The 57671-nt window shown below is 37.3% G+C and carries 59 protein-coding genes (1 of these 59 running past the window's edge); 36 read left to right on the top strand and 23 right to left on the bottom strand.

All coding sequences use genetic code 11. From position 1 onward, the window contains the following. Nucleotides 1-87 precede the first annotated feature (87 nt). Nucleotides 88-381 (top strand): DUF1330 domain-containing protein, encoded by a 294-nt coding sequence (locus QM538_03875; GenBank protein ID MDI9347621.1) that lies wholly within the window; start codon nucleotides 88-90, stop codon nucleotides 379-381. Between the two features lie 4 nt (nucleotides 382-385). Next, nucleotides 386-1411, top strand: coding sequence for a nitrilase-related carbon-nitrogen hydrolase (locus tag QM538_03870; protein ID MDI9347620.1), 1026 nt, complete (start codon nucleotides 386-388; stop codon nucleotides 1409-1411). Here QM538_03870 and QM538_03865 read toward each other — a convergent pair. Beyond that, entirely contained in the window at nucleotides 1389-2588 is a 1200-nt protein-coding gene (locus QM538_03865) for an MFS transporter (protein MDI9347619.1), read from the bottom strand. The two genes, QM538_03870 and QM538_03865, sit on opposite strands and share 23 nt — an antisense overlap. Before the next feature lie 39 nt (nucleotides 2589-2627). On the opposite strand from QM538_03865, the gene QM538_03860 reads away from it, so the two are divergent. Beyond that, on the top strand, nucleotides 2628-3506 hold the full coding sequence (locus QM538_03860; GenBank protein ID MDI9347618.1) for a DUF1838 family protein: 879 nt from the start codon (nucleotides 2628-2630) through the stop codon (nucleotides 3504-3506). 2 nt (nucleotides 3507-3508) lie between these two features. On the opposite strand, the gene QM538_03855 is transcribed toward QM538_03860, so the two are convergent. The 4 genes from QM538_03855 to QM538_03840 all read right to left on the bottom strand — a co-directional run bounded on the left by QM538_03855 (nucleotide 3509) and on the right by QM538_03840 (nucleotide 7773). Beyond that, the gene (locus QM538_03855) at nucleotides 3509-4342 is read right to left on the bottom strand and encodes a helix-turn-helix transcriptional regulator (GenBank protein ID MDI9347617.1); all 834 of its coding nucleotides are present in this window, start codon (nucleotides 4340-4342) and stop codon (nucleotides 3509-3511) included. Beyond that, nucleotides 4342-5691, bottom strand: a complete 1350-nt coding sequence (locus QM538_03850; GenBank protein MDI9347616.1) for an aminotransferase — start codon at nucleotides 5689-5691, stop codon at nucleotides 4342-4344. Before QM538_03850 ends, QM538_03855 begins: the two co-directional genes overlap by 1 nt. Nucleotides 5692-5695: 4 nt before the next feature. After that, entirely contained in the window at nucleotides 5696-6811 is a 1116-nt protein-coding gene (ald, locus tag QM538_03845) for an alanine dehydrogenase (GenBank protein MDI9347615.1), read from the bottom strand. A gap of 152 nt (nucleotides 6812-6963) precedes the next feature. Next, on the bottom strand, nucleotides 6964-7773 hold the full coding sequence (locus QM538_03840; GenBank protein ID MDI9347614.1) for a TorF family putative porin: 810 nt from the start codon (nucleotides 7771-7773) through the stop codon (nucleotides 6964-6966). A 208-nt stretch (nucleotides 7774-7981) separates the two neighbouring features. On the opposite strand from QM538_03840, the gene QM538_03835 reads away from it, so the two are divergent. The 6 genes from QM538_03835 (at nucleotide 7982) to QM538_03810 (ending at nucleotide 14286) form a co-directional block, all read left to right on the top strand. Beyond that, nucleotides 7982-9349, top strand: coding sequence for a glutamine synthetase family protein (locus tag QM538_03835; GenBank protein MDI9347613.1), 1368 nt, complete (start codon nucleotides 7982-7984; stop codon nucleotides 9347-9349). Nucleotides 9350-9423: 74 nt separating this feature from the next. Continuing rightward, complete coding sequence (locus QM538_03830; GenBank protein ID MDI9347612.1) at nucleotides 9424-10551, top strand: polyamine ABC transporter substrate-binding protein; 1128 nt, start codon at nucleotides 9424-9426, stop codon at nucleotides 10549-10551. A gap of 88 nt (nucleotides 10552-10639) precedes the next feature. Next, nucleotides 10640-11755 carry an ABC transporter ATP-binding protein gene (locus QM538_03825; protein MDI9347611.1) on the top strand — a complete coding sequence of 372 codons (1116 nt, stop codon included), beginning with the start codon at nucleotides 10640-10642 and terminating at the stop codon, nucleotides 11753-11755. A gap of 14 nt (nucleotides 11756-11769) precedes the next feature. Continuing rightward, a complete protein-coding gene (locus QM538_03820) occupies nucleotides 11770-12726 on the top strand; it encodes an ABC transporter permease subunit (protein MDI9347610.1) in 957 nt (318 codons plus the stop codon). Between the two features lie 29 nt (nucleotides 12727-12755). After that, complete coding sequence (locus QM538_03815) at nucleotides 12756-13580, top strand: ABC transporter permease subunit (GenBank protein MDI9347609.1); 825 nt, start codon at nucleotides 12756-12758, stop codon at nucleotides 13578-13580. Nucleotide 13581: 1 nt separating this feature from the next. Beyond that, nucleotides 13582-14286, top strand: a complete 705-nt coding sequence (locus QM538_03810; protein MDI9347608.1) for a hypothetical protein — start codon at nucleotides 13582-13584, stop codon at nucleotides 14284-14286. Here QM538_03810 and QM538_03805 read toward each other — a convergent pair. After that, a complete protein-coding gene (locus QM538_03805; protein MDI9347607.1) occupies nucleotides 14283-14906 on the bottom strand; it encodes a hypothetical protein in 624 nt (207 codons plus the stop codon). The genes QM538_03810 and QM538_03805 overlap by 4 nt on opposite strands. A 28-nt stretch (nucleotides 14907-14934) precedes the next feature. Here QM538_03805 and trxB point away from each other — a divergent pair, with 28 nt between their 5' ends. Then, complete coding sequence (gene trxB / locus QM538_03800) at nucleotides 14935-15867, top strand: thioredoxin-disulfide reductase (GenBank protein ID MDI9347606.1); 933 nt, start codon at nucleotides 14935-14937, stop codon at nucleotides 15865-15867. On the opposite strand, the gene QM538_03795 is transcribed toward trxB, so the two are convergent. Next, nucleotides 15862-16641: a glycerophosphodiester phosphodiesterase family protein gene (locus tag QM538_03795; protein MDI9347605.1), complete on the bottom strand. Its 780-nt coding sequence runs from the start codon at nucleotides 16639-16641 to the stop codon at nucleotides 15862-15864. The genes trxB and QM538_03795 overlap by 6 nt on opposite strands. Before the next feature lie 87 nt (nucleotides 16642-16728). Here QM538_03795 and QM538_03790 point away from each other — a divergent pair, with 87 nt between their 5' ends. Beyond that, entirely contained in the window at nucleotides 16729-17223 is a 495-nt protein-coding gene (locus tag QM538_03790; protein MDI9347604.1) for a hypothetical protein, read from the top strand. Here QM538_03790 and QM538_03785 read toward each other — a convergent pair whose 3' ends face one another. Both QM538_03785 and tsaD read right to left on the bottom strand, forming a co-directional pair. Next, nucleotides 17224-17940 carry a hypothetical protein gene (locus QM538_03785; GenBank protein MDI9347603.1) on the bottom strand — a complete coding sequence of 239 codons (717 nt, stop codon included), beginning with the start codon at nucleotides 17938-17940 and terminating at the stop codon, nucleotides 17224-17226. Then, nucleotides 17918-19009 (bottom strand): tRNA (adenosine(37)-N6)-threonylcarbamoyltransferase complex transferase subunit TsaD, encoded by a 1092-nt coding sequence (tsaD, locus tag QM538_03780; protein ID MDI9347602.1) that lies wholly within the window; start codon nucleotides 19007-19009, stop codon nucleotides 17918-17920. Before tsaD ends, QM538_03785 begins: the two co-directional genes overlap by 23 nt. Nucleotides 19010-19049: 40 nt before the next feature. Between tsaD and rpsU the strand changes: the two genes are divergently transcribed. Genes rpsU through QM538_03755 form a run of 5 tightly spaced genes read left to right on the top strand, consistent with a single transcriptional unit; the run spans nucleotide 19050 to nucleotide 23376 of the window. Then, nucleotides 19050-19259: a 30S ribosomal protein S21 gene (gene rpsU / locus QM538_03775; GenBank protein ID MDI9347601.1), complete on the top strand. Its 210-nt coding sequence runs from the start codon at nucleotides 19050-19052 to the stop codon at nucleotides 19257-19259. Nucleotides 19260-19276: 17 nt separating this feature from the next. After that, entirely contained in the window at nucleotides 19277-19726 is a 450-nt protein-coding gene (locus QM538_03770) for a GatB/YqeY domain-containing protein (GenBank protein ID MDI9347600.1), read from the top strand. A 15-nt stretch (nucleotides 19727-19741) separates the two neighbouring features. Next, entirely contained in the window at nucleotides 19742-21169 is a 1428-nt protein-coding gene (locus QM538_03765; GenBank protein ID MDI9347599.1) for an FAD-dependent oxidoreductase, read from the top strand. After that, entirely contained in the window at nucleotides 21159-22181 is a 1023-nt protein-coding gene (hemE, locus tag QM538_03760) for a uroporphyrinogen decarboxylase (protein ID MDI9347598.1), read from the top strand. The genes QM538_03765 and hemE overlap by 11 nt, the downstream gene beginning before the upstream one ends. Next, the gene (locus QM538_03755; GenBank protein MDI9347597.1) at nucleotides 22171-23376 is read left to right on the top strand and encodes an MFS transporter; all 1206 of its coding nucleotides are present in this window, start codon (nucleotides 22171-22173) and stop codon (nucleotides 23374-23376) included. The genes hemE and QM538_03755 overlap by 11 nt, the downstream gene beginning before the upstream one ends. Nucleotides 23377-23391: 15 nt before the next feature. On the opposite strand, the gene QM538_03750 is transcribed toward QM538_03755, so the two are convergent. Next, nucleotides 23392-24351: an MBL fold metallo-hydrolase gene (locus tag QM538_03750; GenBank protein ID MDI9347596.1), complete on the bottom strand. Its 960-nt coding sequence runs from the start codon at nucleotides 24349-24351 to the stop codon at nucleotides 23392-23394. Nucleotides 24352-24502: 151 nt separating this feature from the next. On the opposite strand from QM538_03750, the gene QM538_03745 reads away from it, so the two are divergent. Both QM538_03745 and QM538_03740 read left to right on the top strand, forming a co-directional pair. Then, nucleotides 24503-25684: a DEAD/DEAH box helicase gene (locus QM538_03745; protein ID MDI9347595.1), complete on the top strand. Its 1182-nt coding sequence runs from the start codon at nucleotides 24503-24505 to the stop codon at nucleotides 25682-25684. Nucleotides 25685-25695: 11 nt separating this feature from the next. After that, on the top strand, nucleotides 25696-26151 hold the full coding sequence (locus tag QM538_03740) for a GNAT family N-acetyltransferase (protein MDI9347594.1): 456 nt from the start codon (nucleotides 25696-25698) through the stop codon (nucleotides 26149-26151). Between the two features lie 24 nt (nucleotides 26152-26175). Here the strand turns inward: QM538_03740 and QM538_03735 are convergent, their stop codons facing one another. The 8 genes from QM538_03735 to QM538_03700 are packed head-to-tail and all read right to left on the bottom strand — an operon-like array spanning nucleotide 26176 to nucleotide 35592. Next, on the bottom strand, nucleotides 26176-28566 hold the full coding sequence (locus QM538_03735; GenBank protein MDI9347593.1) for a penicillin acylase family protein: 2391 nt from the start codon (nucleotides 28564-28566) through the stop codon (nucleotides 26176-26178). A 38-nt stretch (nucleotides 28567-28604) separates the two neighbouring features. Beyond that, nucleotides 28605-29729, bottom strand: a complete 1125-nt coding sequence (locus QM538_03730) for an extracellular solute-binding protein (GenBank protein MDI9347592.1) — start codon at nucleotides 29727-29729, stop codon at nucleotides 28605-28607. 19 nt (nucleotides 29730-29748) lie between these two features. After that, complete coding sequence (locus QM538_03725) at nucleotides 29749-30171, bottom strand: NINE protein (protein MDI9347591.1); 423 nt, start codon at nucleotides 30169-30171, stop codon at nucleotides 29749-29751. Further along, nucleotides 30168-30518 (bottom strand): hypothetical protein, encoded by a 351-nt coding sequence (locus tag QM538_03720; protein MDI9347590.1) that lies wholly within the window; start codon nucleotides 30516-30518, stop codon nucleotides 30168-30170. Before QM538_03720 ends, QM538_03725 begins: the two co-directional genes overlap by 4 nt. A 38-nt stretch (nucleotides 30519-30556) precedes the next feature. Then, complete coding sequence (locus tag QM538_03715; protein ID MDI9347589.1) at nucleotides 30557-31111, bottom strand: SCO family protein; 555 nt, start codon at nucleotides 31109-31111, stop codon at nucleotides 30557-30559. Further along, on the bottom strand, nucleotides 31108-31908 hold the full coding sequence (locus tag QM538_03710) for a formylglycine-generating enzyme family protein (protein ID MDI9347588.1): 801 nt from the start codon (nucleotides 31906-31908) through the stop codon (nucleotides 31108-31110). Before QM538_03710 ends, QM538_03715 begins: the two co-directional genes overlap by 4 nt. Before the next feature lie 4 nt (nucleotides 31909-31912). After that, the gene (gene nirK / locus QM538_03705) at nucleotides 31913-33319 is read right to left on the bottom strand and encodes a copper-containing nitrite reductase (protein MDI9347587.1); all 1407 of its coding nucleotides are present in this window, start codon (nucleotides 33317-33319) and stop codon (nucleotides 31913-31915) included. A gap of 2 nt (nucleotides 33320-33321) precedes the next feature. Beyond that, complete coding sequence (locus QM538_03700) at nucleotides 33322-35592, bottom strand: nitric-oxide reductase large subunit (protein ID MDI9347586.1); 2271 nt, start codon at nucleotides 35590-35592, stop codon at nucleotides 33322-33324. Between the two features lie 98 nt (nucleotides 35593-35690). Between QM538_03700 and QM538_03695 the strand changes: the two genes are divergently transcribed. The 8 genes from QM538_03695 to QM538_03660 all read left to right on the top strand — a co-directional run bounded on the left by QM538_03695 (nucleotide 35691) and on the right by QM538_03660 (nucleotide 43813). Continuing rightward, nucleotides 35691-36449, top strand: coding sequence for a hypothetical protein (locus tag QM538_03695; GenBank protein ID MDI9347585.1), 759 nt, complete (start codon nucleotides 35691-35693; stop codon nucleotides 36447-36449). Nucleotides 36450-36627: 178 nt separating this feature from the next. Continuing rightward, entirely contained in the window at nucleotides 36628-36918 is a 291-nt protein-coding gene (locus tag QM538_03690; protein ID MDI9347584.1) for a hypothetical protein, read from the top strand. 13 nt (nucleotides 36919-36931) lie between these two features. Then, complete coding sequence (locus tag QM538_03685; protein MDI9347583.1) at nucleotides 36932-38152, top strand: type II toxin-antitoxin system HipA family toxin; 1221 nt, start codon at nucleotides 36932-36934, stop codon at nucleotides 38150-38152. A gap of 53 nt (nucleotides 38153-38205) precedes the next feature. Then, entirely contained in the window at nucleotides 38206-38418 is a 213-nt protein-coding gene (locus QM538_03680; GenBank protein MDI9347582.1) for a hypothetical protein, read from the top strand. 9 nt (nucleotides 38419-38427) lie between these two features. Then, a complete protein-coding gene (locus QM538_03675; GenBank protein ID MDI9347581.1) occupies nucleotides 38428-39093 on the top strand; it encodes a hypothetical protein in 666 nt (221 codons plus the stop codon). A 70-nt stretch (nucleotides 39094-39163) separates the two neighbouring features. After that, nucleotides 39164-39430 (top strand): hypothetical protein, encoded by a 267-nt coding sequence (locus QM538_03670; GenBank protein MDI9347580.1) that lies wholly within the window; start codon nucleotides 39164-39166, stop codon nucleotides 39428-39430. Nucleotides 39431-39483: 53 nt separating this feature from the next. Continuing rightward, nucleotides 39484-40920 carry a pentapeptide repeat-containing protein gene (locus tag QM538_03665; protein MDI9347579.1) on the top strand — a complete coding sequence of 479 codons (1437 nt, stop codon included), beginning with the start codon at nucleotides 39484-39486 and terminating at the stop codon, nucleotides 40918-40920. Nucleotides 40921-40948: 28 nt separating this feature from the next. After that, nucleotides 40949-43813, top strand: a complete 2865-nt coding sequence (locus QM538_03660; protein MDI9347578.1) for a DUF3427 domain-containing protein — start codon at nucleotides 40949-40951, stop codon at nucleotides 43811-43813. Between the two features lie 42 nt (nucleotides 43814-43855). Here the strand turns inward: QM538_03660 and QM538_03655 are convergent, their stop codons facing one another. From QM538_03655 to QM538_03645, 3 genes are all read right to left on the bottom strand, one after another. Next, nucleotides 43856-44701 (bottom strand): hypothetical protein, encoded by an 846-nt coding sequence (locus tag QM538_03655; protein ID MDI9347577.1) that lies wholly within the window; start codon nucleotides 44699-44701, stop codon nucleotides 43856-43858. 7 nt (nucleotides 44702-44708) lie between these two features. After that, nucleotides 44709-45596: a DUF488 domain-containing protein gene (locus QM538_03650; protein MDI9347576.1), complete on the bottom strand. Its 888-nt coding sequence runs from the start codon at nucleotides 45594-45596 to the stop codon at nucleotides 44709-44711. A 94-nt stretch (nucleotides 45597-45690) separates the two neighbouring features. After that, a complete protein-coding gene (locus QM538_03645; protein ID MDI9347575.1) occupies nucleotides 45691-46554 on the bottom strand; it encodes a hypothetical protein in 864 nt (287 codons plus the stop codon). Nucleotides 46555-46673: 119 nt separating this feature from the next. Here QM538_03645 and QM538_03640 point away from each other — a divergent pair, with 119 nt between their 5' ends. The 4 genes from QM538_03640 to QM538_03625 are packed head-to-tail and all read left to right on the top strand — an operon-like array spanning nucleotide 46674 to nucleotide 50309. Further along, nucleotides 46674-47249 (top strand): S24 family peptidase, encoded by a 576-nt coding sequence (locus QM538_03640; protein MDI9347574.1) that lies wholly within the window; start codon nucleotides 46674-46676, stop codon nucleotides 47247-47249. After that, nucleotides 47246-48400 carry a class I SAM-dependent methyltransferase gene (locus QM538_03635; protein ID MDI9347573.1) on the top strand — a complete coding sequence of 385 codons (1155 nt, stop codon included), beginning with the start codon at nucleotides 47246-47248 and terminating at the stop codon, nucleotides 48398-48400. Before QM538_03640 ends, QM538_03635 begins: the two co-directional genes overlap by 4 nt. Continuing rightward, nucleotides 48397-49047, top strand: a complete 651-nt coding sequence (locus tag QM538_03630) for a hypothetical protein (GenBank protein MDI9347572.1) — start codon at nucleotides 48397-48399, stop codon at nucleotides 49045-49047. Before QM538_03635 ends, QM538_03630 begins: the two co-directional genes overlap by 4 nt. A gap of 23 nt (nucleotides 49048-49070) precedes the next feature. Beyond that, complete coding sequence (locus tag QM538_03625) at nucleotides 49071-50309, top strand: dicarboxylate/amino acid:cation symporter (protein MDI9347571.1); 1239 nt, start codon at nucleotides 49071-49073, stop codon at nucleotides 50307-50309. A 45-nt stretch (nucleotides 50310-50354) separates the two neighbouring features. On the opposite strand, the gene QM538_03620 is transcribed toward QM538_03625, so the two are convergent. Both QM538_03620 and QM538_03615 read right to left on the bottom strand, forming a co-directional pair. After that, nucleotides 50355-51077 carry a hypothetical protein gene (locus QM538_03620; GenBank protein MDI9347570.1) on the bottom strand — a complete coding sequence of 241 codons (723 nt, stop codon included), beginning with the start codon at nucleotides 51075-51077 and terminating at the stop codon, nucleotides 50355-50357. Nucleotides 51078-51181: 104 nt separating this feature from the next. Then, entirely contained in the window at nucleotides 51182-51769 is a 588-nt protein-coding gene (locus QM538_03615) for a transferase hexapeptide repeat family protein (protein ID MDI9347569.1), read from the bottom strand. A 112-nt stretch (nucleotides 51770-51881) separates the two neighbouring features. Here QM538_03615 and QM538_03610 point away from each other — a divergent pair, with 112 nt between their 5' ends. From QM538_03610 to QM538_03585, 6 genes are all read left to right on the top strand, one after another. Further along, complete coding sequence (locus tag QM538_03610) at nucleotides 51882-52310, top strand: Hsp20/alpha crystallin family protein (GenBank protein MDI9347568.1); 429 nt, start codon at nucleotides 51882-51884, stop codon at nucleotides 52308-52310. A 67-nt stretch (nucleotides 52311-52377) separates the two neighbouring features. Continuing rightward, nucleotides 52378-53802, top strand: coding sequence for an FAD-dependent oxidoreductase (locus QM538_03605; GenBank protein MDI9347567.1), 1425 nt, complete (start codon nucleotides 52378-52380; stop codon nucleotides 53800-53802). Between the two features lie 2 nt (nucleotides 53803-53804). After that, nucleotides 53805-54956, top strand: coding sequence for a methionine adenosyltransferase (gene metK, locus QM538_03600; GenBank protein MDI9347566.1), 1152 nt, complete (start codon nucleotides 53805-53807; stop codon nucleotides 54954-54956). After that, nucleotides 54956-55759 (top strand): symmetrical bis(5'-nucleosyl)-tetraphosphatase, encoded by an 804-nt coding sequence (locus QM538_03595; protein ID MDI9347565.1) that lies wholly within the window; start codon nucleotides 54956-54958, stop codon nucleotides 55757-55759. The genes metK and QM538_03595 overlap by 1 nt, the downstream gene beginning before the upstream one ends. After that, nucleotides 55756-57156: an adenosylhomocysteinase gene (gene ahcY, locus QM538_03590; GenBank protein MDI9347564.1), complete on the top strand. Its 1401-nt coding sequence runs from the start codon at nucleotides 55756-55758 to the stop codon at nucleotides 57154-57156. Before QM538_03595 ends, ahcY begins: the two co-directional genes overlap by 4 nt. After that, nucleotides 57140-57671 carry the 5' portion of a methylenetetrahydrofolate reductase gene (locus tag QM538_03585; protein ID MDI9347563.1) on the top strand. 332 nt of this gene lie beyond the right edge of the window, so only the first 532 of its 864 coding nucleotides appear in the window; its start codon is at nucleotides 57140-57142; its stop codon lies off the right edge, out of view. Before ahcY ends, QM538_03585 begins: the two co-directional genes overlap by 17 nt.

Genomic DNA, 57671 nt, shown 5'->3' with positions numbered 1-57671 from the left:
GGTGTTAATGTATCATCTGATGTGGTTAGATAATAGTGTAGCATATTCAAATCAAATTACATCGCATTTAATAGTACAATATTCATAATGTACTATCTAATCATCACTGCTCAGATTACCGATTATGGTAAGTTTAAATCTTATGCAGTCGCTACAGCTGAGTATGTTGCTGAACTTGGTGGTGAGTATATTGTGCGTGCAGGTCAGACAGAATTACTGGAAGGTGTGTTTGATATGGGTAGCAAGGTTGTTATCTCTCGCTGGAAATCAAAGGAGCATGCGTTATCATTTTGGCAGTCAGAAAAGTATCAGTCTGTATTAAAACCACTTAGAGAAAATACAGGTACTTTTACTGTATTACTCATTGAAGGTGCGGGATAGTTAGATGTATTTGTCTATTGCTTTGCAGGCCACTTGTAATGCAGTAAATCAATGTTCAACGGTACCTGATGCGCGAGATCGTATTATTGACAATATTAAGAAGGTTGGGGCGCAGGTTCGTGCTAGTAAAAATTTCTTAGGTAGTAGAGTTAAGTTGGTGGTCTTGCCTGAGTACTTCGCTACAGGTTTTCCTATGGGGGATTCTATAGAGGCTTGGCAGTTGAAAGCATGTTTTGAGGTTGGGGGGGAGGAGTATGATTTGTTGTCTGAAATCGCAACGCAGAATTCATGTTTTTTATCTGGTAATTGTTATGAGTTGGATGCGGCGTTTCCAAATCTATATTTTCAAACAAGTTTTATTATTGATGATGAAGGAAAGCTAATCGTAAGGTATCGTAGATTAATATCAATGTTCAGCCCTACTCCTCATGATGTCTTAGATGAATACCTCTCTGTCTATGGCGCGTTAAGTTTATTTCCAGTGGCAAAAACTTCAATTGGTAATCTGGCTTGCGTTGCGTCTGAGGAAATATTATTTCCTGAAATAACTCGAGCATTGATGCTACAGGGGGCGGAGGTGATTTGTCATTCAAGTTCTGAAGTTGGTTCTGTGCTCGCTACCCCTAAGCATATCGCAAAGCTTGCCCGAGCTTACGAAAATCATTGCTACATAGTATCTGCCAACTCTGCCGCAATAACTAATACTAATTTTCCTGCTCATTCCACTGACGGCAATTCCTGCGTGATAGATTTTCTAGGTAAAACATTGGGTCAATCAGGCTATGGTGAAAGTATGGCTGCGCATGGGTATATCTCAATTGAAAATCTTCGTGAGTATAGAAACCAACCAAGTATGTTTAATCTCATTTCCAGGCTACGATTAGAGTTATTTAAAGAGACCTACCAAAAAACTATTTTTCCACCAAACTCGTTCCTCAAGAATCAGAGTGGTCAAGTGGTAAAAAATAATGCCTTAGAGACCCAGAAGCAAGTTATAGAAGATTTAATCAATCGCGGGATATTGGTTTAACAAACCATAACGATAATAAACTAATTATAATCATTCCAACATAGACCAAAAAGACTGGCTGATAGGAATTATAAGCGGTCTTAATCACTCCACTCAGAAAAATACCCAGCCCACCCGCTATGGCATCAAGCATGGTAATGGTGCCTATAATCTTACCTATGTCTCGTAATCCAAAAATACTTACCACTGAATATTGAATGAGGGTATAAACTCCACCCCACCCTAACCCAAAGCAAATCATACCTGGATAAATCAATGATGGGCTTAATGAAGTCAAAAATATTCCGCCAAGTAGCATGATTGAGAGGTTTGCATAAAATACCAGTCGCATTTTAAATAAATCTGCTAAATATCCAAAAATAAATTTACCCAGCAATGAAAAAGTAAAAAATAATGAAACTGCGTTAGCGGCTTTAGCAATGTCAAACCCCACACCTCTGGTGTATAAAAATAAATGACCCTGCGCACCAAGGATTGAATAAAAGGTTGCACAAGCAATAATTACTAACGCCCAAAACGGAACGCTTCGTACTGCCTCCCGATATGCAATTCCTTCTATAGCTTGTGTTGATTGTTTTTTACCGAGTTGATTGTCAAATACTGTAAAAAGACTAACAAAAAATAATAGCATGGGTACAAACGCAATGCAAAACATGGTAGCACGCCAATCCAAATTCATTAACAAGACTCGTTCAATAAATGGGAACATGATGCCACCTAAACTTGATCCAGCAATAGCGATACCAACTGCCATGCCGCGTTTATTTTTATTTGCCCAAGAAGAGCAAATTGAGACTGCCACATTTAACCCAACGAGCGTGAGGGTCATGCCGAAAAGAAAATGCACAAAATAAAGCTGTTGAATTGATTGAATGCGCGAAAAAAACAAATAGGCTATGGCGAGTGTAGTCCAACCAATTAAAATACATACCCTGGTTCCAAACCGATCAATAATGTATCCAGAAAATGGCGCACATAGTCCCGCAACCGTTAGTGAAATTAAATTACTAAATTTATATTCTGATAATGTCCAGCCAAACTCTTTAATCAGCATCTCATCATAGATAGATAATCCTGTAATCATCATGCCATTACTGACAATCATCATTCCGCAGGCAAACCAAGCAATAAACCAAGCGTACCAGGAATATTGTTTGATGGAGCTAGTTACATACATTATGCTATAATCTTACTATATTAACCATAAGGAGATTTTATGTATAAAAATTTATTTTTGTTACCTTTTGTAGTAATTACCTGTGCCATTTCAGTACCAAGTTTTAGTCGTGATATTAATAATCCTAAAGAATATGTAGATTTTTTTCGGAAAGTTAGATGTTCAATAAAAGATGGTGAAGTCACCATTGGCACTTGGGAAGGAAATATGTACTCTAGAGTTGAAGGTGAAAAAGATAGAAAACTATTTAAGGTATTGGGAATGAATATCAATAAATGTGTCTCAGTAACTAATGAAAAGAAACAAGTTGGCTATCGATCTATCTCAAGGGAACTTATGCTCTACCTAGATCCTGACAATAGTACAGTATTAAAAACTTGGAAAAATCCTTGGACTGGTGAAGAAGTTGAAGTAGTACATGTGGCCAATGATCCAGTTAATCAAAAATATGCAGATTTTGGCTATGATAGAAGCGGAAAGCCATCCACAGTTGCTTTAAAAGATCTTGGCGATGTCTATGGATTTAACTATGAAGTACCGCTTTTTTATAACAACCCACTGGCTGGGGAATATCAAGATTATGTTGGTAACCATTATCATGCTATGGAACTATTTAACTTTTTTGTAACGAAAAAAGATGCTGATAGCAAACAGGACAAGGTTAAATACCACATCGCTTGGACGAGAATTGCCCAGTGGTTGCCTTGGATGAAAATGGGAAGCAGGCCTGGACTCATGGTTGTTAATACCCAGGGCAAAAAAGTATTTAAGTTTGAAGAGCTTGATCCTATTTTGGTTAATGCCATCAACACTACTTACCCATTATATAAAACCGCGCCACCAGATAATGACGCAAGAGAAAATGAAACCAGCTGGACGGTATTTAAGAAATATATTGATGGAAAAAAGACTAAATAGATTTATTTAGTCGCAAACCCTTGCAAGATATCCGCTTTGGGATTGACCTTAAGTTTTTGATAATTTTTATCAAAAGCCGCTAGGAATATCGTGAACAATTCTGATTGGTTTTTGATATCCATTTTTTCGTAAATATGTAATCGGTGATTCTTTACTGTTCCATATTTAATCTCAAGTTTGCGTGCGATATCTCTAGACTGGTCGCCTCGTAAGAGTAATTGCAAGATCTGCTGCTCGCGCGGAGATAAGATTGATGAACCAAAATTAGTTAGGGCTAGATGTAAAAATGAGTGGTTATGTCCTTTGGCTGGGTTGAGATTTAATGATGTTGCGTAACTTTCAAGTGAACTCGTTATCAATGGCGAAATGGCACGCAGCAAAGCAATTTCATTTGAAGTGAATTTTTTAAACTGCTCCGAGCGTTCCATCGCTAACGCCAGTACTGATTTATTATTTAATGGCACGAGAAAATTAATCTCGTCATGTACTCTGGTGAGTCTATAATAACTTTCAAAATATTTACTTTTCTTAAAACCTTCTGGTGCAATATCGTGTAAGCGCAATACCATTGCTTCCTTTAGCGCTCTCGAGCGTTGATAAAATGGATCAAAGGCATAGGCACTATTCAGATAATTATTGATATTATTCTGCCGATCAGGGTTTAATTTTTGATAGAGTACTTTTGGACGATGCTCTGGATAATAGACAATAATCATAGAACTTTGGAAAGGCACAATATGGTAGAGAAATTCTTCTACAAAATGTGAAATTAAAATATTGTCTTTAACCTGAAAATAAGTGGCAAGATGAGCAAACCATTGTTTGTTTGCAATCATCACTGCATGTATTGTTTGACTGCATGTAAAGTTTTATCTAACCCTTTGGACAATCTATCAAACAGAAGCTCAATCTCTGGCTCTGACATTATCAAGGGTGGGCAAATAGCCACACTATTACCAGCCACACCTCTAACAATTAAACCTTCCTCTTGGCAATGTTGTTGAGCAAGCAGGCCAATCTTTACTTCTTTGGGAAAATCAGCTTTGGTTTTTTTGTTGGCGACTAACTCTAAAGCCCCTATCATACCTATCCCTCTCACTTCACCCACCAAAGCATGGTCTTCGAACTTAGCGAGTTTTTTCTGAATAAGTTCGCCGATTTTTTTGGCACGGTTAAATAATTGGTCGCGTTTATAAATTTTTAAAGCCGCTAGCGCTACTGCGCATGAGACTGGATGGCCTGAATAAGTAAATCCATGTCCAAATACGCCGACCTGATCCGAGGCTTCAATCATCGCCTCATAGATAAAATTAGGTATCACAGCAGCACTTAACGGTTGGTATCCTGACGTGAGGGCTTTTGCTAAGGTCATGCAATCTGGTCGCAACCCAAAGGTAGTCGCGCCAAAATCTTCTCCGGTGCGTCCAAATCCAGTTATCACCTCATCATCAATAAATAAAATATTGTGCTTCTTAAGAATTTTTTGAACTTCAGCAAAATAATGTTTTCCGGGTAACACTACCCCTCCTGCCCCAATTAACGGCTCACTAATATACGCCATAATGGTCTCAGGGTCTTCTTTAACAATTAAAGCTTCTAGCTCGTTTGCCATGCGTTGTTCAAAAGCAATCACAGATTCACCTTGTTGCCCCATGCGATAGTAGTGTGGGGTGGGAAAGCGCACCACGCCGATTGATTCAAAAGGCACATCAAAATGAGTGTGGTTACCAGCTAATCCAGTCAGCGCCACACTACCCACTCCTACTCCATGATACGCTTTACTTCCTGCCAGAATTTTTTTCTTCTTACTCTGGCCAGTTACATTGGCATAATAGCGTAATATTTTAATGTGGGTATCATTAGCATCGGAACCAGATAAACCAAAAAATATTTTTGCTTCAGGGATGGGAAGCATTTCTGCAAGCTGATTGGCTAACTCAATCATGCCAGTATGGGACTTACCACCAAAAGGATTGCTGTAGGATAGTTTTCTCATTTGAGCATTGGCTGCTTCGGTGAGCTCTTCATTACCATAGCCAAGCGATAAGCACCACAACCCACTCATTGCCTCTAAATACTCTTTGCCTTCTATATCGTAAAGATAAACACCTTTACCATGTGATACAACAAATTTCTCTAGGTGTTTAAAATTGGTAGAGGGATACAGTACAGAGGTCTTTTGCATTAACCTATTTTAACGCATGAAGTGGGTCAGTAAAACTATGTCCTAAACTATCGCAAACCGCTTGATAACAAACCTTACCATATGCAACATTCAATCCATTAAGTAAATGTTTGTTGTCTAGCAGTGCTTGTTTGGCGCCTTTGTTCGCCAGTTGTATAGCGAAAGGTAAAGTTGCATTACTTAATGCCATAGTTGAAGTTCGAGATACTCCGCCAGGCATATTCGCAACACAATAATGCACAATTCCATCTACTTCAAACACGGGGTCCTGGTGAGTGGTAGCATGAGAAGTTTCAAAACAACCTCCCTGATCTATCGCCACATCAACGACCACAGAGCCCTTTTTCATTTTTGCAAGGTGTTTTTTCTGAATTAGTTTTGGTGCCGAAGCTCCGGGAACAAGCACCCCGCCAATTATCAAGTCAGCTTTTGCACTCATCTCGTCAATCACAGCTGCCGTCGAATAGAGCAATTGTACTCTACCCATAAATATATCATCTAAATAACGAAGTCTTGGCAAGGATCGATCAACGATAGTTACTTTTGCACCAAACCCTACTGCCATTTTGGCTGCATTAATACCAACCACACCGCCACCAAGTATCAAAACCTCTGCTGCAGGTGTGCCCGGCACACCACCCAACAAAACTCCAGAACCGCCATGACTTATTTCCAAATAATGTGCTCCGGCTTGAATTGACATTCTGCCTGCCACCTCACTCATAGGCGCAAGCAAAGGCAATCCACCCATATCATCAGTAACGGTTTCGTAGGCAATACAAATTGCCCCTGATTTTATTAGCAATTCTGTTTGTTTTGGATCTGGAGCTAGGTGAAGGTAAGTAAATAAAACTTGGCCACTGCGTAGTCTTTTGCATTCAACTTCTTGAGGTTCTTTAACTTTTATAATCATGTCAGAAGCCTGGAAAATATCCTCTACGCTAGCACTTAAGGTCGCACCAGCGGATTGATAATCAGCATCGCTAAACCCAATTCTGGTACCGGCATTTTTTTCTACAGTAACTGTATGGCCATGCCCGATCAATTCCTTTACCCCACCAGGAGTTACGCCAACTCTATATTCATGGTTTTTGATTTCCTTTGGAACTCCAATTTTCATTTTACTTTCTCCATTATTTAATTTTTGATTGAGACTATTTTAAAGAAGAAATCCAATTAACATATTGACACCACACATTACCATAGCCATATATAAAAAAACCCCAGCAATTGCTGGGGTTTTTCCTTAATTCAATTAATACTACTTTAAAACTAAAAACCTTTTTTTAATGTGAATTGTAATCTATCTTCATAAAAACTTCTTTCGTATCCGAAATCATTTAAATAAAAATCTTTAGCATTTTTATCAACACCAATAAAAGCAAATTCAGCTTCGTCAGCACCGTCATTCCAATTAGCAACAAAAGCTAATTTATAGTCAATGAGCGAAGAGATATTTTTATAAATTTTATTACTGATATTAGTTGAACCAACAGAAGCGCGAATCTTAAAATTGTCTGCAACTTGACCATCATAAGCAACTTGTAGGTAAGAACTTTCACCTAATGCACCAAATCCAAAAAACTCAGGTGAATAAGCACCAATTAGTTTCAATTTACCACCAAGAAAACCTAATGTTACAAAATATTCTTGATAATTTAAATTACCACTAACCGAATTTGCGTTTAATTCATTTGCATCATTAGAAGTAGCACCAATGAAGTTATATGTATAAAACAATCCTAATAGATCTACATAGAAATTTTCATTGACTTCATAGTACAACCCTGCGTATAAATCTATTTCCAATGCTTGTTGTTGTGTTTTTGTAGAGCTTCTCTTTTGTCCATTTACATTAGATGCCCAGTAACCAAAATACCCACCAGACTTATGCGATGCAGTTACTGAATGTTGCAAAGCTGGTTGCCTTGCAGAAAGTGTCAGTCCTCTAAAGTTATACTCACTTGATAACGCAACTGATCCAACAACACTCCAATCTGATTTTTCTTCAGCGGCTCTTGCTATTGATGCTGCTCCAAGTAATAATGAAACTACTCCAAATATTATTGTTAATTTTTTCATATTAATTCCCACTCCTTTTAGTTAAATATACCAATATTGTACTAGATAAAATAATTATTTGCATAAGTATTTTATCTAGAAAAAACATACTTAAAATCAGAAAATTGTGCCTGTAGCTATATAAACAGCTACTTTTAATACTTTTGGGATATTTTTTAAAATGGCAATGAGTATACTAGAGTCAATGTAATAATTGAAAGAGGTATATATGGATATTGATAAGCAGCTAGAACTAGAATATAAAGAAGCAAAAAAATGGTTAGAAGATAACCCGACTATCGACAGAATTGAAGTAGTGATCTGTGATATCAATGGGATTTTTAGGGGTAAAAGTATCCCTATCTCAAAGTTAGATTCAGTGTATCAAAGAAAAATGAGAATGCCACTTTCAACTTTTTACTTTGATGTTTGGGGTAATGATGTGACCAGAATTTCTTACGCCAGTGGTGATTTGGATGGGATTTGCCTACCTTCTAACCTTGGATTAATGCCAAAAGTATGGAACTCCATCCCTTCGTCATTGCTCATGGTAACGCTTACCAACGAAGAAGGTGTGCCTTCTTTTTACGATCCTAGGAATGCGTTAGTTTCAGTAGTACAAAAATATCAAGAATTACAATTAACGCCAGTGGTTGCCTTTGAAATGGAATTTTACTTAACTAACCCTAACAGTGAATTCGCATCACCCCCCACACCTGAAGGGCATTCTAAACCATTACAATTTACCAACTCATACTCTATGGATGAGCTTGAGATTTTTGATACCTTTATGGATGAGGTTATTGTGGCAGCCGAGGGCATGAGATTACCAACTGAAAATATACTCTCTGAATGTGGCTGTGGTCAATTTGAAATAAACTTAGTTCACCAATCAGATGCAGTTAGAGCTGCTGATGATGCGCTTTTGTTAAAACAAATCATTAGAGGGATAGCACGAAAACATGGCTATCGGGCAACTTTTATGGCAAAACCATACTTAGAACAATCCGGAAGCGGTATGCATATGCACTATAGCCTGATTGATAATCAAGGTAAAAATATTTTTGATGATGGTACGGATAAAGGCACTCAAGAGTTACTCTATGCGTTAGGTGGCATGTGTAAAGTGATGGGTGAATATACTTTATTTTGCGCCCCAAATATTAACTCGTACCGCAGATTGAGACATGGTGAACTTTGCCCCAAAAATATTAGCTGGGGATATGACAACCGAACTGTCGCACTAAGAATTCCAAGTGGACCGCCGGTTAGTCGCCGAATAGAATTTAGATTGCCTGGTGCTGACGCCAATCCCTACCTGGTAGCGGCCACATCATTAGGTTCTGCTTTATATGGACTAACTAAGAAAATAGACCCACCAAAACCAATTACTGGGAACGCATATATGGCAAATGCCCCAGAAATCCCGCAAGATTGGGCTACTTCTATAGAAACCCTTGAAAAAGGCACTAGGTTAAAAGACATTATTGACCCCAAACTGATAAAAATATTTTTAGACTGTAAAAATCAAGAGTACGATGTATTTTCTACTAAAATTAATCAGTTTGAGTATAGCACCTACTTGGATATGCTATAGTAAAAAAATAACTATTGAAAAGCAACTAGTTTTATAGTATAGTAGATAGAGTAAAACAATTAAGGAGATTTACAATGATTAAGAATAAAAATAAATTACTATTAGCAACAAGTATCATGGCAACTATGTTGGTATTGGTTTCTTGTGGTAAAAAAGATTCAGAAACAGCCAGCGGAGATCGGGTATTAAATATCTACAACTGGAATGACTACATAGACGAAAAGACCATCCCTGATTTTGAAGCCAAGACTGGCATCAAGGTCAAGTATGACTTATTTGATACCAACGAAGTGGTTGAAGCTAAATTAACTGCAGGTAGTTCCGGTTATGACATCGTGGTTCCAGCATCAAATTTTATGGAACGATTTGTAAAGGCTGGTCTGGTACAAAAATTGGATAAATCAAAAATTCCAAATTATAAAAATGTCGACCCAGATTTTTACAAAAACCTTGCCCAGTTTGATCCTAATAATGAGCACGCAATTAATTATTTATGGGGTACCACCGCAATTGGTTATAATGTTGAAAAAGTAACTAAAGCATTAGGTACATCCAACATTGATAGTTGGAGTGTTTTATTTGATCCAAAAAATGCTGCAAAATTAAAATCTTGTGGTATTGGTCTAATGGACTCCCCTCCAGAAGTAATTGGAAATGCGTTAATTTATTTAGGCTTTAACCCTAACTCAGAAAAAGAAGACGAGCTAAATAAAGCTAAAGATTTGCTTAAATCAATCGCCAAAAATGTTCGCTATTTTGATACCGCTAGATATATTAATGATATCGCTAATGGTGAAATATGTATCTTAATCGGCTTCAATGGCGATGTACTCAACGCGCAAGCAAGAGCTGAAGAAGCAAAAAACAACATTAAAATTAAGTATCTGGTACCAAAAGAAGGTGCAATAGTTTGGTTTGACACCATGGTCATTCCAGCTGATGCTAAAAATGTTGCAGAAGCTCATGAGTTTTTGAATTATTTCCTAGAGCCAGAAACAACCGCTCGAATCAGCAATCACATAAAGTTTGCTAACAGTAACAAGGCTTCGTTGCCATTACTCGATAAAGCGGTAGCTGAAAATGAAGCAATCTTTCCGTCTGAAGCTGCAAAAGCAAAGCTTGTCGCACTCCGTGCCTACACACAAGAGTATGATAGAAAGTTAACTAAAGCGTGGACTGAAATCAAGGCATCAACAAAGTAACAAAAATAAAAAACATGAAAAAGCCAATTAGCTTATTTTTAAACTGATTGGCTTTTTTATTTATATTCAAAAAAAAGGGGGTTTATAAATGAAAATTGAAAATAAGCGTGTACTACTTAGAGTTAACTCGGTAACTAAAAAGTTTGACAACTTTACTGCAGTCAATAATGTAAGTCTTGAGATTTACGAATCAGAAATTTTTTGTTTACTTGGTGGTTCGGGATGCGGAAAAAGCACACTATTAAGGATGATTGCCGGCTTTGAAGATCCCACCAGTGGCACAATAGAATTAGATGGTCAGGTCATTAACGATTTACCATCTTTTGAAAGGCCAGTAAATATGATGTTTCAATCCTACGCCCTTTTTCCACATATGACCGTTGAGGAAAATGTCGCCTATGGATTAAAAAGAGAAAAAACCCCTAAGGCTGAAATTCAACAAAGAGTATCTGAGATATTAGCCATGGTCAAACTTACCCATCTCAAACATAGAAAACCGAATCAGTTATCTGGAGGACAACAACAACGAGTAGCCTTGGCCAGAGCCCTAGTAAAAAAACCAAAATTATTGCTATTAGACGAGCCCTTAGGCGCGCTAGATAAAAAATTACGGGAAGAAACTCAATTTGAATTAATTAATTTACAAGAAACTTTAGGGATTACTTTTATCGTGGTTACCCATGATCAGGAAGAAGCTATGATTCTCTCTAACCGCTTAGGCGTTATGAATGAAGGGGAAATTGTGCAAACCGGAGCCCCTGAAGAAGTCTATGAGTTTCCCAATTCAAGATTTGTCGCTAATTTCATTGGCACCATAAATACTTCCGAAGGTGTGCTCATCAATGATGAGGCGGATCACGCTGTGGTTGAATCAAAAACCATTCCAGATCTAAAATTTTTTATTCCACATGGTATTAGCGCACATACTAACCAAACCGTTTGGGCTGCCGTACGACCTGAAAAAATCACACTGTCAAGGAGTGCGCCAAAGAGCAAACATCCGCTTGGAACGAACAGTTGTAAAGGGGAGGTATCAGGAGTAGCCTACATGGGTGGCATTACACTCTATCAAATTAAAGTAGGTGATTTTTCCTTTAAAGTTTCTAGCCATAACGATACTAGAGATTCAGATAATATCTTTGATAAAGGTGAAACCGTCTTTTTAAACTGGTCAGATGAAGCAGTAGTAAGTCTAACGATATAGTTAAGGGGGTCGATATGGTATCTATGATAATTAAATCACTTGAAGCAAGATCAATTTTTGACAGATTCATCCTAAGACAAGGGAGAAGGATTGTAATTTCTCTTCCTATGATTTGGGGGGCGTTATTTTTATTAATACCATTAATAATTGTCATTAAAATTTCACTTGCGAAATCCGTGATAGGCAGACCGCCCTACACCGCTCTTTATGAAATAGTAGATTCTTATCGGTTTATTCTAAACCTTGATTTTTCTAACTATTTTTTCTTGCTAAAAGATGGCTTATCTACAGATAATATCTACATTCAAGCCTATTTAAATTCTTTAAATATTGCTTTTTTTTCCACTATCTTGTGCTTAGTGATTGGTTACCCTATCGCATACTACATCGCGCGAAGCTCGTTGGCAAAAAGAAATCTACTACTTATGTTAGTAATACTTCCATTTTGGACTTCGTTTTTATTGCGCATCTACGCTTGGATTGGGATGCTAAACAATACTGGTATGATCAACAGCGTGTTGCTTTGGTTAGGTGTGATCAGCGAACCAATTGCCATGATGCAAACAACTTTTGCAGTCTACATTGGGATTGTCTATGCGTATCTTCCATTTATGATTTTACCCTTATACGCTAACTTAGTAAAGTTAGACGGAAGATTATTGGAAGCAAGCGCAGATTTAGGCGCGAGGCCAATAGTAACATTTTTTACGGTAACCTTCTGGCACTCATTACCTGGCATTATTGCTGGATGCGCATTAGTTTTTATTCCAGTGATCGGAGAATTTGTTATTCCTGAATTACTCGGTGGTGCCAATACTATCATGATAGGTCGACAATTATGGAACGAGTTTTTTGCCAATAGAGATTGGCCTGTCGCTTCAGCAGTTGCGACGGTTATGTTATTAATTATCATTTTTCCAATTGTATTTTTGCAAAGTAAAAATGTTAGTGCAAGTGGGCCAAAAATTTAATAGGGCATGAGGAAATTGGAGATATTATTATGAGAAAAAAAAGTTACTTCTTGGTTTCATGGTCAATTGGGGTTTTTATATTCCTGTATGTACCGATACTATATATGATTGCATTTAGTTTTAATGGCGGTCGATTGGTCTCGGTATGGGGAGGTTTTTCATTTAGGTGGTATGTTGAAATTTTTAATGACACAGCCTTCTTGAGCGCGGCATGGTTGAGTCTAAAAATCGCCACGATTAGCGCAAGTTTAGCTCTGGTCATTGGAACTGCTGCTGCCTTAGCTATCTCTCGGTATGGCAAATTCACCGGGCGAATGTTGTTGACCGGTATGGTGCTTTCTCCTTTAATTCTTCCCGATGTGATACTGGGTCTTTCGCTACTACTTCTATTTGTATCGTTAGAAAATTTAATTGGCTGGCCTCCAGAACGAGGATTTGTTACAATTGTGATCGCTCACACCACGTTCTGCGTCGCCTATGTAACTGGGGTAATGCAGTCTCAACTTTTATTCTTAAACCCATCTATAGAAGAGGCGGCGATGGATTTAGGCGCTAGGCCGGCACGAGTGTTCTGGGATATCGTTTTACCTTCCGTAACACCAGCATTACTGTCAGCTTGGCTACTCTCATTTACTCTTTCACTTGATGATGTCGTGATTGCTTCATTTGTGACTGGGCCAAACGCCACTACCTTGCCTATATTTATATTTTCAAAAATCCGTTTTGGATTATCACCTATGATTAATGTTCTGGCAACTTTTATTGTTATTTTTGTGAGCATCTTAGTAATTGCAATTAGTTATTACACTTTCAGAAACGAGAAGAAAAAGTTACTCTCAGAAAGTGGGTCCTAACATGCGCATTGGTGTTTTAGAAACTGGAAGAAGTTCAGATCAAAAAGTCATCGATCAATATGGGGATTACCCTATTATGTTTGAGAGACTATTATCAGGCCTTATGCCAAAGGCCACCTTTGAGACTTTCCGAGTCGTGAATAACATTTTCCCTGAGTCTCACACCGCTTGCGATGCTTGGATTATTACTGGTTCCAGACATTGTGCATTAGATGACTATTACTGGGTACATGTCGTAAAAGATTTGGTTAGAAAAAGCTATGTTCAAAAAGTTAAATTGCTGGGAATTTGTTTTGGCCATCAGGTCATCGCTCAAGCACTCGGAGGTATTGTTACACCTAGTGTTGGTTGGGGAATAGGCATTCATGAATATTCAATTATTAATCAACCGACTTTTTTTAATTATAGGCAACCAACGCTTAAAATCCCTGTTTATCACAATGATCAAGTCACCGTCACCCCTCCCGATTGTCAAATAATTGGTACTAGTGAGTTTTGTAAACACGCCATCCTCCATTACCCAGGCCATGCATTCACGACCCAAGCTCATCCTGAAATGACCAAAGCGTATATTCAAGTCCTCATCAATAGAGACAGAGGGAAAACTCTCAGTGAAGAAAGTGCAAAATTATTTGAAGCAACCTTACAGAAAGAAGTGGACTCACAACATTTTGCAGAATCTATGGTTGCTTTTTTAAGCAGCTAATTTTTCTTTGCTTGATACGCTAGAGCTAACCACAGCCCATTACTAGTGCTATCCCTCGCGGTATCCTTCGTGGCGCGTTTAGCGGATTGAAAATCAACATGGTGCCAAGTAAAAGTTGCAGGAAGTTCATAACAAAAACTTACCATGCTAACGTCTTTTGCTGATTGTAACTTTGCTAACGCAAAAACTGATACTCCTTGCAATTTCGCTTTAGCTTCCAAACAGGTCCATTCCTGAAGAAATGGATTTCTATGATTCAATGTAAATCTATTACGAATGGAATTTTGCTGTGATGGAATTTCTCGATCAGAGTATTCAATATCTACTCCCAAATCATATTCTTTACTCAGCGCATAGGCAATGAGTGAGCGACTATGACTTTGGGAAAAATAAATTTGCTGTTTAGCTTCACAAGGTTTAGCGTTTAGCGTAGTTAATTGTACCTCAGCTGGTGGGACGCCAATTCTTTTACCCAGCGCAACTCGCAAGCCAACTCTAGCTAAAGATGAAACAGGTCTTTGATTATAGACCTGAAGTTCCTGCTCGGTTAAGATATCGTTTTTGTTTAGACCATATTGTCGCTGCAAAAAAGCCGTCGTGGTTAGGATCAATTCAATCATTTAAAAATAAATTAAGTAAAATAGGTAGATGAGACATTCGCAACTTATTATAATAGGCTCAGGCCCCTCGGGTTACACGGCTGGAATTTACGCTGCTCGGGCAAATCTCAAACCCCTCTTGATCCAAGGTTCAAACCCTGGCGGCCAGCTCATGACCACTACTGATGTAGAAAATTGGCCAGGTGGTAAAGAAGGTCTATTAGGCCCAGAACTTATGGCATCGTTACAAGAGCACGCCTCAAGAATGGGTGTGGAGATTATTCAAGAACATATCACTAAAGTAAATCTATTACAGAGACCTTTTGTTTTACATAGTGGCGAGATGGAATATCAATGTGAGGCATTAATCATTGCAACTGGCGCAAGTGCAAAATATCTGGGCTTACCTTCTGAACAAAAATATCTTGGCAAAGGGGTGAGCGCTTGTGCGACTTGCGATGGATTCTTCTATCGCAATAAAGTGGTAGCAGTGGTTGGAGGAGGTAACGTAGCAGTTGAAGAGGCACTCTATCTCTCTAAAATTGCAAAGTTGGTTTACCTTATTCACAGAAGAGACTCCTTAAGAGCCGAAGCGGTACTGCAACAAAGAATTCAAAACTGTTTCCAGCAAGGCACCATAGTTCCATGCTGGAACTACGCAGTAAAAGAAATTACTGGTCAAGATTTTGTAACTGGTGTTGAGTTACAAAGCACCAATTCAACCACCAGTAAAAACCTAGCTATAGATGGATTGTTTATTGCGATTGGCCACACTCCCAACACTGCCCTTTTTCAGGGTCAATTAGACATGGATAATGGCTATATCTCTGTCGGTCATAACCATCAAGCACTAACCCAAACAAGTGTTGATGGTGTTTTTGCTGCGGGCGATGTTACAGATCATATCTATAGACAGGCCATCACCAGTGCGGGAAGTGGGTGTATGGCTGCGCTAGACGCGGTAAAATTTTTTCAATCATAAATCTTGCTCACTCGGATCTGTGATAAAAATCAAAGGATCATCAGTAAAGAATCCACTAATTCGCATTGGTTCAATAAATTTTAGAAGTGAAGCTAAGAGCTTGATTGAATTAACCGTATAGACTCTGAGCGCTATATCACGACTCAGGCAATCTGAAACTAATTGTTTGGAGAGTGCTTGAAACGCGATGTGATAACTTGAGGCTTGAATATTATTTATTTTATCAAATGCATCAGGAGCATGCTCTTCGGCAAGATATGCAATTGGAACTTCAGGTAGTCGGGATCTTACCGCCACTAATAACTGATAATCAAAACTACTTAGTAGAACCCTAGGTAGTATCTCAGCATTGGACTGTAATATTTTTACAAAATGTTTTGCATAATGAACTGGGTCAGCATTTGAATTTTCTAATTTTAACTCTAAATTAACATATAGGTTTCGTGTTAAGACAAAGTTTAAAAAATCTTCTAATACCGGTATTTGCTCTCCAGCGTACTCTTGTGAAAACCAACTTCCAGCATCTATTAATGGCAATTTAGCATGAGTTAAATTACTCACCATTCCAGACATATCAGTGCAGCGATCTAAGTGTTCGTCATGAAAAAGTACAAATGTATTATCACTGATGATCTGCACATCAGTCTCCAACCAACGCACTCCAGATTGATATGCTAATTCAAAACTTGCATATGTGTTTTCGGGTGCTTTACTCGAATAACCACGATGTGCGATTAATGGCGCGGGAAGTGGGGCAATGGGGAATTTAGGCATAGATTTTTCTTATTTTGGTTGGTTTTTAAGTGTAATTGATGGTTTTTATCGTATATACCTGTCATTTTGATGGTATATAATTGTAACATGAATGAAACACAGCTAACTTCACCTAATTCTGGGACTCATGTTTGTTTAATCCAGGAGTTTGGATCCATCATTTTAAAAGGGGAATTGCAGGGTGATTTGAAATCAGGGGCACCGATTAAAGTTGGAAATCATAGCACTTCTCGGCTAAAACATTATGTTAAAAATGAGTCGGGTATTTTTTTGACTACAGAAAACTCAATATACCGTTTAACATTTAAGGGGAACCCTCTTGACGCCATCCTTTCTAGTGGAAATCAAATTTCCATTGTAAAAGTAACGGTTTCAGACAACGCATTCTATTCGGAAGCTAGCACTGGCGATGTAATCTCAGGCAAGTTGCTTGATGATATTTGTTACGGGCAACCTATTTTACTATTGCAAGAAAACAGTAGGCTTTTTAAGTCAAGTACCGTTATTAGAGTTTTTAAAATTAATCATAAATTAAAACTTATCCAAACAAAATCATCATTATACAAGTTTAATCTATCTTGATTACTTCCAAGAAATGGTTGAGTAAGAAGTATTAGTAGCTACTGTCTTCCAAGCAGTGGCAAATAAAATTTCGACTGCCGTAGTTATTTCATTTTGGTGCTTTTGACTAAACGCTGACGCATCATATAACACTTCAGATAAATCTCTCCATCTCGGAATGGAAATGCCTAATGAATTAATATCTTTCATTAACGCTAGAGGGGTACGGTAAACCACAGGTTGGGTGATACTGGATACCACTGGTTCTGCGCAATTAGCTTTATACATGCGCTGAACTAAAGTACCCGAATCAATTGTTGTTGAAGAAATAAATTCAATATCACCGACTTGAAAACTTCGATTGCCTAATGCCACTACCTGCACCAAAGCATCGGCTGGCAATTTTGATGTTATAACCGAGAGTAGATTTGCATCAGCCTCTTCTCCTCTATCAACTCCTTCTCCTCTGAATGGCAAAAAGAAACAAACCCCTTCCATAGTGTCAATATCAGTGAGGTTTGGAATTTCATCGAGGAGAGTTTGGATGGGAATTTCTGGATAGAGCGACACAGCACAAGTTGGTAAATTTTTTTGGATTTCTTGTGCGAAAATTTCAATATAGCTTCCGTACAAAGCCAGACGAGTAATGGTAGGCCTTAATTCAACCCATTGCTTAGTCGCGTGATTTATTATCTCTAAAAGCAGAGGGTCGTCGTCAGGTAATTGGGGATAATTCATCTAACCTCCATTTAGCTAAGGGTTGCACATAAGGATCGCGCAGGGGAGCGCCGGATGAGCTACCCGGTATAATTGCCTGTTTCCTCCGTACATAACCGAGGTGTGCAATCATTTTTGCATTATCGGTACAAAGGTTGCTTGAGCTTACCAACATAGAGACGCCTAATGAAGTTAACTTATCAAGCAGAACGAGGCGCAATCTTTTATTGGCGCTTACTCCACCAGCAATGACCACCTGAGAGACTCTCCATTGCTCTAAGGCTCTCACTATCGTATCAGTCAAACTTTGTACGATAGCTTCTTGATAATGATACGCGATTTTTCTTTTTTCATTTTCACTCATGGAAGTCGCTGGATTTTTTTCTAAATAAACTCGCAATTGGGTTTTAAGACCGCTGAAACTAAAATCAAAATGACGCCTTGCGCTATGTTTACCCTTAGAAAAAAAAGGTACTTTAAAAAGTAATTGATTTTTAATGATTACTTCATCTTCAGGGAACTCATCAGCTAATTTTGCCAGTGAGGGACCACCTGGATATGGCAACCCAAGTAATGTTGCGCCTTTATCAAACGCCTCCCCACATGCGTCATCTCTCGTTTCACCCAAACAATAGTAACAACCTGGTCCAGTCACTGCGATAAGTTGAGTGTGCCCACCTGAAACGAGCAAACATAAATGAGGGTAGATTATTTTTTTATGTTCTAACTGGCATGTAGTTACATGCGCTTCTAAATGATTTATACCAATAAAAGGTTTATCCGCAAAACAGGCCAATGTTCGAGCATAAGTAAATCCCACCAATAATGACCCAAGCAAGCCAGGGCCTTGGGTACAGGCAATTAACGAAATATCTTGAAGAGAAATTGACTCTTGTTTGAAGAGTTCGCCAAGTAAGGCCGGTAAATACGTTTGATGTTCGCGACTCGCCAACTCTGGCACCACTCCACCATGTACCGAATGGATATCTATTTGCGTTCGAAGTACTTCCCGTACGATCCCCATTTTCTTATCGCAATAAAGCGCCACCGCGGTCTCATCGCAAGAAGTCTCAATTCCAAGGGTTAACATGTATCGGTAAAATATCGTATAATAACTGAATAGCTATTTTATGCCAATAATAAAAATAAAAGAAACTGAATCATTTGAGTACGCTTTAAGGCGTTTTAAAAGGTTGTGTGAAAAAGTGGGAATTGTTAATGAATTAAAGAAACGCAAGTATTACGAAAAGCCCACCACAGAACGCAAAAGAAAGAAATTAGCTGCGATCAAACGAAGTCAGCGAAAGCCTCGGATTCCTGAGTATTTTCAATTTGAGTAATAGGGGTTGCTTCTAACATGGAGCTCCGACTTAAAATTCAAATTCAAACCGACTGTAATAACGCGATTAAACAAAAGCGTAAGGAGGTCGTTGATACCCTTCGTCTGTTGTTATCTGCAATTAAACAATTTGAAGTTGATACTCGGGAGCCTGCTAAAGACTCCGTGATTACCTCAATAATTACTAAACAGATCAAACAACGCAAAGAAAGTATTGAGCTATTTAACAAGGCTGGAAGAACAGATCTAGTCACAAAAGAACAAACAGAGATGGATATCTTACAAACCTATTTACCTGAACCATTGCTTGAAGCAGAGGTTGTTCAGCTCGTCATTCAAGCGATTGCGACTAGCCAGGCATCCTCAGTACGGGATATGGGTAAAGTCATGGCTATGGTTAAGCCACAAATTGAAGGTAGGTTTGACCTCGCCAAAGCCTCTCAAATAATCAAAGAGAAATTACCTTAAGAGTAATTTGCTGGTATGGCAGATAGATTATTAGACTTTTTATTGGTAGAGCGACAGGATCCTAAAAAACTCGCCCCGAATGAACGAATTATCCATTTTAATGAGATCTACAGTCAATTCAAAGAAGACTCTTCAAAAGAACAGTCTCACCGGTGTTTAGACTGCGGCAATCCTTATTGTGAATGGAAATGCCCGGTACATAATTACATTCCAAATTGGCTAAAACTTGTCCAGCAAGGTAAGATTATTGAAGCCGCAGAACTATGTCATCAAACCAACAGCCTTCCAGAGATTTGTGGCAGAATCTGCCCACAAGATAGACTTTGTGAGGGAGCATGCACTATTAACGATGACTTTGGCGCGGTAACGATTGGTTCAATTGAAAAATATATTGTTGATACTGCCTTTGCGATGGGCTGGACACCAGACCTCAGCAATGTAGTAAAAACCAATTTCCGAGTTGCGATAGTAGGAGCAGGGCCTGCAGGATTAGCCTGCGCCGATGTTTTATCTCGCAATGGAGTTGAAGCCGTGGTATTTGATCGCTATGATGATATCGGAGGGCTGATGTTGTATGGCATTCCAAACTTCAAACTCGACAAGCAAGTACTCGCGACACGAAAACAAATTTTTGAAAAACAGGGGATCACTTTTCAATGCAACACCACGATTGGAAAAGATATTTCATTTGCACAAATTTTAAAAGACTTTGATGCAGTATTTATCGGCACTGGTGCCTATCAACCAATCACAGGCAATATCACAGGTCTTGACTCAGCAAATGTTGTCCTCGCCCTCCCCTTTCTCACCGCCAGCACCAAAAAAATACAGAAAAAAACTTTGACAAAACTAGAAAAAGAAGTTCTTACCACTTCTATCAATGAAAGAGTAGTAGTGTTAGGTGGTGGAGACACCGCCATGGACTGTGTGCGAACTGCAATTAGACTTAAAGCAAAAACGGTTACTTGCGTGTATCGCCGAGACGAAAAAAACATGCCAGGCTCTGCGCGAGAAGTGGCTAATGCAAAAGAAGAAGGTATTAAAATAATCTACAACAGCCAACCCACAGCAATAATTTCTAATGAACGAAGTGAGGTTAAACAAGTCACCGTAGCTGAGACTACCTTACAGCAATCAATAGGTCTCAACAGTAGAGCTGAGTATATCGTCAATCATGAAAAGCTTTCGTCAATCCCCGCCTCCAAGGTACTGATTGCTTTTGGATATAAGCCAGAACCTCACCCTTGGTTTGAAGAAATGGGAATAGCCTTTGACAAGAACACTCATAAAGTGCTGACTAAAAACAAACTTCCCTATCAAACTTCCAACCAGAAAATATTTTCAGGTGGCGATATGGTACGAGGTGCAGACCTAGTGGTCACTGCCGTGTATGATGGAAGAGAAGCTGCGCATTCCATAGTTAAATACCTACATGCGCAATAACTGCATACTCAAGGTCCTCAATCATCAATCTTCACCAAGGATGCCAATTTGGATCATGCGTCAAGCGGGTCGGTATTTGCCTGAATACAGGGCGATTAGAGAAAAAGCTGGAAGTTTTATTGCCATGATAAAAAACCCAGAACTTGTCGCAGAGATTACCTTACAACCTATCAAGCGATTTGATTTAGATGCCGCTATTATTTTCTCAGACATCTTAACCATACCAGATGCCATGGGGCTAGGATTAAAATTTGAAGATGGAATTGGTCCATCATTCAAAAGACCAATTGTTACCACTAACGATATTGATAAGCTTTCAGTTCCTGATCCCGAGCAAGATTTCAAGTACCTAAGCGATGGGATTGAATGTACTCTAGAATTGCTCCAATCAAGAGTTCCCCTGATTGGCTTTTCAGCAACTCCGATAACGTTAGCCAGATATATGTTGCAAGAGTCCCCAGAACACTGGATCAATAATCACCCCCAGCAATTTCACCAACTCATGCGCATGTTAAGCGCATCAATTAAACAATATTTACTACTCCAAGCCAATCATGGTGTCTCAATACTACAAATCTTTGATTCATGGGGCAATCATTTATCAACACCCGAGCTTTACAACACCTATGCCATACCTTACATAACAGAGATCATACAGTACCTACACAATCACGCACCAGAAGTTCCTGTAATTTTCTACACCAGACATCTCAACATGCAAGTTCTAGAGCAGATCGCCAATATTCCTCATATCACCGCACTAGCAGTAGATAGCCCTATAGATATAATTCAACTCAGGCAAAGCAACCCAACCATAATCCTGCAAGGCAATCTCAATCCCAGCCACTTAAACAACTCGGCAGAAGAACTAACCCAAGCAACTAAACAAGTATTGCAATCAATCACCAACCCAGAATTGCATATTTTTAATTTAGGTCAAGGAATAACACCAAGCGCTAAACCTGAACTGGTCGCGCACCTCATCGATCTCGTGCATCAATTTGAAACATAAGCCGTTACTGATTATTTTTGTAACTTTACTTCTTGATACTATCAGCATTGGAATGATAGTGCCAATTCTACCCTCATTATTCACCGATCCTAAATCCTCTGAATTTCTCTTACATTCAATCAATCCATCTTGGTGGTACTTTATCGCTGGAGCAACTACGGGACTTTTTGGAATCATGCAATTTATCTTTGCCCCCATCCTCGGTGAATTCTCGGATAAGGTTGGAAGAAAGCCAGTATTACTTGGATGTATAGCCGTACTCATCATAGCCAATACCTTATTTGCAATTTCAATATTAATACATTCATTTACTTTGGCAATATTTTCCCGAGCAATTGCAGGTATATCCAGTGCTAATTTTTCTGTTGCAGGAGCGGTGATTGCAGACTCAACCACTTTTAAAAACCGAACAAGTAATTTTGGAATTATTGGAATGGCGTTTGGCGCGGGTTTTGTTTTAGGCCCTGCACTGTGTAGTTTACTAGTTTCAATTACAGGGTCTTCGTCGGTACCATTCTTTTTTGCCGGTGGTTTTGGGTTGCTTAATCTTTATTGGGTGCAAACAATGCTACCTGAAACAAACCTCCATCCAAAAGATAGAAATAATAGTTCTTTATTCCCAGGAATCACTTCAATAAAAAAGGCAGTAATCAATAAAACGCTTCGTCCTGTTTATTTATGTTCTTTCTTTTTTTTCATTCCATTTATATTTATATCAACTTTTTCCACATTTTTTCTAACAGATAAGTTCAATCTCAACCAAAAAGAATTAGGAATTTACTTTACCACTGTCGGGGTAGCCATGATACTAACGCAAGGTTTTTTGCTTAGAATTGTAACAAAAATAACTAGCGAATATACATTAATTTGTATCTCTTTGTTGGCCTTTTGTCTTTCGCTGATATTTTTTCCACATATGCCAACCCTTCATGCTCAATACTTATTTATACCTGCAATTGTTATCCCCATCGCTCTTGTCAATTCAAATCTAAATGCCCTCCTTTCAAAACTCTCCAACAAGGATGATCAAGGAGTAGCGTTAGGTATACTTGGGTCAATTTCAGCGCTAATCTCAGGTATCGCGCCACTAGTGGGCGGATTTTTTATTTCTCATTTTGGATATATTTTTTTATTTATGTTTGGTTCTATCTCTGCGGTGATCGCATTTTTATATATGCGTTCGTTACAAAAATAATTGTAACTGACACAGCTAACTGGTAACAACAGTTTGCCCATGCTTCATAACAATAAATTCATTTTGATCAATTGATTGCTTGGCGAGTTCTTGTTTAAGCAATATAGGTGGCTCATCTAAAGGCTCGTCAGTGAGTCTTTCAAAGGTACCCCAGTGGTGTGCAATGGCTAACTTCGGTTTTAAAATATTAAAAACGCGCACTGCCTCTGCTGGATTAAGATGAGATTGCTTCATTATAAACTGGGGTTGATATGCTCCAATAGGAATTGTGGCAATTGAGATATGTGGAAATAGTTTAGCGATATCTACTATATCCTGTGAAAAACCAAGATCTCCTGAAAACCAAAAAGTGAAATTATTTTTACCTTGTAACATAAAGCTACCCCAAAGCGTATCACAGGTGTCGTAAAAAGACCGTGCACTCCAATGTTGCACTGGGAGAAAATTAATGACTAAATCTTCAAACTTGGTAGACTCTCCCCAGCTAAGTGATATGATTTTTTTTGAGTTTGTTTTTTTATAAAACCATTGCTCTACTCCTACTGGCACAATAAACAATGGGTTGTGATGCTTAACAAGGTATTGCACGGTAAGGTAGTCCAAGTGATCATAATGGTTGTGAGACAGTAAGACTAGATCTATAACTGGTAACGACTTCAAATCAATGCCTGGTGGCTGATGTCTTTTAGGCCCCAGCCATGAGACAGGTGAAGCTCGTTTGGAAAAATGTGGGTCAGTTAATATATTACATTTAGCGTGCTGAAGTAGAAATGTTGCATGCCCGACCCATGTTATCCTGGACTGGTCAGATTGGCTTTGAATTAATTCTAAATCAGGTTTTTGACCGATAATTAGTTTGCGAGGGATGTGAGTTCGTTTAGTTAGTAGCTTATTCCACATCCACTTGCGAACTTCTTTTTTTGACACCCCACTTCCTGAGCTTACCAAATATCTATTTTTGTATCTATAAGGCATAGAATCCATTATATCAATTAATAAAATATTATTTGATATGCCGTACTTTTTTGAACAAAATAAGTTATACTATGCGCACTTGCAACAGTAAAAGCACAAAAATCTGAATATTTAATTCGCATCAATAATCTCTTGCTGAGCAATTAGCTCAATGTTTAATAAAAAAAATAGGCCGTTTTCTAGTAGGTCAAAAAAACCATTCCAAAGGAACTCAAGCCCTTTTAAGGGATCCTCTATTAATGTCAAAAATCTTAAGGATAAATTTAGCCATCAGGAAAGCAAGCCAAAAACTCCTGTTGTTATTGCTAACAATTTCTCTGATTTTAATTTACATAAAGACATTCTTCACAATTTATCCTTACTTGGCTTTAAAAAACCAACTGAAATACAAGATTTAGCTATTCCCCATGTGCAAAGTGGTAAGGATCTCATTGGTCTAGCCAATACTGGAACTGGCAAAACTGCAGCATTTTTACTTCCACTGATCAACAAAATCCTCCACGATCGCACACAGTTCGTTCTCATTGTCGTGCCCACCAGAGAGTTGGCGATACAGATATTAAAAGACACCATGGCTTTTTCATTGAATGTTGGATTACGATTTGCTAATATTATTGGTGGAGCTAGTATGAGAACACAAATACAAGACTTAAAAAAGAATCCATGTATCGTAATCGGAACACCTGGAAGACTTATTGATATTATTAAGCAAGGGCATCTTCAATTAAAAGGTTTTAATAATATTGTTCTTGATGAAGCAGATCGCATGTTAGATATGGGATTTATCGCAGATATCAAATATATTTGTAAGCACATGGCACAACAAAAACAAGTCTTACTTTTCTCAGCATCAATGCCTACAGAAATTAAGAATATTATTCATAGCTTCCAACATGACCCAGTTACCATAGACCTTCAAAAGAATGTTACTGGCACTATAGAACAATCAATCATAGAAGTAGGCAAACAATCAAAAATGGAACTCTTACATAATTTGTTAACCAAAGAAGAATGTAATAAAGTTATTATCTTTGTCCGCACTAAACATGGGGTGTCAAAACTAGAAAAAGATCTGATCCAGAGAGGATTTAAGGCAACTTCAATTCATGGCGACAAAACCCAGGCCGCAAGGCAAAAATCTCTACTGCTATTTAGAGAAAATAAAGTACAGATACTTATTGCCACTGATATCGCGTCTCGTGGATTAGATATTCCGCAAGTAAGTCATGTAATTAATTTTGATTTGCCAGCTAACTATGATGATTACACTCACCGCATCGGAAGAACCGGTAGAGCAGGTAATACCGGTATTGCTATTACTTTTGCACCGTAACAGCACATACTATGAATCATGCTTTTGATGTTACCGTAGCATCGGAAAAAGACCTCACTAAAATCATCCCCATGTTTTGCAATTATAGATTGTTTTATCAAAAACCAATCTCGCCCTCAGAAGCTCAAACATACTTAGCAATGAGAATGAATAAAAAGGAATCAGTGATACTTATCGCCAGCACCCCATTAACTAGCCTTGGTTTTATTCAGCTCTACCCTACTTTTTGTTCTTTGCTCACTCGTCCGATTTATGTACTTTACGATCTCTATGTTGAAAAAGACTATAGACGATCTGGGGTAGCTAAAGCTATGATGCAATTCGCTGAAGAGGTTGCACGGGCCAATGGCATGGCACAAATCACCCTGACCACCGCACATACCAATGTCAATGCTCAAGCGCTCTATCACTCACTGGGCTATGTGAAAGATTTAGAATTTGCTACTTTCACAAAGCTACTTGATTAGACTGCTTGTATAGCAAAAATAAAATTATTTAACGATTATGCTTAACTGAGAGCTGCTATGAGATACGATATCCGACTCATAGAAATATTGTTGCTTGCATTGATAGGTATTGTACAGGGTCAACTGATCTACACCATGCTTTTGATATTGACCTTCTTGTAACATAGTACCATTTTGACCTGGTGGCGTCACATTACACTGACTTACCTTTTTTTTAGCAAAAACAATCATGTTGTTTTGCGTGCCGCGGTTCATCTGTGATGTAGTGAAATGGGTAAGGTTAGATAATGACTGAGGGATATCTAAAAAGTTTTTATGAGAATACGAGAACATTTTAGTAGTATTCCCACCGACGACTTTACTTTTATCTTCAGGGGTAAATAAGGCAAAAAAAGAATCCTGAATAACTTGCACGCTACTGGTACCTGTGTACCAATCAAATATATATGGTATTGAAGAGTTTTTACCCAATAACGCATAGTATAACGCTTTAACCCCAACAGTATTATTAATAGAATTGTTATTGGAGCCATGGTCAATATCTCCAATATCTAGAAACGAAGTTACGTAAGGTTTGTCAAGCACTGGGGTAAACGTACGCTGTGCAACTTCGCTAATCCAGAGTTTAAGGAAATCCGAGTACTTGCCATCTTTATAGATTTGTTCATTTCTGCTCCATTGTTTAATTTGCTCTAGCAACTCAAGTTGCGTTAGGGAAAGCTTTGCTTTCTTCATTGCGGCAAGAAACAGAGGGACAAAATATCTAGCATTGAGATCTGCTTCACTAGTCTTAGGAATGATATCCCAAGCCTCACTAGCGCTCATACTTCCACTTCGGGGAAAACGAATGTTAATCTCATTAACTCTATCAACGATTGACCAATTCCACCAAAGCATATCTGGGTTCGGATAATTATGCATGGGACTATTATTCCAATTAGTTAAAAAACTTCCAGATGGATCGTAAAACTTAGGATTTTTTGTAAAGGGTAAAAAGCCTTTCCAATCATACTCCCCAGTTCCGAGGATAGGAAATCGTGAATCATGCTGTGAGTGTCTTAATGGGAGTCTCCCAACATGACTGTAACCAATTACTCCAGAACTACCAATTAAATACCAGTTTATTGAAAGGGTAAATTGAGAGGCTTGTTGTAACCACTCTTGATAATTTTTTGCTTTTGCGACATAGAGCCACGCGAACATAGATTTCACTTCTGTCCCTTCCCACGAGCGAGCTTTACTAATCGCATATTCGCTACCTAGTGCAATGATATTGCCATGCACAGATCGACTCACGGTAAAAATTACTGGGTCGGCATTTTTAACCAATATGGTCTCCCTTGTAACTTCCATGGGTTTATAAACTCCCTGATGCAAATATTCATTTTTATTTTTATCGTGTAATTTTTCTACAAATAAATCCACCAAGTCACCAAACCCTGCGGTTGACCCCCACCCAATCGCATTGTTATGCCCAAAGATAATACATGGATATGCAAAAGGAGTTGTACCGGAAACTTCAAAACCTGGGGCATGTAAAGAAACAGCATAGACATAGCCAGGGTCAAACAAGCCAAACTGTGGCCCATTCACTAATATCGCTTCAGCATTTTTTGATTTATTTTTGCCAAGTATCCAAATATTTGATGCTGGTGAAGGTTTCATAATTCCCAACATATCCTCACTTGCACTTACCACTGGATCTACTTTTAACCATGATTGGTCAGGTGGCAAAAGTGCTTTATTTGTTACTCTTCCTTCAAAACTACCGTATCGTCTAGGTATGGTAGTAGGTGCGAGTGGATCGACAATCCACTTAAGTTGGTTAAAAATATTTTGTGCAGTGTTATCGCCGTATTTTTTTCGTAAGCTTCCAAGTAATTTTAGGTTTTCAAGCTCGGTGGTAAAATCAGAATATCTCCCAGCCATTGTTCCAACAAAAACCATCACCACATCAAACCTATTCCACTTGGTCAAGGCCATGCCAAGTTTTTTGAATTCATGGGGAATTAATTGTGGCTCTGAAGAGATGCTGTCAATATACGCATTCATGCCATCGGCATATGAATCAAGGATGGCTTTTTCCTCAACACTGAGTGCGTCTATTTGAGCTAGTATGCTTTTTTTCCAGAATAAGTTTCGCGCATATTTATCAAAAGCCAGATATTCTACTCCTAATACTTCAGCAACTTGCCCTTGGGTGCTTCTTCGGATCATTTCCATTTGAAATAATCTATCTTGAGCTACAGCGTATCCATACCCATAATAGACTTCTCGTACTGAGTTAGCAAATATCGCTGGAACCCCATAGGCATCGCGAATTATTTTGACTTCGCCTTGTTTTAACGATAACGCAAAGGCGGGAACACAGCCTATTTGCAAGATAAATAATAATGCTAAATAGTTAAATCTCACATTAATCTCCTTTAGAGATTGTCATGTAGCTGATTGCCCTATTTTGCTTGCGCAGTTCTAAAACTATTCCACACATCGGTTAATGCGCGTTCATATTCTAATGAATATGAACGAACGGAGATAAGTTTGCTTTCCAAATCCTTGGGAGGGTAAATACTTGTGTTTTCTAGGACTGCCTTGTCTACAAACTGCGACGATTGAATATTACTGTTAGCATATTGAGTGAAATTTGTAATTTTTGCCATAATTTCAGGTTTCAAAATAAAGTTAATAAACGTATGTGCTTCAGCAATATTTTTAGCGTCACTGGGAATCATCAAGGTATCAAAGAATCTAACTGCACCTTCCTTCGGCACAAAGAATTTAATCTTGATGGGTAGTTTTGCTTCATCGGCTCTTGTTTGTGCAATATTTGCATCGCCATTGTAAGTAATACCGATACAAATCTCTTTATTGGCAAAGTCATTTATCACTTTTGTCGTATCAATGTATTTGACATATGGGCGAATAGCCAGAAGAAGTTTTTTAGCCTCCCCAAGATCTTCAATGCTTCCCGAAAGTGGATCTTTTTTCAAATAAATAAGTGCGTTGGCAACGACCTCAGCAGGATTATCAGTGATCGCAATACCACATTTTGATAATGCTTTAGCTGATGTTGGGTCAAAGAGAAGACTCCATGAACTTAAATTTGCATTTGGTAAATTTTTCTTCACGAGCTCCTCGTTGTAAGAAATCGCGGTCATTCCCCATAGATAATTAATCGCATGTTCGTTATTAGCATCAAATGAGGCTAATACTTTTAAGAAGTTCGGGTCGGCGTTCACAAGGTTTGGTAGAAGAGATTTATCAAGCTTATAGGCAAGTTTATTGCTGATAAATCTTTCCATAAAATTAGAACCTATCACAACAAGATCATATCCACTATCACCAGCAAGCATTTTTGATTCTACAACTTCTTGGCTATCAAATAGGTCATACTGCACTTTAATTCCTGATTCAGCTTCAAATTCAGTAATCACGGCAGGGTCTATATACTCTGACCAGTTATAAAAATTAAGTGATTTTGGTGCGGTAGATTCTTCTTTATTTTTGCACGAGGTAAGTGACAATGCTAGGACGACGCATACGATCAATAATCCACTTTTGTGTAAATTTTGTAGCATAATAATTCTCCTTAATTTATTAATAACAGTATTTTTTAGTAAAAATCTTATCGTTCCTTTGTACAAGATATATTATACCCTCAATAAATCCCACAATAGCCGGAATGAAAGTCCAGAAAAATATCAAATAAACGATGCCGGTACCGATTCTTCCACAATAAAATTTATGTATTCCCAATCCACCTAAAAATAAAGCCAACACACCTGCTACTACTTTACTTTTTAAATCCTCTTCTTCAACATCTTTTGCAGTGCTGTTAACATTGACATGGACATTAATCTGATGCGCGCCTGAAGTTACAGAAGTAGATATCTCTCCATTTCCGCCTCCTTCGCCACCTCCACCCACCACTGCAACACCACAATGAGAGCAGAATTTATCTAGTGCGCTTATCAATTCACCACAATTGGTGCAATATTTTTTAATTGCGAGTTCACTCATGTGTAGATTCCTTGCACAGAGTCAGGTACTAGGAACATCAGCAATGACTTAAAAAAAGTTACCAGTGAAAGTATATAAGAATAGTAGAGATAGGTGAACAATATCGTATTGACAATGGCTAAAAATAGTATTACGGAAATGTATAGTCGTTCATTAGTCGGGAACAAATTTTGAGCTTGATACAGCGCTCCAACCACACCAATGATAAATGCGAGTAGACCCGCTAACGGAATTGGCACAAAACAAAGTAACAGTGCAATATTTAAATAGGCGTCATGTTTACGAAAGAAACTTCCAACTTGTTTAGATATTCCTGAGACTGAATGTTCAAATGGACTGCGTTCCATAGTGTAGACATTGTACACTAGTGTTTTATTTTATTGTTTTATTTTAGGTTGATCGCTGCAAGTGCTTTTTGAATATCTATAGTAACCGCATTTAATTGGATTATTATTTCACCTTTTGCATTAATGATAGTTACTAAATTTGAATGTTCGAAATCTCCGAACTCATCTCGCTTGTACTTAACACCCAACACTAAAGCTAATTTGCGCACGGTTACCTCGTCCGAAGAATACATATTCCACAATGAACTATTTAGCTTGTGCTCTTTCAAGTATGCTGAATTGCTGGTCGGATTATCTCGCTCATAATCAAATGAAAACATTTTAAAGACAATACCACGCTGCTCTGCGTCATCGGGCAAAGCCTTAGCTAATTTTTTAAGCTGGGATATAATTATCGGACAAGCAGCTTGGCAATGGGTAAATACCATGGCCACAATGGAAATTCTATGTTTGGCAAAATCTTTATAGGTAAATTCCTTGCTAAATGAATCTTGCCAAGTTCCTGGCAAGCTAAATAACGAAGCTGGTTCTGATTGCGCCTGCACCGGCAACACAAACAATATCATTAATACGCTGAAAATAACTCTCTTCATAATGATTTCTGATTAATGACGCACCGAAAACCTAATTGGCTGGTGGAAAATTTTGCATCTAAACTAGATCGGAGTGAGAATCTCAAAAACGCAGGGTAGTTCGTGGCGTCCAAAGAATTTAAACTGCCTGATCCACAAAACAACTGCCCGTCTGTATCGGATATATCTCTACTATCTCCGCCATTGACAATAATCGCATTAAAATCATAGGTCCATTCAAAGATTAAATCATAAAGATCAAATATACCAAAACTATTTGGGTTGCCTTCTCCAACTTTCCGCAATGCTTTGGTTGCAGGCTTGCTCAACCAATTAATTTCTATGCTTTTAATATTTGTTTGATCTAAATTATTATTAGTATAAACATATTCATATTGATCTGTGGTGGGCAAGGTTTTACCCGCTGATTCACAATACGACTGTGCGGCAAACCACGAAACATTAGTAATAGGTGCCTGATCAATTTCATTAGTTGATAAATACTGTTGGTCACTAAATAATTTAGATACTTTGTCTTTTTTCCATTCAGGTGAAGTTTCAGTAAACTTCATAAACTGTTTTCTCGTCACAGGATATTTATCCATCCAAAACGATTTTATGGTAACAGATCTGGTAGTTGGAAAAGTTGTGCTTTGACTGATCGCAACCTTTGAGGTATTTTTTACTGAGGCAGGAGGCGAGCTAAAAAAAGGTTTATACATTCCCTCTGGTATTTGCACCATCGTCGTGCTATCTATAGTTTCGGAAAAAGATCCAGCAGACACTATAGTTAGCACGACAAAGGTAGCAATCTTCATACCATTATTTTCTTTGTGCTTCAACCTCTTCTGGAGTGACTTCTTTATTAGAATTGCCCCAAGAGTTATAAACAAAAGTGAGGATATTGCTTACTTCATCATTGTTTAGATTTAATGCTGGCATTGCTGAGTTGTATTTTTTTCCATTTACTACGATAGGACCAGTTAATCCTTTGATCACGGCTCTGATTGCATTGGCTTTATCTTTATTAAGATAATCAGACTTAGCCAGTGGAGGAAATACATTTTCAATACCCGCACCATTGGTTTGATGGCAAGCGGCACAGTTGGTTATATAGAGCTGCTTACCCTTTGCAATTCTATCAGCTTTAGTTTTCGGGGCAGTGGCAACAACAAATTTATCTTCAACAGGTACCCGAACATCTATTCCTTCAGGGAGATACACCTCGTCAGCAACTTTGCCAGAATAGATTGTTTTATTTTCTGGTCCAACAAATTTAATTTGGCCTAATGCTCCTTTATTAAACGCTCTAGTAAGTGCGTGGTCTACGAGAATACTTACTCCGGGCACATCAGATTTAAACTCAACAATCGACGAACCGCCAGGTGGGACGCTGGTAGTTTGAACATTTTCATAAAAGACATTTGTCGCTCCCTCTGGGTACACTTTATCGAATATTTCACCAATTGGATGGAACGATGAAGTTAAATTTGGTCCGCCAACTCCAAAAAAGATTCGAACGGTTTCACCGACATTGACTTTGAGCGCATTAGGTCCCACTAATGAAGTAGTAGATCCGTTAAACACAACATAGTCTGGAGTTTCGTTTATCGCTTTTTCCATACTGAAAGGTTGGTAACCTTGCTGTCCATTTTTACCCACGGTATAAAAATCACCCTGCACTACATAAAATTCTTTATCTACTGGTGGAAGACCTTCTTCTGTTTCTACATAAATTAATCCATACATGCCATTTGCAACATGCATTCCTACTGGAGCGGTTGCACAATGATAAATATATAAACCAGGGTTAATGACTTTAAAATTAAATACAGAAGTGTGGCCGGGAGCAGTAAACGAAGAAGCGGCTCCACCTCCAGTACCTGTAACAGCATGTAAATCTATATTATGAGGTACCTTACTCGTGGGGTGATTAGAAAGATGAAATTCAACCTCATCTCCTACTCTTACACGAATAAATTTCCCAGGAACATAATCACCGTAAGTCCAAAAGGTATACTTAACCCCTGGAGCAATTTCCTTTTCAATTTCTTTAACTTCTAACTTAACTATTATTTTTGCACTCGGGATAGTGTCGTTAGTAATTTTTGTACTTACATTAATAAAACATAGGAGATAGGAATGAATAAAATATTTACTGTAGTAATAAGCACTTGTTTGAAACAACACCATAACAGTGCTTATTACTACAGTAAATATTTTATTCATTCCTATCTCCTATGTTTTATTAATGTAAGTACAAAAATTACTAACGACACTATCCCGAGTGCAAAAATAATATCCCCTGGCACTCTGGCCCAAACAAAAAACTGCATAATTGGATTATGCATAAACTCAGCAGACCTAGCATAATAATATGAATTTTGAAAACTATGATACGCTTGATAGAATCCTTGTGGTAGCAAGGAGAAAAAAGTCATAAGAATCATACCAATTTGCAAACTCCAGAATGAAAAAGATATTAATTTTTCACTCCACTTACTAATATCTGTTAATCCTCTAAGACAAAACAACATAAGACCAATACCTAGCATACCATACACTCCAAATAGAGCGGCATGTCCATGGTTAGCAGTAGTGTTCAACCCCTGCATATAATACAACGAAATTGGTGGATTTATCAAAAATCCGAATGCACCAGCGCCAATCATATTCCAAAATAATACCCCTGCAAAAAATCTAAACGGCCATTTGTAGTTATCATGCCAACTAACTTTTTTCTCCATATAGACATGCTGATATGCTTCAAACCCCATGACAGTAAGTGGTACTACTTCTAATGCTGAGAAGACTGCACCGAGTGCCAAAACAGAAATAGGAGTTCCAGACCAATATAAATGATGAAAGGTGCCTAGCACTCCTCCACTTAAGAATATAATTGCAGAAATCATTACAGAAGTTGTGGCCACTCTAATGCGCAAGATGCCCATTTTTACAAAGACTACTGCAACTATTGCAGTGGCGAATACTTCAAAAACGCCCTCAACCCAAAGATGCACCACCCACCATCTCCAGTACTCAACTATACCAATATTGGTATGTTCGTTATACATTAGTCCTGCTCCATATAACAATCCGATTGAGACAGTTGATAATATAACTAATATCAGCAATGAGTTATTTTCTTTTTGTTTTAACGCAGGTGCCAACGCTCGCAATACTAAAAATACCCAGAGTAGTAACCCGATAAATAAATAGATTTGCCAAAATCTTCCCATATCAACATACTCATAACCCTGAGTACCAAAATAAAATATTTTTTGTGAATCTCCACCTAACAATCTAAAAACCGATAACCACTGACCAGCAAAAGCCCCAACCACTATTATCAAAAGAGAGATGAAGAGGAAGTTAACGCCGAGCACCTGATACTTTGGCTCATAGCCTGACAATAATGGAGCAAAAAATAATCCAGATGCTAGCCAAGCGGTAGCAATCCACAGCACCGCTAATTGGGTATGCCAAGAACGAGAAAGTGAGTACGGCAAATAATCTGATAAAGGGATGCCATATAATCCATGCCCCTCCACTTGGTAATGTGCGGTAATGATACCCAAAATAACCTGGACAATCATTAACAAAGCCACCACCACAAAGTACTTCAGCGTCGCTCGCATTGATGGCGTTAATAATACCGACTCCATAATATCAGACTTAGCAAATCCCGCTTCAGGCTCAATATCACCTCTCCACATATCAAATTGTTTAGCGTAATACCAAACCAAAAATCCTATTCCTGCTATCAATAAAAATATAGAAAAAATAGACCACATCAACACACTTGCACTTGGGGTATTCCCAACCAGAGGCTCATGAGGAAAATTATTAGTGTAACTAACCGTATCATCTGGTCTAAGTGTTGTAGAACTCCATGCCGTCCAAAAGAAAAACGCCGCTAAATTTTTAGACTCAGCCTCAGAGAGCACAGTTTGTTTAGGAAAGGCATACTGTTCTCTAAGCGCCAATGCGCTTTCACCAATTCCTTGAAATAAATTTAAGTAATGTTGAGTCACCAATGCTATCGCCTTTGCTCTTTCGGCAGAGATGGTAATAGTTTGAGTATTAGAATTATAGGTATTTAATTTAAGCTCTTGTTTAATCTTTTCAGCGATAATAACAGCTTGCTGTTCTTGAGTCAGCGATCCACCACCTACACCAACTTGCGTGTAGTATTTATCAAGCTCAACTGCTTCACGATGCAACCAATCAGCGCTCCAGTCTGGCGCTAAATAGCTACCATGCCCCCAGATTGAACCTTGGTGCATGCCACCAATTGATTGCCAAATCGTTTGTCCAGTTAAAATATCAGCTTCAGTAAATACGACTTCATTAGTACTAGTAACAACTTCTTTAGGAATTGGTGGGACTGTTTGATATATTTGACCTCCATAATATAACAGCACCCCAAACATCACTGTTACGCTCGCTGCCAAAATGATCCACAGTCTTTTTACACTAAATGTTGAATGGTAATTTTCCATAATTTCTCCGAAAGGTGGTACATCTTATCACTGCGAGTATAACTACTCGCTCATACTTAAGTCTACACTTTAAAATCTTATATGGTGTATCGTATTGTATGCTACAAGACAAATTTTTAATACTTTCATCTGCAATTACTCAATACAGAACTCGTTTCACTGATATTATTCCTATCGCATTATTGTGCTCTGCTGGAAAGTTATTTTTGGACTCAGTCTTTGCTGACCAAGAGATAGTTAGTTTTATAACAGGGTTTCATGTTGAGCTGTTCTGTCTGGTCGCAATAGAACTAATAGTAATTGACACTGAAAAGAAAACCAGCAGCGCTCAAGCCATAGTAAAAACTTTACCCATCATTGTCTCGTATTATTTACTATTTGTATTTGGCGCACTAGCAGTACTAGGTGGAATGCTGATATTAATTCTGCCTGGAATATATCTAGCATTAGTTCTTTCGGTAAGTAAATACTCATTACTATGCAAGAACTACCACGGTATGCAGGCACTATTACACAGTTGGTCGTTAATAGCCCAGTACCCACTTGAAGTATTACTTCGCATCATCCTGCTAATACTTTTTGCATTCTCATCCTACGCATTTATTACCCTATTCAGCGATTGGATAATTATTGATTTGCTATCCCAATCAACCCTATACGCTAAAGCCACTGCACAATTCTTCAACATGTTGCTGATTGCACCTATTACTTCCTACTACCTCTTCATGACTTTTTCAGAATTGCTCTTAACTGGCACACCAGAGAAAATAGAAATTGACATCAAACGAAGAAATCTCATACTAGGCGCTTGTGTTTTGAGCATACTAGCGATCATGTATTACATAAGCTTGAATTAAATAGCGTAGCAACCCTCATTAGAAATCACTTGTAGATTGCACTACTTGCAGGCAATTTACATATTTGTATGTATTCTATCATATACTATAATATACTTTATACAATATATAGCAATTTATAATATATCTTATATTTATAAAACAACTAATGGAGAATGACATGAAAAATGATAATTACATGCCAATTAAGATTAAAGCACTTTTCAAAAGACTTGGGCAGGATATTGCTAACGCCAGAAAAAGACGCAGAATACCAGTTTATTTAATGGCCGAAAGAACCAATCTATCTAAAATCACTATTGCAAAAATAGAGAAAGGAAGCTCAACCGTCTCTATGGGCGGATATGCATTGGTATTATTTGTTCTTGGACTAGATGATAAATTGTTCCAAGTCGCAAGCTATTCTAACGACACCCTTGGAGCAATGCTAGAAGAGGAGCAGCTACCTAAGCGTATCAGGCTGAAGTAATTAGAAATTAATTATGGTAAATCAAGAAATTATCACAACGATTAATCTAGATGATCATAATCATCATGTAGGTAGTTTATGGCACTCAAATAAAAATGACGCCACTACTTTTCAGTATGACGCAAGTTGGTTGAACAATCCGTTGAGATTCGCACTAGAACCTAGCTTACGGTTAGATCAAGGAAAGCAACATACCAAAGGTTTGTTTGGTGCGTTCAATGATTCATCACCTGACCGTTGGGGTAGAGAATTGATGCAATATATAGCAAATGAAAAATCAAAAGAAGCTGGTAAAAAACCTTATGCATTTAGAGAGATTGATTATCTGCTCGGAGTAAATGACTACAGTCGATTAGGTGCGCTACGATTTTCATACCCACAATCCCCTGAAATATTTTTAGCAGAAGACACTGACAAATCAATACCTCCAATAATCAAATTAGGAGAGCTGATGGATAGTAGCACCTCGTATCAAAATAAAAAAGCCACCAATGAGCAGTTGCGGTTATTATTCGCCCCTGGAACATCGCTTGGAGGGGCTAGACCAAAAGCTACAATATTTAAATCAGATCAACAATTAGCAATAGCAAAATTTCACAAAACAGATGATAGTTACTCTGTAATTGCATGGGAAGCGGTTGCAACACAACTAGCAAAACAAGCAGGTATTACCGTACCTGAATTTGAATTAAAGTATATAGATGACAAACCAATATTACTGCTTACAAGATTTGATCGAGTTAAATCTAAACGGATACCCTTTCTCTCAGCACAGAGCATGCTACAAGCTCTACCACAAGAAACACATTACTATACTGAAATTATGGAAGCTATCGTACAATACGGTGAATCACCAACAGAAGACATCCAACAACTCTGGCGCAGAATGGTATTCAATATTCTCATAGCAAATACCGACGATCACCTTCGCAATCATGGATTTTTATTTGGCAAGCATAGCTGGAGACTAGCACCTGCCTATGATCTAAACCCCACCCCACTCAGTGTAAAAGACAGGACGCTAACCACAAAACCAAGTCCAGAGTACCCAGCCAGTGACTTATCATCTGCACTAAAAACTGCGAAAGACTTTAGACTAGACATAATAAAAGCAAACAAAATAATTGATGAAATTAAACACTCAATCTCCCAGTGGAAGACTATCGCAACGCAACAATTCAACATTGACCGTAAAGAATGTGATGAGATGCAATCAGCATTTTTAATACATTAATTTCAGATAGTTTCAATAAATAAACTATATTTTTATTCAATTATAATGTCACCATGGACTCGCCTCCAGATAAAGCATTAGAAACCAAGATAAAACTTAGTGATATTATCAATGACACAACACTAAATATAAATAAATACCCTTATTTATTACCTGCAATTAAAGATGGAACTATAAAACCTTTTAGTGAATATGTAAAACAAATGAAACATTATTTTGGATATTCTGAAAAAAACTTCATTTATATTAGTCCATATATATGTTAGAATCTAAATATGATAAAAAACATTTCCCTAGCCTTACTCTTAAGTATAATTACCCTTAGCAATAGCATAGCCTCGCCAACAGAGGAGTTGGTAAAGCTTCTTATCAAAGAGGCAAGTGTAAAAAATCTAATAGTAACATCAGAGGAAACAACAACAATTAATAATGTTAAGGAGATTAAAAAGCAAACCATATATTTTCAAGATATTAACAATTATTCTGGTATAGCTGATAACGATGCTGTGTATTTATACAAAGGGGATGTCTATGTTCACAATATAGATAAAAATGTCTTAATAATTTTCACTAAAAAGCAATTTGATGAATTAATATTTTCACAATTTGGACCTATTGATTTAAAAGAGAATCCTAATGCTCAATTTATCAATGAAAACTTTAGTGATGTTTCAAAAAGTGAAAAGGATGGCACAATACAATTTACCCTCATTCCTAAAAGTAAAGATGTCCCAATGAAAACTCTTACGGTAATCTATAATACTTCTAAACCAGAATTTGGATTAGATATGATTTATGAAGGTAAGGATGGCACAATCTTAGAATCGAAAACAACTAGTATAAAAGAAAATCAATCGGTAGCCAATAAAATTAAACCCCCAGTTAATTTACCTAATATACAAATCGTTGATCAGCGCAAGCTTTTTGAGTTGGAGCTATAACCTGCGGCATAGAGAAGTGGTGATGAATTTGAAAATAATTCATTCTTTTCTATTATAAAATCTATCCTAGTTGGATATTTCTAATTCTAATGACCTTACCCCACTCAGTGTAAAAGACAGGACGCTAACCACAAAACCAAGTCCAGAGTACCCAGCCAGTGACTTATCATCTGCACTAAAAACTGCGAAAGACTTTAGACTAGACATAATAAAAGCAAACAAAATAATTGATGAAATTAAACACTCAATCTCCCAGTGGAAGACTATCGCAACGCAACAATTCAACATTGACCGTAAAGAATGTGATGAGATGCAATCAGCATTTTTAATACATTAATTTCAGATAGTTTCAATAAATAAACTATATTTTTATTCAATTATAATGTCACCATGGACTCGCATCCAGATAAAGCATTAGAAACCAAGATAAAACTTAGTGATATTATCAATGATACAACACTAAATATAAACAAGTACCCTTATTTATTACCTGCAATTAAAGATGGAGTTATAACTCCATTTAGTGTATATTTAGCTCAAAAGAAAATTTTTTTTCGATACTCTGAAATTGAAGATATTTATCATAATTTAGAAAACTGGATTAAAGAAGGATATGGTATATTCATCCCTAAAGAATATGAAAAATATTTTAATTTTTTAAAGAACAATGGTATCTTAAATTTTTCAGGCTGTATATTAGAAGCTAATTGTGTAAAAACGATATTTGAGACAAGCGCTGATTTTACTGGGGCGACATTTAAGGGCAAGGCACCTTTTTCATACGCAAAATTCGAAAAAGGTGCTAATTTTACTGGGGCGACATTTGAAGGTGAGGCTTTATTTTCAAAGGCGACATTTAAGGAATGGGCTGATTTTTCAAAGGCGACATTTGAGGGAAGGGCTTTTTTTAAAAGGGTTACATTTAATGGCGAAACTGATTTTTCAAATTCTACCTTTATGGATGTTGTGAAATTTGATAATTCTGATTTTAAGAAGAGGGTAATGTTTAATAGTGTTAATAAGACGCCTGTTGCTAAATCGCCTATAAATAATAACAATGGGGATTTAATTTTTGGAAATTCCTATTTTTCTTTTAATAATTGTAGTTTTGATTATTCTTGCATATTTGATGGAACTGTGTTTCATAGGGTTCCTGATTTTAGATTTATTAGTTATAAAAATAGCAATTTTAGATTTGATAAGACAAAAATTATTTCCACAGCTGAATTACTTAAAATAGAAAATAAAAAGACAGAAGAATCATCAAAAGTAGAAAATACCTATCTCGAAATTAGCTATAAGTACAAAGCCTTGAAAGAGCTGGCAATAGCAGGAAATGATTATAGGAGTGAGATTTACTTATTTGGTGAAGAACTTGAAGCAACTAGATTATCACTCAAGAAAAATGAGAAGCCTGATTTAGAGGTATCAAATCCACACATAAAGAAATTTGGTTTAAGTATGTTTAAATGGTTGGCTGATTATGGGAGATCCATAGTGCGTCCAATTATTTGTTTTATTGGGCTTGGAATTATTACAATAAGGTTTGGATATACACTTATCTACAATGATTTATTATTGCCTGTAGTTACTGACTATGCTGATTACAAAGATATCATTGATTATAATACAGCGACTACGTTTAGTATTAAAGTTATTAACCCATTATTATTTAACACTGGTTATGGAATAAATCTAGACGCGATTGATGGACCGCTATGGCTGTTAGGTATTCCTTTTATTATAATCATTTTAAAATTACTTTCTTTGTTATTAATCTTTCTAATAGGCCTTGGTATTCGTAATGAGTTTAGGATTAAAGGTTAGGCTCTGATAAAGTGATGTTATTGCATACATGAATGAATTTAAGTTAGCCATAAATCAAGAACCCATCCTCGTTCTTAACAAGCACTTTACTGCATCATCTAATGTAGGTGCTTATCTTAATGATCAGATTCGGCACTGTGATGAGTTTATGATTGCAGTTGCTTTTTTAACGCAAGGGGGATTAGGGAGATTAATAGATGCCCTTGAGGAATTTGATAATAGGAATTGTGGTACTGCGTATTTGCTTGTGTCAGCATATCAATACTTTACCCAATCCCATGCGCTTAAGGGATTAAAGAGATTTAAAAATATTAAATCAAGGCTGATACCTGACAGGAGTAAATACCATGGGAAAGGGTATCTATTTAAAAAGGATTCACAGTATTCATTATTAATTGGAAGTGCGAATATTACTATAGATGGGTTAGCTAGAAATGATGAGCTCAATATTAGGCTTGACAAATTTAATCAAGATCCAATCATTAATGCTTTTAAGGATTATTTCAAAGTAATGTATAAAGACGCAGATGATCTTAGTGATGCTGTCATTGCCGAATATTGCGAAAATGAAAAACGCAATAAAGAACGCAATAATAAGGAAAGCGTTTATGAGATTACTCCAGTTAAGTACCATCCATTTCCAATCCAAGTTAGAGCTTTAGAGGAGATTGCAAAGGTAAGAAGTAATAATGAGAGAAGAGCTTTGCTCATATCAGCTACTGGAACAGGTAAAACTGTAATTGCTGCATTAGATGTTTTACAATCAGCTCCAAAGAAATTATTGTTTGTGGTGCATCGTAGAACAATTGCAGAGCGAGCTATGGAGATATTTAAACAAGTGCTTGGTCATACTACGAAACGGTTTGGAATTTACTCTGGCGATAAACAGGAGTTTGATGCTGATTATATATTTAGCACTGTGCAAACCCTATCAATCTCAAGCCATTTAGAACGATTTGATTCAAAACATTTTGAATATATTATTATTGATGAATCTCACCATGCTAAAGCAAATACCTATGAAAAACTATTGTCTTATTTTAAGCCTAAGTTTTTACTTGGCATGACTGCCACTCCAGATAGAACCGATGGAAAAGATTTATATGAATTATTTAATAATACGATTGCATTTGAGATGCGACTTGATCAAGCACTTGAATCAGAATTGCTCACACCATTTAATTATTTTGGTATTAGTGATTTACAAATTGACGGCGTATCTGTTGGAGAAAATACGAAACTAAGTCAATTAATTTGTAAAGAGCGTGTCAAAGTAATTCTGGATAATATTCGTAAATATGGTAGTGATTCTGGAATTATCAGAGGGCTAGTATTTTGTAGTAGGGTAGAAGAAGCGAATGCCCTCGCCGAAATATGCAATCAAAAAGGTATGAGATCTATTGCAATAATGGGGACTAGCAGTGAAAGTGAGAGAGAAGAAGCTATTAAAAGAATTGAATCGGATGATGATGCACATAGAATTGAATTAATTTTTACTGTAGATATTTTTAACGAAGGGATTGATATTCCAAAAGTAAATCTAATTATTTTGCTTCGTGAAACACAATCACCGATCATCTTTATTCAGCAATTAGGTAGGGGGCTACGAAAAACAGCCAATAAAGAATATTTAACGGTGCTTGACTTTATAGGAAATTACAAAAATAATTATATGATTCCCCTGGCATTATTTGGAAATTCAAATGATAAAGAGCGATTGAGGCGGATTGTCTTAAAACCTCACACCCTGCTACCCGGTTCTTGCTTTGTACAGTTTGATAAAATTGCAAAAGGAAAGATTCTGGATTCTATTAATTCAGCCAATCTTCAAACTAAGACAATCCTAAAAAATAATTACTTAGATCTAAAATACAAACTACATAGGTCGCCAATGATGGAAGATTTTCACCATAACGGTGAGCGCGATCCCTATCAATTTATTTCCTACTGCAAAAGCTCGTATCTGACATTTGTTAAAGAGGCAGACAAAGAGTATCAAGTATCATTGCCCAAGAAATTAAACAGTCTGTTAGGGCATCTTTCAATTGAAATCAACGATGGAAAGAAAGTAGAAGAAAGTGAAATCCTATTGCTTCTTATTACCAAAGGTGGAACTACCCTAGCTGAATTGAATAATATTCTAAAAGATAAATACCAATTTTCTATTTCTGAGGCAGAGTTTAGAGGATGTGTGCATAATCTTAATTTACAATATGCGACAAATAAATCAAAAGGTAAAAATATACCGATTGGAGAAATCCATAATTATGAAATCATCAGTACTCACCCTCACAAACCCCAAATTGAATGTGGAAGTACGCTTAAGGCCGCGCTAACCAATGAAACTTTCAAGAATTATCTCCTAGACTCAACTCGTTCTTCAATAATTAGTTTTCAGAATAAAGTAATCCACCATGAGTACTGTAATGGATTTATTCGTTATGGCAACTATACCAGAAAAGATGTCTTACGAATTTTATATTGGGAAAAAGAACAGGTAGGGTTAAATATTGGTGGATACAGCATTCACCCAGATAAAAAGAAATGCCCACTCTTTATTAATTACCATAAAAGCGATACCATTTCTGCGACAACAAAATATAAAGATAAGTTCAATTCAGCTTCAGAATTACAGTGGTATTCAAAAAATAACAGGACCAAAGAAAGCCCAGATGTTACACTACTATTAAACCAGCATGAGTCAGGTATTCGTGTGCCACTGTTTGTCAAAAAAACTCAGGAAGAAAAGTTCTTTTATTACCTTGGAGATTTAAAAACTATTCCTAATACTTACCAAGAAGAGATTATTGAACGCAACCCAGTGGTTAAAATATCTTTTCAATTAGACAAGAAGATTGATAGTGAGCTGTATGATTATCTTGTTAATAATTAAATATTTGCGAGCAGTTTCGCTAATCGGATTCAGTACAACTTCTCAAAGATTATTTAATTGAAGCTGAGGATTAGATATTGTTTTAGATATAGGAGGGTAAAAAACACCGATTATGATAAAAGGATCAGGACTCCTCTTGTGATTTGCAAGAGTTGTACCTAGAAATAAATATATATCTTTTTTCTTTATAAACTCATCGTAATATTTCTTCCTAACACCATCGCAAGCTTTTTGCTCATTGTTACCATGTCTCTTTAGACAATTCCAGTACAGTGACCCCAGCTCCCAATCTTCAATCATTAATGTTCTGGTTTTACCATCCTTACTTGTAAATTTATAAGAAAACTTATACGGTAATTTCTTGACAATTTTAAAAGGAATATTTTCTTTTGCTAATAAATCGAGTTTTGATTCCAACATTCTTAATTTATCTGGATTCCATTCTCGCTCTGTTTTCTCTATAACAAAATCTATTATTTCTGTTGGTTTAATAACTGCTAGCGAGGTGCATGTTTTCCCCTTCGCTTGACTGATCAATTCTTCCATATTGTCATGATAACTTTTTTTTAAGACTATGTTTTTTCTTAGCTGCCAACCATTGCTTGTATCAATCTTACCTATTTTATTAATAAGCACATTATTATCACTATCTAATGTTACTGGGCTGTAACTTTCAGGCCTGAAATCTTTTTTATTTTTTATTAAGTCAACCTCAATCCATTCATATTTATGATACTGTTCATATTGATTTAGTTTTCTAAATGGTACTGGGTATATCCTAATCCAAGAACCATCTTCTCGAAAACCTGCTGTGCAGACTAGTTCCGTATAAGCGTCAGACAACACTGGGTATGTTTTTACTGTAATTAAAACTTTAGTTATAGCCATGAAATAGCTAGATATGTTGTAATCTCAGACCGCCATTGATTTGTACTATCGCCTCTGATAAATGCTTTCTATGACACTGATTAATATTCGCCTCAAAGCAAGTTAGTGCGATTCTAGAGTGGTTAGATAATAATTTAATAATTTCTCTTTGTTGCTCTATGGTATGAGCCAGGGTATTACTTTTATAGAAATTAAATAGATCATCATAGTCATCCTGCGTGTGCAATGATTGCCGCCCCGATGATGCAATACCTACTTCTGGAATATGGATATAAATAATCTTTAATTTTTCGCACTGCAATGCTAGCTGTTTTCTTGAAAAGCCAAACTTCATACTAATGGCATTTCTTCTAACATCAACTAAGACTTTTATATCATTTTTAATTAGGCGATTAAAATAATTCTCTATAGAGATACCTTCATACCCGATAGTGTAAAGCGTAGTTTGGTCATTACAAGGTTTATTTCGTAAAACTTGTTCGTATTTTGAAGGAGATAACAAATCAAGTGCGCAGACACTATTAATAGCATAGTAAGGATATTTCGTATAAGTTAATCTCATCAAATCCTTAGAGTCAGCACTATTTTTTAATTCTGCGGCTATATTTTTTAATATAGTTAGGTCATCAGTTATTAGTTCAAGAGTGTAATCTTTATTGTCAATTTTTTGATAATATTTATCGTCGACTTCAGTTATTAAACCATGACCAATCATAGCTTTATTGTCTGCCACCAGTGAAAATGAATAAGCGCCAAACTTAAAAGGTACAAACTCATACGCTGGTTTTAGTTGTCGTTTAGTAAAAAGTAAGAGTAGTTTTTGTAGAGATATCTTCTCTAAGCGACCACCAAACACTTGCATTAAAGCTAATATAATTTTTCTTCTATAATACATTACAGTGTGGGTTATACAGGTATATTATATCCAATAAAATAGCTATTTAAACCCACAGTCCAAATGCTAATCCAGACCTACGATGTTAAATAATCTATATTTTATTTACATATTCTGCGAAGTAACGCACATATGCAGGATGAAATGTAATATCAGACAACAATTTATTATTGCGAATTAGTTTCTGATCTATTTGTATATTTTCATATTTATATAAGTTAATTATATTATTTGAACTAAGTCCTTGAGATGGAAATGAAGTATTGATTGCCGAACAGCATATTACAGCTATAGGATTAGGGTTATCTAAGTGTGTATCTTTTTTATTAAATATCCCCAACTCCACTTTACTACCTTTTCTCTTATTAATAATAACTTTTTTATCAATATAATATTCTTTAGTACTCATGTTATAGCCAAGAATAGCTCCATACAATATTGAAATTAGATATGGGATGTGATCTGTATCAAGGTAACCACTTTCAATATCAAAAACATTCATAAATAATACAAACTGATTTTCAGGTTTAAACCATGGTTTGTTTTTCCAGTTCTGATATTGTTTTAACTTGGCATCAATTGCATTAGTAATTCTTAATTTTGCAGCTCTTTCATCTACAAATAATGTGCCCCAACAACCATCATCGTCAGGCTCTTTATCATCAAATGTTGTAAGGTAATCTGGGCTATTACTTTCCCCTTGAGTAGGAAGTACGCATTCAATGTAGGTATTGTCAAAATGAAAATCAGGACCTTCATTAAGCGGAATTCCGTCTGGCCTTTTATTAATACATTTTTTTTCAATTAAATATTCACAAACTAGGAGCTCATACATTCTTTGTCTGAATGAGTATTTATTGATTCTAGGATCAGATATTAAATCAATAAAATCAGAATCTAAATAATCTAAACAATTGTTTATCCTACACTTGATATCATTAAAATCTTCTAATGCCATAGCTTAACTCCTTTGTATTAATAGTTATATTAACTATTAATATACCACACTATGTTATTAACATTTTATTTGTTAATAACTATAAGTATTATAATATACTATGATATAATATAAACAACATGGATAAAGCAGCTGAAATTGAACATAGACTTGATGGTCAGAATGGGCTTACAGTTAGCCAGATATCTAAACTTTCGAAAAATAATTCAAGACCTTTAACACTTTATTATTTGAAGAAATTAGTAAATGAAGGTAGGGTAGTAAAAGAGGGGTTTAAGTATTTTTTGAACAAGAAAGGCTCACTTTCAGCTGAAATACCCTTCTACGGAAAGATTAGAGCAGGACACTCTGATTGTTTTGCTGCAAGTGAGCAACCAGAGAAGTCTATTCTTGTTCCTTTTACAATGATTAATGACAATCCTGATATGCTTTTCTCGTTTGAAGTTGTTGGAGATTCTATGAAACCCACATTAGATGATGGTGCTTTAGTACTTTGTAAAAGAGTTAAAAAAGGTGATGCAATTAAGGATAAATCTATTGTAGTTGCACGGGTCTCCGATGGGTTGAAATTAAAGCGGTATGTTAGTTTGAATAACTCTATACTATTATTATCAGATAACTTAGATTATAAGCCTATACAGTTTGATGAGGTAAAAGACGAAATCATAGCGATTTACAGAAGGAGAATTAAATGAAAAATAATAGAATTGCTAGTTCCCTAGATGTTTGCCATAAAGGTCAGGTATTTACCCCTGCTCATATTGTGGATAAGATGCTGAGACTTCGCAAGCGAAAGGGAACTGTGCTTGAGCCGTCATGTGGTGATGGCGCATTTTTTAATAGCATCTCTGGTTGTAGGGGAGTCGAGATTGACGCTAAGTTAATATCACATCCAAATATCTGGCATGGAGATTTCTTTGAGTATTCTACTGCTAATAAATTTGATACGATTATAGGTAATCCTCCGTATGTGCGCTATCAGGATATTCCAGCTATGACTAAAAGAAAATTATCGTTAGATCTGTTTGATGGTCGAAGTAATTTATATTTATTTTTTATTGAAAAATGCATGCGCCATCTTGCTGATCATGGTGAGCTTATATTTATAACCCCTAGGGAGTTTATCAAGGCTACTTCTGCTAAAAAACTCAATGAGCTACTTTATGAACAAGGTTCAATTACCTATTTTGAAGAATTGGGTGATAGTAGGGTATTTCAAGGATTTTCTCCAAACTGCGCAATATGGAGATGGGAAAAGAATTGTAGTGCTAGGACTGTGAGTAGCGGACAAGGCCACTTTAATTATGCTGATGGGCAGATCTGGTTTGGAGATATTTCTTCTGGGTTACTGCAAGATTCTTTTACTGTTAAGGTAGGTGCGGTTAGCGGTGCCAATCATATCTACTATACCGATAAACATGGTGAGACGCCAATGGTTTGCTCTCATACCAGAGAGACAAATAAATCCACGCAGGTAATCTATAACAGTAAAAATAGATACTTGCATAGACATAAGCAAACTTTAATGCAGCGATTAATTAAAAATTTTAATGAGAATAACTGGTGGCAATGGGGTAGAAATTGCCCAGACAGTAAGGAACAGCGAATTTATGTTAACTGCAAGACGAGAAAAGAAAATCCATTTTTCATGCACAAGGTAACTGACTACGATGGTTCTGTGATGGCTTTATTTCCTAAGCTAAAAAATATTGATTTGGAGCTCGCAGTCCATAAGTTAAATAAAGTGCAGTGGGATAAATTGGGATTCACCTGTGATGGAAGATTGCAATTCACTCAAAGAAGTTTAGCGCGAGCTCCCATAGACTTAGAATCGATTGCAGCATGATACCAAGTGAGCTTAAAGAAGTAATTTTATGCTTAAAAAAGAACAAAATGATACTTCAAAATAATATGGGTGATGGTAGGCAAGATTCATCCACTAATGAAAATAAAGTAATCCAGACAATTCAAAATGCTAATCTTGGCTTTAAGGTCACTGCAGAGAATTTAAATAAGAACAATAATAGAAACTGGTTTGATGCGACTATTGCGGGTTATTATGTAAATATAAAAATAAGCGCATTAAAATCCGCAGATAATACTTCTGCCAAACCAGCTATATTCTATTTTCTAACAGGACAAACAGAAACACCTACTCACACCAAACAATATTGGGAGCAAATGAAACAAAATGAGTCACCTGACGAGAATAGAAACTATTTCTATTTAATAGTTAACAAAGATAATCCTAGCGATGTATTTTGCACATCCTTAAAAGGTTTAAAAACTGTAAATGCAAACGGATCTGAGGGTAATTACCCATTCCAATGTGTTTGGGATGAGAATCGTGAGCTAGCTGATCGAACTTGGGCAGAAGCTAAAATATTTCTGCTAACTCAGTTTGCAAAATCTGTTACAAAAACTATCAGTAAATTAAGTGAAGGTTTGCCATGTTACTATCCAGAGATTTACGATAAAGTTATCTCTCATTAATAACACATGCTAAACTTACTGCTATGACTCGCGCTATTGTTCTTGCCATGCTTCTTGCTGTTGTTGCTGGCACTTTGACTCCGGTTAATAGTTTTGTGTATAGTTGTTATGCATTTATTGGTGCGTTATTTCTTAATGGCTTGAAGATGGTGGTTGTTCCGTTGATCGTGTCGTCTATTATTACAGCAGTGATTGGTGTTAATGGTCGGGAGTTGGGTACGATTGGGGTTAAGGCTTTGGTGTTTTATTTTATAACTACTGCTTTGGCGGTGGGGACAGGTATGGTGTTGGTTAATCTGATCGGTCCAGGTATCAATGCGCCTACGGAACTTCGTGAGTTGCTGAGCGCATCAAGTGCTCCGAGTGGTGTGGGCGCTGCTTCTCGTGATCTCTCATCATTTTTCTTAGACATGGTTCCTGATAATGTTGTGCTCGCTGCTGTACAGGGAGAGTTTATTGGGCTGATTTTTTTTAGCTTTCTGTTTGGAATATTTGCATCGCAGTTGCAGGGCAAATCATACACTAGCCTTTATGATTTCTGGCACGCAAGTCAATTAGTTATTATGCGAATCACCCAGTGGGTGCTTACCTTTACACCGATTGGGGTATTTGCTTTGATCGCTAAGGTAATTGCTGGTAGTGGTTTATCAGCCTTTGTGCCAATGGTTGCGTTTTTTGTCACTGTGGTAATTGGATTATGTGTGCATTTTTTTATTACCCAGTCTCTTTTATTGTTCTTTTTGTCTAGGATTAATCCTGTGAAGCATCTGCAGGCCATGAGCCCCGCCCTCTTTACTGCGTTTTCTACAGCATCATCATTGGGGACTTTGCCAGTTACTTTGACTTGTGTTGAAAATCGTGTAGGAGTGTCTGCAAAAATAGCTCGCTTTGTTTTACCATTAGGTGGCACAGTTAATATGGACGGTACAGCACTGTACGAATGTGTGGCGGTGATTTTTATTGCTCAATTACTTGGAATCCAACTTACCATTGCAACCCAGATAACCATTGCAATTCTTGCGCTCTTAACTTCTATCGGAGTGGCCGGTGTTCCTGCCGCTAGCCTTGTAGCAATTAGTTTAATCATGAGTAGTGTTGGCTTGCCATTAGAGGCGATGGGTTTATTACTCATTACCGATCGCATCTTAGATATGATGCGCACTACAGTTAATGTTTATGGTGATTCAGTGGGAGCTGCCATAATAGCAAAAAGTGAAAAAGAAGATTTACCATACGATCTAACTTCTAAACTGTCTAAATAATAATTTATTTGTATCCAATTTCTAATAAATATCTGTTGCATTATATTACAAAATCCGATATCTATCTCTTCTGGCACTAATCATACCTTCTCGGGTGAGTGCAGCTAAGCAGTATGCGATTTTGGATTGGTGTAGTTTGCTTTTTGCATTTAGTATGCTGTGGAGATTAGTCTGGCTGAGGGTATGATTATTGGTAAGCGCTCTGATAATCGCTCCTCGCATCTGTCGGTTAGAGCCTTGGAATGGTTTTTGTTTGATGTAGTTTTTTGTTTGGTTATTTATTTGCACTCCTTGTGATTTTAATTCTGCACCATAGTCCATAAGATGAGAATACCATGTTCTTGCTGATGGTAGTTGTTTTTGTACAATGTGATTAATGGCAACGAGATGCTGGGAGAGGATTTGGTCAGAAATTTTATTGCGTGATTTTTGAAAAAGGTGATGGATTAGCACGGTTCTGATATTGGTTTCTAAAAAGATGCCCCAGAGATTACATCCAAATGCTCGAATTGCACCTGCAGTATAGACACCTACCCCAGGTAATTGGATCAGCTCTGAAAGTTCAGATGGTATCTTGCCTTTGTATTGGTGTAATATTATTTTTGCGGATTGGACTAGATATAGTGCTCTTCGGTTGTATCCGAGCCCACTCCATAGCGTTAGTATTTCTTTATTGGTAGCTTGTGCTAATTGTACTATAGACGGGTATTGTTTTATCAATGCTTTGAATCGTATTGCAACACGATTTGCTTGAGTTTGTTGTAGCATAATCTCGGCGACAAAGGCCCGATAGGGTGTTACTCGCTTACGCCAAGGAAAATCTCTGAGGGGACAGGCAATGGTTTGTGAGATGAGGGAGCGATATTGTTGTTTTATCGTTGTAATGGCTTGGAGTTTGCTTGAATTTTAGGTCGGTTGCTCTCAATTTCTTTGAGCGGCAAAGTTTCTACAAGGCCTTGTTGGCATCTAATCACAAGCTCTTGATAGTCCTTTGTACCAGCTCGCTTCCAATCTAGTTCTTGCTGGGTGACTTCTCTTTTAACTTTTGCAGGAATACCGAGCACTAAACTTCTTGGCGGACAGGTGAATTTTGCTGCTACAAATGAACAGGCTGCGACTATTGAGCAACTACCTATCATCGCACCATCCATGACAACCGCGTGCATGCCAATCAGCGCATCTTCGCCAATATCACAACCATGAAGAATTGACCCATGCCCGACATGGCTATTTTTCCTCATGATGGATATTTCATCCGGGTAGGAGTGCATGATGCAATTATCTTGAATGTTCGAACCTTCGTCAATTTGAATTCTTCCAAAATCACCTCTGAGACAAGCTCCTGGAGCAATGTAGCAATGTTTTCCAATAATGACATCTCCGATTATTACCGCAGTAGGATGCACGAAGGAAGACTCGTGGATAACTGGAATGACTGAATCAATCTTGTAAATAGGCATAGTAGTATTTTACTTGATTTGCATGGGGTCGTAAATTAAATTTTCAAGATCTTGAATAGTAATGATCTAGTCATATTGTTTAGATAGATTAACAAAACAAATGAGGAATTGTATGACAAATATTACAAACTATAACAGAAATCTAATTTCAGACTTTTTTAATGATACCCAATCCTTTGGTTATTTTATTAGACCATTACATGGGGATACTAATCCAGAAAGTTTTAAGATAGATGTGCAGGAAAACAACTATGCTTTCTTTATCAACGCAGAATTACCAGGTGTTAACAAAGAAGATGTGCATATCACCGTTGAGGATAGAACTGTTAGCATTAGGACAGAGGTAAAGCAACATGACCAGCAAACTGAGAACAATAAAGTTGTGCGCAGTGAACGGTATTTTGGTACATACCAAAGAACTTTTTCATTACCTAGTTCGGTAGATAGCGCATCATCAACTGCTAACTATAAAAATGGCATCCTTTCAATTACTTTAAATAAAAAGATTAAGGAGACGCAAAAACGCATTGAAGTAAAGTAAAAGGGTATCAAAAAAACGAAGGGGTGATGTTAAATCACCCCTTTTTATTGAGGTATAATGCTACTTTATGGTCAAGGCAAGAAGGTCTTTTTTAATCAACTCTGCACTGGGATTAGGCGCTTTTGCCATTCCAAAGACTATTTGGGCGAGTAAAAATTTAGATGCTGAAGTGCTTGTACTGGGTGCAGGTTTATCTGGATTACGAGCCAGCATGATTTTAGATCAGTACAATATTTCCAGTGTAACCCTTGAAGGCTCAGATAGAGTCGGAGGTAGAGTTCGCACCTTGAATACATTACCTGGCAAGCCTGATGTGGGAGCCAATCAAATAGGATCTACCTACGGTGAATTTTTATATTTAGCAAACGCATTTGGTCTGTCAACAGTTGATGATATTCCTGCGATTGGCTCAAGAACCCAAGCAGTCTATATAGATACTGTATTATTACATGCTCACGAATGGAACAAACATCCAAAAAACAAATTAATAGGTAAAGAGCGAGATATTCCATTTGGTGCTTGGCTCTCAACATTTTTACCGAGCCCTTTAGAAGTTTCAAATCTTGATTTTTATGGCACCACAAATTCTGTAGTACCTGATATGAGTGTACTCTCTTACCTACAATCAAAAGGAGCATCTGATCAGATTATAAAATTAATGCAGATGAATTTTAATGGCTCTTTTGAACGGTTTTCTCTGCAGGATCTTTATAGAAGAATGATAATTAGAAAAGCTGCTGGAACTTCACCTGCCATGTATCTAAAAGATGGGTTGGAGCAATTACCAACAAAAATGGCAGGTACGCTAAAGCGTCCAGTACTCTTTAACAAACAAGTTACCGCAATCAAGCATGATAAATCATACTACACAGTTTCTTGCTCCGATGGTACAACCTATCGCAGCTCTGCATTGCTTTGCGCCTTGCCGTTATCTATCCTACAAAAACTTAGACTAGATCTACCAATCAATAATTCTATTCAAGAAGGAATAAACTCGGTTCAGTATTTACCAGTTACAAGATCGTTCTTTATCTATGATGTACCATTCTGGGAAAAAGATGGGTTCTCTTCTGAAGTATGGACTGATACACCGCTGGGCTTTTTGCATACTACAAAAGGGAATACAGACACTCCAGCGAAATTATATGGGAGTTATGCTATAGGTAAACAAGCACATGCTATGGATATGTTGTTACAAAAAGATCGCAACGCACCTTTGAAGCTATTAGAACAGGTAAGGCCGTCTAGTAAAGGTAAAGTCCAACTCTTACAAACGGTATCATGGGGCACTAATCCTTTCAGTTATGGTGCATTTAGTAGTTATACTTCTGGCACAATCGCCTCAGTAGTATCGGGATTCCGTAATCAAAAAGGTTCATGTATCTTTGCCGGTGAGCATACTGAAAGTTCGTTCGCCTCTGGAATGGAAGGAGCGATAAATTCTGGTTCAAAGGCCGCAACACTAATAGCACAATCCTTAGGTAAGCTGTAACATTGTTAAACGGTATTTTTACTTCTGAATCTGTTTCAAGAGGTCATCCTGATAAAATCTGTGATCAAATCAGTGATTTGATATTAGACTTTTGCCTTCGTCATGATAGCCATGCGAGAGTTGCTTGCGAGACTTTAATAAAAAATAACATCGTAATTGTGGCGGGAGAAATATCCCCTAAACCATTGCTACAGCTTGTTAAAAAAAATATCCCCGCCATGGTAAAAAAATGCCTAAAAGACATAGGCTATCATCGTAAACAATGTAACTTTGATTTTAATTCTCTAAAAATACAGATGATATTAACAACACAATCTAATGATATTGCCATGGGTGTAGACACAGGTGGTGCTGGAGACCAAGGCACTATGGTAGGTTATGCTACTAATGAGCATCCGAGCTATCTACCCACACCTATCGCGCTCGCACATGCCTTGATGATGAGGCACCACGAGGTGCTTCACTCGAAGCTAGGTAGCAAGTGGCTATTACCTGACGCCAAGGCACAGGTATCAATTGTTTACAAAAACGATATTCCTGAGTCTTGTTATGCCATAGTCCTTAGCGCCCAACACTTAAACAAACCTATTGAATCAGTGCGGCAGTTTATCAGAAAAGAAATAATTGATGTAACTATTCCGCAAGAGCTCATGAGAAACACCACTAATTTTTATATTAATCAAACAGGAAGTTTTTTACTGGGGGGTCCTGTTACAGATACAGGATTAACCGGTAGAAAAATTATCGTTGATAGTTATGGAAATCTTGCCAGGCATGGTGGTGGTGCGTTTTCAGGAAAAGACCCTTCCAAAGTAGACCGATCCGCGGCGTATCTATGTCGCTATTTAGCAAAAAATATTATTGGTGCTGGGATCGCTAAGCGATGTGAAGTGCAGATCGCTTACGCAATTGGGTATAGCAAACCAGTCAATGTCATGGTGGATTGCTTTGGCACTTCACTAGTTGATGAACAAAAAATAACTGACGCAATTATGCAATTACCATTTTTATCACCTCAAGGATTAATTAAAAAACTTAATTTAGCTAGGCCTATTTATTTTTCAACTTCATTCTTTGGTCACTTTGGTCGAAATATTCCTAGTCATACCTGGGAACAATTAGACCTCATATCTCATTTTTCAGCATTACGGTAATGGGGATTTGGGCAATTGGTGATGTGCAAGGTTGTTTTGCTGAATTAGAGCAATTACTTTTTGAAATAGATTTTAACAAGAATTCAGATCAAGTATGGTTTTGTGGAGATTTATTAGGTAAAGGTCCAGACTCTGAAAAAGTGCTAGAACTTATCCAATCATTAGAAACAAGTGCAATTGTTGTGCTCGGAAATCACGACTTAAATTTTCTGGCATTGTGTCATGGTGGTGGAGAGCGATCTAAAGACGATCGTTTAGATACGCTACTTTCTTCACCAAAACGAGAGCAACACTGCAACTGGTTACGCAAACAAAAAATTTTTCATTACGATCCAGAGCTACACATGGCACTAGTGCATGCTGGCGTTGATTGGCAATGGAGTTTGCAAGATTGCAGGCGGCTTGCTCATGAACTTGAAGAGCTACTCCGTTCAGATTCGTATGCTACCATTCTGCCATTATGCTATGGTGATCAGCCACTTACGTGGCATGAGTCACTTAGTTTTTTAGACAGAACGAGATGTTTAATTAATGTTTTTACCAGATTAAGATGTTATAACCAACAATTGCAGTATGAATTGCTTTACAATAAAGATGAAGATGCGCCTGGATTAATTCCATGGTTTCAAATCCCTGAGCGGAAAATGATACATACTCCAATAGTTTTTGGCCACTGGTCTAGATTAAGACAAAAAAAATGGCATAACGCACACAACTTAGACTATTCATGTGTTTATGGGGGCGAGTTATTTGCCTTAAGATTAGATGAACATGCCACAGCTAGGGTAAAATGTCGCAGATGAATCTAGTACCGCTCCCCTATTCAGTCGCCGATATTACATTAGCCAAACAAGGTGAATCTGAAGTCTATTTAGCCAGAAAAGATATGCCTGCATTAACCACATTGGTTGAGTCATATTATGCTGGTAAAAAACCATTGCGCGGAGCAAGCATCGCTGGAAGTTTACATTTGACCGCACAAACTGCGGTATTAATAGAATCGTTAATCGCACTTGGAGCAAAGGTTAGATTCGCGAGTTGTAATATTTTTTCAACTCAAGACAGCGTCGTCGCCTATTTAGCCAGTAAGCATATCCCAGTTTTTGGTTACAAGGGTGAAACTGCAGAAGATTATTATAATTTTCTCATCCAAAGTTTATGCTGGGGAGATCAATATCCAAATCTAATTCTTGATGATGGTGGAGACTTGCTTCATCTTGTCCTTGGAGGCAAGGTGTATCAAGGTAGCGGTAACTGGGATTGGGATAAAGATAACGAACTGTCTTCCGTGGCTCGAGCTAAAATCAAATCCATACTTTCAGAAAAAGCTACTTGGTTTTCCCAAACACATGATTCAATCGTTGGAGTCTCAGAAGAAACCACTACAGGGGTTACGCGCCTGCGAAAGTGGTTAAGCCATAGCACACTTGCATTTCCTGTAATGGATGTAAACAATTCTGCAACAAAATCTAAATTTGATAACCTATATGGCTCAAGAGAATCTTTAGTTGACGGACTACGCAGGGCGCTCGGAATTATGCTTGCCGGAAAAACCGCACTCGTATGTGGATTTGGCGATGTGGGGAAAGGTTGCGCGGAGTCGCTTGCCAGCCTTGGATGCAGAGTAATAGTAACTGAAATAGATCCGATTTGCGCATTACAAGCAGCCATGGAAGGATATCAAGTATCAACGATTGAGGCGTCATTGCCAAGCACAGATATTGTGGTTTGCGCAACTGGATGTGTTGGTATCATTAGAAAAGAACATATTCCCTTAATAAAACATGGTGGAGTTCTTTGTAACATGGGACATTTTGACTGCGAAATAGATATGAGTGAGATTTCAACGCTACCAAGAAAGGAACTAGCTCCCCAAGTTTCAGAATACCAATACCTAGATAAATCATTTATTGTACTTGCAGAAGGGAGGTTAGTCAATCTAGGTTGTGCCAAGGGCCACCCAAGTTTTGTCATGTCTTGCTCATTTACTAACCAAGCCATTGCTTTAATTGAGCTATTCAATAATCGCTCAACGTATAGTCCGGGAATCCACAGGATTCCAAAAATATTAGATGAGCTGGTCGCACATTTGCACTTACCCTCATTAAACGCAACCCTGACTAAGCTTACTCCTCAGCAGGCTAATTATTTAGGTATCCCCATTGAAGGGCCATTTAAAGACAATGACTACCGATATTAAGTCACAACAATTAAGCTTTGAAGTTTTTCCACCACGCAATCAAGCCCAGCATATTCAATTAATCAAAACTGTAGAAGCGCTAACTAAATTTTCTCCAGATTATTTTTCAGTAACACATGGAGCAACGGGTAAAACTTTACAAGGTACCTTTGAAACAGTTGAAGAAATAAGTACATTGGGGTTCAATGTGGCACCACATATTACCACTAAAATTGAAACCTTTGAAAAACTTAAAGAACTGCTGCTTCGCTATAAAGAATTAAAGATACGACGAGCAGTAGTAATCAAAGGAGATGCAACGGAGCCTCATGCTGATTTTAATACCAGTAATGAATTAATCAAGGCTATTCATACAATAGCTCCAGAATGGAAACTTGCCGTTGCCTGTTACCCAGAGTTTCATCCACTGGGTACTGTGGCAAACGATTTAATTGCCTTGCGTAAAAAACAAGAAGTTGGAGCAACCTACGCAATCACTCAATTTTTCTTTTCCTTTGATTCATACCTACATTTTC

It is taken from the genome of Candidatus Methylacidiphilales bacterium, from assembly GCA_030054035.1.
GTDB lineage: Bacteria > Pseudomonadota > Gammaproteobacteria > JASGCS01 > JASGCS01 > JASGCS01.
Note: the sequence above shows the minus strand (reverse complement) of the source record. Positions and strands in the feature narration are given on the sequence as shown.

Excerpts from the sequence above, each read along its gene's own strand:
- QM538_03875 (MDI9347621.1), top strand. The coding sequence starts at position 88 with ATGTACTATCTAATCATCACTGCTCAGATTACCGATTATGGTAAGTTT.
- QM538_03870 (MDI9347620.1), top strand. The coding sequence starts at position 386 with ATGTATTTGTCTATTGCTTTGCAGGCCACTTGTAATGCAGTAAATCAA.
- QM538_03865 (MDI9347619.1), bottom strand. The coding sequence starts at position 2,588 with ATGTATGTAACTAGCTCCATCAAACAATATTCCTGGTACGCTTGGTTT.
- QM538_03860 (MDI9347618.1), top strand. The coding sequence starts at position 2,628 with ATGTATAAAAATTTATTTTTGTTACCTTTTGTAGTAATTACCTGTGCC.
- QM538_03855 (MDI9347617.1), bottom strand. The coding sequence starts at position 4,342 with ATGATTGCAAACAAACAATGGTTTGCTCATCTTGCCACTTATTTTCAG.
- QM538_03850 (MDI9347616.1), bottom strand. The coding sequence starts at position 5,691 with ATGCAAAAGACCTCTGTACTGTATCCCTCTACCAATTTTAAACACCTA.
- ald (MDI9347615.1), bottom strand. The coding sequence starts at position 6,811 with ATGAAAATTGGAGTTCCAAAGGAAATCAAAAACCATGAATATAGAGTT.
- QM538_03840 (MDI9347614.1), bottom strand. The coding sequence starts at position 7,773 with ATGAAAAAATTAACAATAATATTTGGAGTAGTTTCATTATTACTTGGA.
- QM538_03835 (MDI9347613.1), top strand. The coding sequence starts at position 7,982 with ATGGATATTGATAAGCAGCTAGAACTAGAATATAAAGAAGCAAAAAAA.
- QM538_03830 (MDI9347612.1), top strand. The coding sequence starts at position 9,424 with ATGATTAAGAATAAAAATAAATTACTATTAGCAACAAGTATCATGGCA.
- QM538_03825 (MDI9347611.1), top strand. The coding sequence starts at position 10,640 with ATGAAAATTGAAAATAAGCGTGTACTACTTAGAGTTAACTCGGTAACT.
- QM538_03820 (MDI9347610.1), top strand. The coding sequence starts at position 11,770 with ATGGTATCTATGATAATTAAATCACTTGAAGCAAGATCAATTTTTGAC.
- QM538_03815 (MDI9347609.1), top strand. The coding sequence starts at position 12,756 with ATGAGAAAAAAAAGTTACTTCTTGGTTTCATGGTCAATTGGGGTTTTT.
- QM538_03810 (MDI9347608.1), top strand. The coding sequence starts at position 13,582 with ATGCGCATTGGTGTTTTAGAAACTGGAAGAAGTTCAGATCAAAAAGTC.
- QM538_03805 (MDI9347607.1), bottom strand. The coding sequence starts at position 14,906 with ATGATTGAATTGATCCTAACCACGACGGCTTTTTTGCAGCGACAATAT.
- trxB (MDI9347606.1), top strand. The coding sequence starts at position 14,935 with ATGAGACATTCGCAACTTATTATAATAGGCTCAGGCCCCTCGGGTTAC.
- QM538_03795 (MDI9347605.1), bottom strand. The coding sequence starts at position 16,641 with ATGCCTAAATTCCCCATTGCCCCACTTCCCGCGCCATTAATCGCACAT.
- QM538_03790 (MDI9347604.1), top strand. The coding sequence starts at position 16,729 with ATGAATGAAACACAGCTAACTTCACCTAATTCTGGGACTCATGTTTGT.
- QM538_03785 (MDI9347603.1), bottom strand. The coding sequence starts at position 17,940 with ATGAATTATCCCCAATTACCTGACGACGACCCTCTGCTTTTAGAGATA.
- tsaD (MDI9347602.1), bottom strand. The coding sequence starts at position 19,009 with ATGTTAACCCTTGGAATTGAGACTTCTTGCGATGAGACCGCGGTGGCG.
- rpsU (MDI9347601.1), top strand. The coding sequence starts at position 19,050 with ATGCCAATAATAAAAATAAAAGAAACTGAATCATTTGAGTACGCTTTA.
- QM538_03770 (MDI9347600.1), top strand. The coding sequence starts at position 19,277 with ATGGAGCTCCGACTTAAAATTCAAATTCAAACCGACTGTAATAACGCG.
- QM538_03765 (MDI9347599.1), top strand. The coding sequence starts at position 19,742 with ATGGCAGATAGATTATTAGACTTTTTATTGGTAGAGCGACAGGATCCT.
- hemE (MDI9347598.1), top strand. The coding sequence starts at position 21,159 with ATGCGCAATAACTGCATACTCAAGGTCCTCAATCATCAATCTTCACCA.
- QM538_03750 (MDI9347596.1), bottom strand. The coding sequence starts at position 24,351 with ATGCCTTATAGATACAAAAATAGATATTTGGTAAGCTCAGGAAGTGGG.
- QM538_03745 (MDI9347595.1), top strand. The coding sequence starts at position 24,503 with ATGTTTAATAAAAAAAATAGGCCGTTTTCTAGTAGGTCAAAAAAACCA.
- QM538_03740 (MDI9347594.1), top strand. The coding sequence starts at position 25,696 with ATGAATCATGCTTTTGATGTTACCGTAGCATCGGAAAAAGACCTCACT.
- QM538_03730 (MDI9347592.1), bottom strand. The coding sequence starts at position 29,729 with ATGCTACAAAATTTACACAAAAGTGGATTATTGATCGTATGCGTCGTC.
- QM538_03725 (MDI9347591.1), bottom strand. The coding sequence starts at position 30,171 with ATGAGTGAACTCGCAATTAAAAAATATTGCACCAATTGTGGTGAATTG.
- QM538_03720 (MDI9347590.1), bottom strand. The coding sequence starts at position 30,518 with ATGGAACGCAGTCCATTTGAACATTCAGTCTCAGGAATATCTAAACAA.
- QM538_03715 (MDI9347589.1), bottom strand. The coding sequence starts at position 31,111 with ATGAAGAGAGTTATTTTCAGCGTATTAATGATATTGTTTGTGTTGCCG.
- QM538_03710 (MDI9347588.1), bottom strand. The coding sequence starts at position 31,908 with ATGAAGATTGCTACCTTTGTCGTGCTAACTATAGTGTCTGCTGGATCT.
- nirK (MDI9347587.1), bottom strand. The coding sequence starts at position 33,319 with ATGAATAAAATATTTACTGTAGTAATAAGCACTGTTATGGTGTTGTTT.
- QM538_03700 (MDI9347586.1), bottom strand. The coding sequence starts at position 35,592 with ATGGAAAATTACCATTCAACATTTAGTGTAAAAAGACTGTGGATCATT.
- QM538_03695 (MDI9347585.1), top strand. The coding sequence starts at position 35,691 with ATGCTACAAGACAAATTTTTAATACTTTCATCTGCAATTACTCAATAC.
- QM538_03690 (MDI9347584.1), top strand. The coding sequence starts at position 36,628 with ATGCCAATTAAGATTAAAGCACTTTTCAAAAGACTTGGGCAGGATATT.
- QM538_03685 (MDI9347583.1), top strand. The coding sequence starts at position 36,932 with ATGGTAAATCAAGAAATTATCACAACGATTAATCTAGATGATCATAAT.
- QM538_03680 (MDI9347582.1), top strand. The coding sequence starts at position 38,206 with ATGGACTCGCCTCCAGATAAAGCATTAGAAACCAAGATAAAACTTAGT.
- QM538_03675 (MDI9347581.1), top strand. The coding sequence starts at position 38,428 with ATGATAAAAAACATTTCCCTAGCCTTACTCTTAAGTATAATTACCCTT.
- QM538_03665 (MDI9347579.1), top strand. The coding sequence starts at position 39,484 with ATGGACTCGCATCCAGATAAAGCATTAGAAACCAAGATAAAACTTAGT.
- QM538_03660 (MDI9347578.1), top strand. The coding sequence starts at position 40,949 with ATGAATGAATTTAAGTTAGCCATAAATCAAGAACCCATCCTCGTTCTT.
- QM538_03655 (MDI9347577.1), bottom strand. The coding sequence starts at position 44,701 with ATGGCTATAACTAAAGTTTTAATTACAGTAAAAACATACCCAGTGTTG.
- QM538_03650 (MDI9347576.1), bottom strand. The coding sequence starts at position 45,596 with ATGTATTATAGAAGAAAAATTATATTAGCTTTAATGCAAGTGTTTGGT.
- QM538_03645 (MDI9347575.1), bottom strand. The coding sequence starts at position 46,554 with ATGGCATTAGAAGATTTTAATGATATCAAGTGTAGGATAAACAATTGT.
- QM538_03640 (MDI9347574.1), top strand. The coding sequence starts at position 46,674 with ATGGATAAAGCAGCTGAAATTGAACATAGACTTGATGGTCAGAATGGG.
- QM538_03635 (MDI9347573.1), top strand. The coding sequence starts at position 47,246 with ATGAAAAATAATAGAATTGCTAGTTCCCTAGATGTTTGCCATAAAGGT.
- QM538_03630 (MDI9347572.1), top strand. The coding sequence starts at position 48,397 with ATGATACCAAGTGAGCTTAAAGAAGTAATTTTATGCTTAAAAAAGAAC.
- QM538_03625 (MDI9347571.1), top strand. The coding sequence starts at position 49,071 with ATGACTCGCGCTATTGTTCTTGCCATGCTTCTTGCTGTTGTTGCTGGC.
- QM538_03620 (MDI9347570.1), bottom strand. The coding sequence starts at position 51,077 with ATGCTACAACAAACTCAAGCAAATCGTGTTGCAATACGATTCAAAGCA.
- QM538_03615 (MDI9347569.1), bottom strand. The coding sequence starts at position 51,769 with ATGCCTATTTACAAGATTGATTCAGTCATTCCAGTTATCCACGAGTCT.
- QM538_03610 (MDI9347568.1), top strand. The coding sequence starts at position 51,882 with ATGACAAATATTACAAACTATAACAGAAATCTAATTTCAGACTTTTTT.
- QM538_03605 (MDI9347567.1), top strand. The coding sequence starts at position 52,378 with ATGGTCAAGGCAAGAAGGTCTTTTTTAATCAACTCTGCACTGGGATTA.
- QM538_03595 (MDI9347565.1), top strand. The coding sequence starts at position 54,956 with ATGGGGATTTGGGCAATTGGTGATGTGCAAGGTTGTTTTGCTGAATTA.
- ahcY (MDI9347564.1), top strand. The coding sequence starts at position 55,756 with ATGAATCTAGTACCGCTCCCCTATTCAGTCGCCGATATTACATTAGCC.